We start from the raw sequence: 43,828 nt of genomic DNA on the forward strand, positions 1-43,828 counted from the left end.
TGGTGGCGGCGCGCAGCGCCCGGTTGCGTGGAGGTGGCCGCGGGCCAGACTCGATTGACCGGGAAGGAGAAACCAAAAGAACGATCGCCGGCGTAGCCGGCGGCATTCGGCCGACCTCCGTCGGAGGCCGCCTCCTGGAATCAGGGCGTGCAGCCGCTGGCGGTCTTGTGGCTAGCCGAATACGCGCTCCGACATGTGCTCGAACAGAGATGGGCAGAACGCCTCACCGGCGGCCGCCAGCAACACCGCGGCGTCGCCTGGCTCGATGCCGCTGTCGACAACGGGGGCATAAATCTGTTCCCACGTTTGGCCGGCAGTCCAGTCGGCGCAGATTGCACGTGCAATGTTCAGAAGCTCGTCGTCGCCGATGGAGTCCAAGCCAGACGTGCCGTCGTGAATCCGTTCACGAAACAGGTCTTCGTCGGACCTCGTCGCTTCCGGTGAGTCCACTTCTGCCGGAAACTCATCTTCGGTCGACAGCGGGAGTCCACGGACTTTGCCCAGCACGGTGCCTCGCTGAACCTCGTTCGCGACCTCGCGGTCCACCTTCTTCGGGAAGTCCGTAACACCATCGGCACAGGCATCCCAGACCAAGGTCAGCGCCTCCAGGGCTTGCTGCTTCGCTGCCTTCTCGGAGAGTCCTGGCTCGATCGCGGCCGTCTCAGTCGAACCTTCGATCGACCACAGGCCATTGCGCATGGTGTCTTCGAGCGCAGTCGTGACGGTGGGGTCCAGACGTGGGCGTAGGTCTCTCGTAGAGAGATCATCCCAGTCGGATCTCTTAAGGAAGTAGCAAGCTTCCTCAAGGTCAGAGGCCCAGAGCGGGCGATACTCAGGCTCAGGGTCGGCGGAGGAGGCGCAGCTTGCAAGCAACGGGATGAGCAGCAAGGCCAGCCCTCGCGGCCGGCGAGACCTGGAGCGCGGACTCGTCATGGCAGCGATCGTTTCAGCGGGGGGACAACGCTCGCAGGAAAACGGTCGAAGTCGCTTCTCGTCGTCGCTCAGGTGCGAGTAGGGCCCGTCGGGGGAGGGGCCGACCTTTTAGCAGCGACAGCTCATGCGGCACGGACGGCGCCGAGCGGCGTCGAGCTGACGCTGCTGTCACTGGTCGACCAAGTAGGCGGCAGGTGCCACCGCCGGCGGTGATCCTGGAGGAGGCGTTCACGTTCGCCACGTTCGGCCGGGGAGAGTGAGAGGAACCGATGCTTCCATTCCGCCGAGCGGTCTGCCTGCGTGGCGTGGTCGAACCTTCGGCACCAGTCGGCGTGCAGTTCGCGTTCGGATCGGCCGCCTGCGCGGTGGCGTACCGCTGCGATGTTGTGTCGCCGCTCAGCCTGCTCTGACTGGGGGAGTTCGCTGAAAGCGATTGCGCACGCCCGACGTCGACGGCCCCGCTCGAGCTCCGGGAGGTTCTCCCACCAGGCGAGCTGCCGGGCACGGTTCGCGCGAAGTGCCTGGAGTCGCCCCCGGTTCCAGCGGTTCCAGGCGCCGGAGCGGTACTCGGTTCGTTCGCGCACGATCCGGTCATGAATCCGCTGGTGAGCGGCCGATGCGACGCGTTCGTGGTGGCTGTTGCCGCGCTCGAGGCGCCGCCATGTTCCGTCAGCGTTCTGCTCAGCCAGGCCGGCACCTGCGAGTTCCGCTAGCCGGGCACGGAGTGTGCGGGCCTGGCGGGCGGACGGGACGGAGGTGGGGGAGTGGGAGAGCCCAGCGGACTGGGCCAGGACCTCGAGGGGCTGGGTGGGCTGCCCGGCTGGAGGGAGGGTGCGCCAGAGGCTGTGGGAGGTGGGGGTCAGGCTGGCCCAGCGGCCGGGGGGAGGCGGTTGGGTGGGTGTAAAGCCGGGTGGTTCAACTAGCGACAGCGACCCCTCGATGTACGACGAATCCAGTTCAAAGACGTGGCTGGAAGACTCCGCTCGCGTGTGGTCGAACGTCGCCAGACGGTGGCCGAGGGTGTTCTCGAGCGCCGCGAAGGCGCTCAGTACGGTGTTGCGAGCCAGGCCGGTGTCTTCCTCGAGGTTTCGCAACGGGCAGGGCACAGCGAGGTTGTCCTCCCGCGTCATCCGGTCGAGGAGGGTGTGCGCGACGAGGAGGACGCTGTGCCGCTCGCGCGGCCCCCAGAGCCACTGGAGGCGCTGAAGGTCGGCTCGGGCCGTCTCGACGGCGGCGAGGGTCTCGGGGCTGGTGGTAGTGCCAGCGGCTACCGGCGTGGTGGCGTGGGCCTCGTGGAAGGCAGTGTCCTCGCGAACGGCGCGGTTCCACTGCTGCTGGGTCCACCAGCTCCGGCCCCGCGTGCGCGCCTTGGCGAAGGCGCCGCCGCGGGCGGACTGAATGGTTCGCCAGGCATCGTCGGCTCGCAGGCCAGCGCGCATGAGCGCGGTGGTGGCTGCGAGCTCGATCGCGGACCGGGACTGGTCGAGGCCGCCAATGTGAGGCACGGGACCCCGGGCCTCAATCCATGCCGCCCACCTCGGCTCGACGTCGCTTCGTCGGCGGGGGAGGGGCTCCAGCGCCACGATCGAGCGTCCGGCTACCGCCTTCCGCTCGCGTGCGGTCCGCGTGTCCGGGGCTGCCTTGGGGAGTTCGCGGCGCAGGCGGAGCAGCGCTGCATGCAACTCCTCGCCCGAGGCATAGGGAGCAGGTGTGACGCCGGTGCGCCGGTGTGGCGAGGACAGCGGGCGGAGCGACCCGCCTGGACCACGCATATCGATCTTGACCGCCGGCAGGCCGTAGGAGATCCGCAGGTCCTGAACGAACTCGCGCAGCATGACAGCGTCGGCGCCGGGCACGCAGTAGACGTGGTTGCGGCCCTGGCCGCCACCGGAGGGACGGACCAGGTGCCAGCGGCCGCGGCCGATGAGCCAGCCGATCAGGTTCTCCGTGATCGCGTCGCCCTCGATGCCGCCGGCGTCGACGTCGATGACGGTGACGCCGGGGGAGAGCCGGCCGACGACGGCGGCGGCGTTTCCTGCGGCGATGAGCGCGAGTCCGCGCTCGAGCGTGGGGACGTCGGCCAGCTTGTTCTGCTCGGCGTCGATGAGGAACCAGCGCCGCGGCTCGAAGAGCCGGGCGTCGAGCTGGCGGATGATCGAGCGGCTCATGCGGCCGTCTCCGTCGCGGCCGCGGTGCATTCGGCCTGGGAGCGCTCGTCGACGATGCGCCGTGGCGCATGTCCGGGCTCGAACCAGACGCCGGCGCACAGGCCAGTGATTCCGTAGGGGTCGCGACCGAGTTTGTGGGCGAGGTCGAGCGTCATGGCGTCGGCAAGACACGCCGTCGCGACTGCGCAATTTGCGCAGATCGCTGCGGCGGCCAGGGCGGTGCGCTCAGTGAGGAAAAGTCCTGCGTGGGCAGGGGAACAGGCCGTCGCGCCGGTCGGGACGGGGTGCTCGCGGGCACCTGCCGGAAGTTCGGACCCGCCTGCGGGTTCGACGAAATTCCGGGAGACCGCTGTTAGTCTGGGCAGCACGAAGCCTGCTTCCGTCGAGGTGTAACCACCTCAGTCATCTCCTGCTAAGAGTGAGTCGGGGTATTGCTTCTTCGAAGGGCGACCGTTGGCGCGGTCGCCCTTCAAGCATTTCGGGGCCTTGCCCCGATCTGGTCATACGGCGATGTCGAGCGTCCCCTGTCCGTCGGCGACGTAGGCGAGCATCTCTGCCGCGTCGTAGTCGTTCAGGGCGTCGAGGAGTAGAAACTCCAGCACGTCCTGGTACGTGCGGCTGGTGGCCTGAGCGAGGGCGAAGACCTGCTCGGCACCCGCGATCGGCAGATAGAAGTTGAAGGCCTTGCGCTCGCCCTTGTTCCGGATGAACCGCTCGAGCTCGGCCTGGGCCTCGTCGGCGGTGCGGGCGGCGAGGGCATCTGCAGCCAGAACCTCGACGATGCCGACGTAGGGGCGATCGTTGATCTGGGCCAGCAGGTGGATCTTCTCCACGGCCTCGGGCGACAGCTTCACGTTGAATGCGTGACGCTCACCCTTGGAGGGACGTCCAGCTCGTGTCGTGCGCATGCTCAGATACTGCAGGCCTCGGCTGCTTGGAGCCGTTGCGCCACGCCGAGCATTTTTAAAAATGTCCCGAACCGCTGAGGGGAAGAGCAGGCCCACCGGTTCTACGGGGGACAGACACGGCGGGCCCGCCCGGCCCACAAGGGTGGCAGCCATCTACTTCACCTGGATCAGGACCCCGCAGCTGGAGGTGCCGCCGCGGATCAGCTCTCCGGTGGAGAGGGTGGTCTGCCAGATGTACCAGCCAGCGTTGCTCGAGGAAGAGATCGCCGTCGTCGGCATCAGGAACTCGCCGTTGCCGGTGATGCTCTTCGACACGCTGCGCAGGTACCGGTCGGAGACGCACTTGGCGTTGTCCTTGTAGGTGAAGGGCCCGAAAAGCCTGCTGGTGAGCGTGTGAGTCTCGGAGCGGTCGAAGCCCGCGACGCGGGCACCGATCCGGAAGGCCTTGCCAACCCCGTAGGTCACATGCGTCCCGTTGCGGTACTGACCGACCGTGGCCTGCTTCTGGACCTTCACCACGGCTCCGCACGCGGACGCCGCGGTGGTGTAGCTGTTCGCGGCCACCTGGACGCCCCAGCGGTAGTAGCCGCTCCTCGTGGCGGCGTACGTGGGCAGGGCGAACGTGCCGTTGCCGTCGAGGGCGACCGAGGAGGAGTACGCCGCGGTGCCGGAGCAGTCACCCGCGGTGCTGGAGAACGGGCCGTAGGCCGAGCGGGTGATGGTGCGCGTGCCAGTGCCACCGCTGACGGTATAGGTGCCGGCGAGCGCAGCGCCGGTCATCCGTGCGGATGCGCCGTTGTTGATCGCGACGCCCTGGCCGCCGGTGCCGGCGATCATCCCGGAGGCGGTGAGGGTGGCCAGGCGACCGGCCTCGGCGATATTGGAGCGCCGCGTGCTGATCGCCTTGCGAACGAACACGCGCCACTCGGGCACGCGGGACGTCTTGGCGCTGACCGGGATGGCACCGGCCTTGGTGACGTTGAAGTACGCCGTGGCGTACCCGGAGGAGTCGGTGTAGCCGGTGACGGTCGTGCCCTCGTAGGTGATGGCGACCGGGAGATTGGCCATGCCGTAGCCGGCCGCGGAGGTGATCCGGTAGGTCACCTTGCTCGAGGAACCGACCGCGACGGCGGTCGAGCTCATGGACTGCTTGTAGGGCCCGGCGTACTTCACCGAGTTGGCGATCATCGACTTCGCGTAGGAACGGACCGCGGAGCCGTGGCCGGTCTGGCGGGTGCGGGCGGTCGAGCGGCTGTAGCCCAGGCGCCAGCTGCCGCCCTTGACCAGCGCGTAGACGGCCGTGTCGACGCCGGCGGCCTGGGTCGCGGATCGGTAGGCGCCGTAGTTGGACAGGATGTAGGCGGTCTTGGCGGTGCCGCGCGCGGAGGGGTAGTTGGAGCCGTTGAGGTTGGTGTAGGCCTTGGCGGCGTAGTAGCTGCCCTCGCGGTTGTTCTTGCGGGGCTGGAGCCGGTAGACCTTCTTGCCGTTCGCGGTGACGCGGCCGCCCATCCAGGAGCAGTCGGAGTAGGAGCAGGTGCGGATCTTGTAGCCGACCCAGCGGTCGGCTGCGGATGCGCTGGTGGTGGTCACGGCGGTGAAGCCGGCCGTCATCAGCAGGACGATGCTCGTGCCGGTGAGGGCGCGCCGCCAGCCCCCGCGCTGGCGCGTGCTGTGTGTGGTCATCCGAGGTTCCTTTCGTGCATCCCTTGGTGGGAGGTCAGTTGGCTCCGACGGGACCGGTGTCGCCGGTGCCGTCATTGATGCCGACGGGGCCCGCGTCACCGTCAGTGGTCTTCTTGGTCGTGGTGGTGGTCTTCGCCGGCGCCGGCATGTAGGTCGAGCCGCTGCTCGAGGCCGGGGGAGGGATGTAGGCGGGTGCCGGCGGTGCCGGCACCTTGGCCGTTCCGGCCGTCGGTGCTGCGTCAGGGACGCGCACCGTCCAGCGGTAGATGCCGGCGCGCAGCGGGAGACGGGCTTCGCCGCGACCGAGCTCACCTCCGGTGAGCCGGACCTTGATGGTCTTGATGTGCTTGCCGTCGTTGGTGCGCACGACGACGGTCGCGGTGACCGGGGCCCGGTCGGCCTTGAGCTGCAGCTGCAGGAGGCCGGGCGCCGGCTGGGCGGTGACCTTCACGGTTCGGGGGCCTGGCGCGAGGATCGGAGTCGCGGCGACCGGGAGCGTCGGAGCGGGCGCGCTCGCGGTCGGTACGGGGTCGCTCGTCCCGCGCCAGCTGGTGCTGGCGAAGCCTGCGGTAGCCAGGCCTGCAGTGGCTGCGGTTGCCCCGATCCACCACACGATGGCCTTGCGGGACACGGGGCGCCTCGGCGCCCGGGGTTCCCGCGGGGGCTTCGGCGTCTGCACCGTCGGGGGCTTCGCCGGCTTCGGTGGCTTGACCGCCTTCTCCTTGACGGGCTTTGCCCGCTTCACGGGCTTGCTCGCGTCGGGCGCTGCTTCCGGTCGGGGTGAGCGGATGAGGGAGGCGGCGAGCACCCGGTTGTCCACGATCACCTCGCCTCCCGGAGTGATCCGCAGGCCGGTGCGGTCGTTGGTGTCGCCGGCATGGGCGACGAGCTCGACGTCGCTGCCGGTCGCTACAGCGTGGGACCGAGCGAGGTTGATGAGCTGGGCCATGGCCTCGTCGAGGCTGTCAGTGACCACTTGGTAGGTGGTGTCCCCGAGCGTGAATGACCCGGTTCCGTCCGGGTTGGCGATCGCGCGGTTCATGGCGGGCCGTCCTTCCATCACGATGCCCTGGCGGCAACGAACGGGTGGTCAGAAATCGTGCCCTGCTGGGACCGGTCGACGACGAACCCTGTCCACCGCAGACCGGCTCCGAAGATCCAGTCGACGGGCATGTTGTTGGGCGCATTGCAGGCTGGGCCGGCGGGGTTGGTGCCTCCGGCCGCGGTGGACAGGAGTCCGCCTTCGGTGATGGGGCAGTACGCCTGGTCGCGGTCGTTGAAATCGCCGACGAGCAGGACCGGGAGGCCGGCGGAGCGGACACGGGCGACGTAGGTGACCTCGCGTCGGATCGCTTCGGCCCGCCACTTTGCGGCGGGGCCGTGGACGTCGGCGGGGTTGTGGACCGAGAGGACGACGATGTCCTTGCCGGTCGCCTTGTGACGCAGGCGCACCACCGGCATCTGCCGGATGTTGCCGTTGAAGTAGGGGATGGCCAGCTTGTCCCGGCCGATCAGTGTGTAGTCGCTGGTGCGCCAGGAGACGGCGTTGTCCATGATCGCGTAGGTCGCCCAGCTGGATCCGACCTGGGACGCGAAGACGCGCTGCTGGGTCGGCTGGAACTCCTGGAAGCCAACGAGCCCGACGCCCGAGTCGACGACGAGCCGGGCCATAGCCTGCGCTCGAGTCGTGGAGTGATCCCAGCCCTTGCGCGCCGGCGGGTTGCCGTCGGTGTGGGAGGCGCCGAGGACGTTGTACGTCGCGACGGTGATGGACGTCGCCGTGGTGGTGCCGGCGTTGACGGGCTGGACCGCGCCTGCAGGCGCGCTCGAGAGAAACTTCTCCGGGTCGACGGCCTGCCCCTTGACCTGAATGGTCAGGTGCAGGTGGCAGCCGGAGGAATAGCCGTCGGATCCGACCAGCCCGATGGCCTGGCCGCCCGTGACCTGCTGGCCGACCGTGACGTGGATGCCGTTGGCGTACATGTGGCCGTACTCAGAGGTGACTCCGTCGCCGTGGTCGATGCGGATCCAGTGGCCGTAGCCCGAGGCGGGACCGGCGGCGATGACGATGCCGGAGCCGATGGCGTGGAACGGGGTGCCGCAGGCGGCGCCGTAGTCGGTTCCCTTGTGAAAGCTCGAGGCTCCCGCGACCGGGGCGCCGCGCGGGCCGTAGCCGCTGGTGACGGGTGCGCCGGGGATGGGCCGAATCCAGTTGCCGTTGTAGGCGGCGGTCGGGAAGCAGTTGCCCGCGCCGTTGTAGTCGGTGCCGGAGAAGATGTCGCCGGTGCTGAGGGTGCCCTGGTTCGGGGAGAAGGCCGCCGGGACGGCGGCTGCGGCGGCGCCGGCGAGGGCGTTGACGACCTGCACGGCCGGGCTCCACCAGCGCTCGTAGTGGTAGGGGTCAGCATTGCGCTGAACGGCATGGGCGACGAGCGTGGGCGGCATGGTCTCGCGGCCGGCGATGGTGCGCTCGACCTTGAAGAAGCTGGTGGCGGAGATGTAGGGATTCATCCGGTCGGAGTAGGAGCCCCAAGCGCCGTTGTCCCGCTGCTGGAAGAGCCCGCGGGAATCGGGCCCGACACCGTCGCCATAGTCCAGGACCCGAAGTCCGGATTCGCCCATCGCGGTCATGACGCCGATCTGCTGATCGCGGCGCGTCAGGCCGAGGTCGGCGGCCGCCTTCATGATGTTGGCGGCGTTGACGAGCTGCTCGCCGGAGTAGCCGGCGATCGGCCCCTCGGGCACCGTGGCCGGGTCGACGTGGGAGGCGGCGACGGCGTCGCTGTCGGTGGCGCAGGGATTCGCTGCGTCGTCCTCCTCGATGCCGAGGAGAAACAGCAGGCTGACGAGCAGCAGCAGGGGAAGCGCCAGGAGGATCGCGCCGCCGATGGCGGACTTGTTCTCGGCCATGGTCAGTGCAGTCCCTCAGGCGGGGTGAGCCGCTCGACCAGCCAGCGGCTGCCGCCGTCGAGCCGCGACAGGAGCACGGTGTAGGTGCCGACATTGGTCGGCACCTCGACGTTGGCGAGGTAGTCGGACTCGCTCGGGGCGAGCGCGCTGGGACCGGTGACCTTCGAGGCGGGCACGTTGGCCGGATCGGTCATCGAGTAGGCCTGCTGTGCGGAAGCCGAGAGGTAAGGCGCGAGCCCGTCCCACCAGGTGTCGTAGTCGAGCTTCGGCTTGGCGAAGGCCTTCATCGCGGCGAGCGCGACGGTCTTGGCGTCTACGCCTGCGCCGGCGGACGGCGGCGTCGCCTTGAGCGGGCCGGGGGCTTCGGAATCTCCGTGCGTGTGCTCGTGGGTCTCGTCGACGGGCGCGGGCGCCTGGTCGTCAGAGCAGGCGGAGACGCCGAGGGCGAGCGCTACTCCGAGTCCGAGTCCGAGTCCGAGTCCGAGTCCTGCGGCCCAAGGCCGCCGCGACCAGCCTCGAGGACCTCCTTCAGCTCGTCGCGAAGGATGAACCAAGAGCGACCGATCTGGTACCCCGGCACTGTGCCGTTCCTCAGCCATGCGTAGACCCCCTGAATGCTGACTCCGAGTAGTTCAGCCACGTCCTTGACGTCCAAACGCTCAGGGAGGTTCTCGAAGAACTTGTCGAGGTGGCTCACAGCTGGCAACCCCCGAGAGACGTGACCCAACATGCTCCGAGACTACGGCCAAATAGAATCGTTGTCATCAGAATGAGTCCTCATAATCTCTGGAACCTATGGAATCTTTGGCATTTCATAGGTACTGTGGGTTCAGACACACAGTAGAGGTGTGCGGGACTCACTCGGGAGGGACCCCATGTCGGAGAGCAATAGCCCCTGGCTCGCCGCGGCGAGCAGGCCAATTCCAACCGCCGATGAAACGGCACGGCCGCCCGGGCATGACGGAATTCCGGCAAGCCAGAGGCCTCGCGATGAAGCAAACGCGGCACCGGCCATCACCGGCGCTGCAGCCCCACAGCCCGCGGTCGATCCCGTTGCGCCGGGGGAGGGGCTGCGCGTGCGCGTGGTCCGACCGACCGCCTCGGTGTGGATCGTCGGCGCTCACGGCGGAGCCGGTGAGACCACGCTCGCCGACCTGGTCGAGGGGTGGGAGGCCGCGGATCACTCGTGGCCGACTCCGAGCGACTTGTCCTTCCAGTGCCCGGTCCTGCTCGTCGCCCGGACCGACAGCCGCGGGCTGAACGCGGCGCGCTCCGCGCTGCGGCAGTGGGCCTCGGGCGTTCTTGGCGAGCACGTCGAGCTGCTGGGTCTGGTGCTGGTCGCTGACGCGCCCGGCAAGCTGCCCAAGCCGCTGCGCCACCTCCTCGAGGTGGTCTCCGGCGGCGCTCCGCGCCTGTGGGAGATTCCGTGGGTCGAGGCCTGGCGCACCGGCGAACCTCTCCCGCTGTCGGCTCTGCCGAAGCAACTGCGTCAGCTGGTGGCTGACGCCTCCGTGCTCTCGGGCCACGGCGCCTGAGTGAACCTCACCCATTTGAATAGGAAGGCAACACGCGATGCTGTCTCTGGTTAACGACCTGGCCCAGGTTGTCACCGCGCTCCCCATGGATGTCCCGAACCCGGGGAAGGGCGAGGCGCCTCCGGGCTTCGAGCGCTTCACCGACATTCTCGGCTGGGCCAAGTGGCTCGCGCTGGGTGTCCTGGTCGTCTCCCTGATCGCGGCCGGCGCCCGTCTGGGCTTCGGAGGCCGCTCTGGCGACGGCGAAGAGCACGCCGGCCGGATCGGCCGCGTCCTGCTCGGCGTGATCATCGTGTCCGCCTCGTTCTCGCTGGTCTCGTTCCTCGCGACCTGATCCGCTGTCAGCTGCAACTCGGAGGAGTAGCAAAATGAGTGAGGAGTACGGCTTCGTTGAGAAGCCGTCGCCCTGGACCCGGCCCAGCTTCATTGCTGCGGCCGGGCTTCTGGCGTTGATCGTGGTGGTGGGCATCGTGCTCTCCGCGATCGGCGTCTTCGGCGACGACAAGGCCAAGGACGCCGCGCCGGCGCCCACCTCGAGCACCACGTCGACTCCGTCCGATCCGGACGCGAGTGTCTGTGGACTCGAGGGACACGAGACCAGCGGCGCCCTCGGCACTGCTCCAAAAGACGTGAAGTGGGAGCTGGTCGGGCGAGTTGCCCTGCCGTCGAGCAAGACCGCCGGTCCCGGCCGCGTCGAGGAGTCGGGGCTCCGGTACTGCTACGCACGCACCAAGGAGGGAGCTGTTCTGGCGGCCGCCAACGTCTACTCCTGGCCGGCTGTCACCGATGACGAGGGGATCGTCGAGCACGCGGTCGCCAGCGGCCCGGGTAAGACCGCCGTCGCGAATAGCACCCGCGATGGCGACGCTGACGAGGGCGAAGGAGTGAGCGTTCAGATCCGCGGCTTCCGTCTGCTCTCGTACAGCGACACCTCGGCGATGGTCGACTTCGCCTTCCAGAACGCGACAACGAACAGCTACGTGCACGCGTCCATGGAGATGGCATGGGAAGACGGCGACTGGCGGGTCGTTCTCAACCCCGATGGCTCGTTCAACCCGGGCAGCGCGCTGCCCGATCTGACCGGCTACGTTCCGTGGAGCGGGGCGTAGCCATGTCCGGCCTCGTGACGGCAGTCGACCTTCCCAACCCCTTTGACCCGATCCTCAACGCGCCTGGCGCGATCGCCAGCAGCGTTGCGAACGGCGCTATCGAGAAGTTGATGAACTCGATCCAGCAGGCGGTTGGCAACGCGATCGCTTCGATGGGGACTCTGTGGGTCAACATCGGCACCCCGAACCTGACCGGCGGCGACACGACCACGATCGGGTCGACTCCGCCTGGCCAGCAGGGCATCGAGACCGTGCTCGGCTGGGTCGTCTGGGTCAGCCTCGGCATCTGCGTGCTGTCGCTGATGGTCGCCGGCGTGCGGCTGGCACTCCCGCATCGGCACACCGAGGCGGGGGAGGACATCGCCCGGATCGGCCGCACGCTGATCGCGGTCATCCTGATCTCCGGCGCCTCGACTCTGGTCGGGGCGTTCATGAAGTCCCGGCCGTCTGACCGCGGTGCCTCGACGACAGTCGGGTTCATTCAGAACGGGCTCTGGTACTACGTCCTGGCCCTAGCGGTGCTCTCGATCATCATCGGCGGAGCCAAGATGGCGTGGGAGCAGCGGGCGGACCCGGGCAAGGATCTCGTCGCCTCGCTGATCCGCCTGGGCCTGATCTCGTCGGCAGCGGTGCCGGTCATCGGCATCCTCGTCGCCTCGAGCGATGCCTTCGCGAAGTGGATCATCGTCGAGTCCCTCGACTGCTCCGGAACCACCTGCTTCGGCGAGCGGGTGGGGGAGTGGCTGACCTTCGCCTCCGCCGCCGGGACGCCGGCGATGGGCGTCTTCCTGACGATCGTCCTGGGCTTCATCGCCCTGATCGCATCCCTGATCCAGATGATGCTCATGGTCGCGCGCGGCGCGATGCTGGTCCTGCTCACTGGCCTGCTGCCGCTGTCGGCGGCGATGACGAACACCGAGGCCGGTCGCGGCTGGTTCAAGAAGAACGTCGGCTGGCTGATCGCGTTCCTGCTCTACAAGCCGGCCGCCGCGACCGTCTACGCCACGGCGTTCCAGCTGATGGGGACCGACATCTTCAAGGACGACGAGAAGGGCATCGTCTCCTCGCTCGCCGGCGTGATGCTGATGATCATCGCGATCGTCGCGCTCCCGGCCCTGATGAAGTTCGTGACCCCCGCGGTCTCGGCGGTCGCCGGCAGCGGCAGCGGCGCGATGACGGCCGCGATGGTGGCTGCCCCGGCGACCGGCGCCGTGTCGGCGCTCGGTCGGATCGGTTCCTCGTCGGGAGGTGGGTCGGCCTCGGGCGGTGGCGGTGCCGGCCAGGCCTCCGGCTCCTCGATGCCGACCTCTGGCGGCACCTCGAGCGGACCCGGCTCGGCGGGAACCGCCGGGAAGACCGGTCCCTCGGGCGCCCCGGCTGGCGGCGGGACCGGTGGTGGCGCGGCAGCGGGCGGCGGCGCAGCGGCTGGTGGCGCAGCGGCGTCGGGTGCTGCAGCTGCAGCGACCGGAGGCGCAACTCTGGCGATCACCGCGGCGCAAGGCGCCGCACAAGCAGCGCAGGGCGCTGCGGGCGCCGTGACACAGGCCGCACAAGGCGCGGCACCTAGCGAAGGGGGACAGGGCTGATGACCAGCATCGACCCGGTGCGTCCGATCCGGACGTACGGCAACTGGCGTCGACCGCAGTCCCGAGGCCTGATGGGCCTCGGCTCGGTCGGTACCGGAATCATGATCGGCGGCCTGGCGCTGGTGATCTTCACCGCGATGTTCGCCGGCCTTCTCCGCGCCATCATCGTGGGGGCGCTGGTCGGCCTTCTGCTGCTGGCGATCATGAGCAAGGACAAGCACGGCCGCAACGCGCTCACCCGTGGGGGAGCGCGCGCGTCGTGGTGGTGGGCTCGCCGCCAGGGCTCGCACCTGTATCGCTCCGGCCCGCTCGGCCGCACCGCGTGGGGCACCTACCAGCTGCCAGGTCTGGCGGCGCCGCTCCGGCTGACCGAGCAGGAGGACGCCTACGGGCAGAAGTTCGCGATGCTCTACTGCCCCCAGACCACGACGTACACGGTCGTCATTGCCGCCGAGCCTGAGGGCGCGGCGCTCGTCGACGTCGAGGAGGTCGACAACCGCGTTGCCGACTGGGGCGCCTGGCTGGCGTCGCTGGGCGATGAGCCCGGTGTCCAGGCAGCGTCGGTGACCGTTGAGACGGCCCCCGACTCCGGCGCACGTCTGCGCCGGGAGGTGACGGGCCGGATGGACCCGAACGCTCCGGAGTTCGCCCGCGAGGTGCTGGCCGAGACCATGGAGACGTACCCGGCTGGGTCGTCGACGGTGAAGGCCTACCTCACGATCAGCTTCTCTGCGCTGTCGCGGATCGACGGGCGCAAGCGCTCCGATGAGGAGATGGGCCGCGACCTCGCAGCTCGGCTCCCGGCTCTGACGAGCCGACTGGCTTCGACCGGCGCCGGCGCTGCCCGGGCGATGACTGCGCAGCGGCTGTGCGAGGTCATCCGAGTGGCGTACGACCCCTCGGCCGGCCCGATCATCGAGGCCGAGTACGCCGAGGGGCGCACGGTCGACCTCAAGTGGCCCGACTGCGGCCCGTCGGCCGCGCAGGCGTTCTGGGACGGGTACCGCCACGACGGCGCGTACTCGATCACCTGGGCGATGTCGGAGGCCCCGCGCGGCCACGTCCAGTCGTCCGTGCTGGACCGGCTGCTGCAGCCGCACCCGGAGATCGTCCGCAAGCGCGTCACCCTGCTGTACCGGCCGATCGACTCAGCGCGGGCCGCGGGCCTGGTCGAGTCGGACCAGCGGGCCGCGGAGTTCCGCGTGACCGCGTCGACGAAGCCGACCGCGCGCGAGCAGCTGGCGCTGCGCCACGCTGCGTCGACCGCGGCCGAGGAGGCCTCGGGTGCCGGGCTGGTGAACTTCGCCATGCTGGTCACCGCCACGGTGAACAACCCGGCGCACGCTCCGCACGCTCGAGCGACCGTGGACTCTCTGTCGGCCACGGCCCGCTTGAAGCTCCGGCTCGTCAACGGCGCCCAGGACTCGGCCTTCGCCGCGTGCCTGCCGCTCGGCCTGATCCTGCCGCGTCACCTGAAGGTGCCGGCGGAGTGGCAGGAGAAGCTCTGATGAGCGCCACCACCAAGCCGCGGCGCCGCGGCCCTCTGGCGTGGTTCTGGTACCGGGTCATGCTCGGCCAGAAGACGCCCAAGGCCGGGCCCACGGTGCTGCGCCCGGGGCCGCGTGGTTGGCGTGGCCCCGGTGCGGGGGAGTCGGTGCTGGTCGAGCCGGCCGCGGAGTGGCGCGGCACGACGGTGCAGGTCTGCGGCCTCTACCCCTTCGGGGTAGGCGCGGGCACGCCGGTCATCGGCGTCCCGCTGGGCCGGCACCTGCTGTCAGGCGCCACGGTGTGCGCGGACCCGATCTCGTGGTTCCAGCGCGCCCGCCTGATCCGCAACCCGTCGATGTTCGTGCTCGGCCTGCCCGGCCTGGGCAAGTCCACGCTGGTCCGTCGGATCCTGATTGGGCTCGCTGGCTACGGCTCGATCCCCCTGGTCCTGGGCGACATTCGCCCGGACTACGTCGACCTGATCGAGGAGCTCGGCGGCGACGTGATCCCGTTGGGCCCCGGTCGCGGGTCGCTCAACGTCATGGACAACTCCGAGGTCGTCGAGGCCGCCGGCCGGCTGCGGCGTGCCGAAGAAGCGACCGAGGATCCTGCGGAGAAGGCGCGCCTGGTGAAGCTGCGCGAGCAGCTGCTCGCCGACTCCAAGGGCCGTCGTGCCGCGCTGATCGAGGCGCTGGTGACGATCCAGCGGGCGGGCAAGCCGCTCGAGGATCGTGAGGACTCGATCATCTCCGAGGCGCTCGACATGCTCGACGAGTCGGGCATAGATGCACCGGTGATCAGCGACCTGCTCGAGCTGATCCGCAAGGCGCCCGATCGGCTCCGTGAGGTGGCGCTGGACCGCGGCGACATGGGCCGCTACCAGCAGATCACCGAGCTGCTCGAGGTAGCGCTCTCGGGTCTGATCAGGTCGTCCCGACTCGGGTCGGGTGTCTTCTCGCGTCCGACGTCGAGGCCAATGCGCCGCGACCGGCCGGTGGTCTTCGACCTCTCCGGCATCCAGCAGTCGCAGGACGCGCTCCGCGCGGCCGCGTTGCTGGCGTCGTGGTCGACCGGCTTCGGGCAGGTGGCGATCGCCTCCACGCTCGCGGAAGCGGGTCTGGAGCCTCGCCGGCACTACATCATCGCGATGGACGAGATCCACCAGGCGCTGCGTTCGGGTCCGGGCATGGTGGAGCGGTACGACCAGATCACCCGACTGAACCGCGGCTGGGGGGTGGGGCAGATGATGATCACCCACACCATGAAGGACCTCGACTCGCTCGTGACCGAGGAGGACCGGATGAAGGCCCGCGGTCTGGTCGAGCGGTCCGGCATGGTCGTCCTGGGCGGTCTGCCGGCAGCGGAGATGCCGCTGCTGTCGAAGGTCGTGCGGGTCTCGCAGGCCGAGCAGGGCCTGCTGATGAAGTGGCAGGAGCCTGCCGCGTGGGATCCCGAAACCGGCGCGGAGGCCACGCCTCCGGGACTCGGCAACTTCCTGATCAAGGTCGGCTCCCGGCCCGGCATCCCGTTCCAGGTGCAGCTCACCAACCGTGAGCGGCACGTCCACGACACCAACCGTCTGTGGAAGGAACAGTCCCGCATCGGCACGCTCGAGGACCAGGAGGCACTGTCGTGAGCATGGCCCGCGGCTCGAACCGCCGAAACCAGCCCGGCGGCTTCGGCGAAGCCGTCGCCCTGTGGGTGGCGATCGGCGCGATCGTCTCCGCGCTCGTCCTGGTCTACGCCGGCGTACGGATCGGCCACGAGCTCGCCGGCATCGAGAAGACGCCCACGGACCCGTGGGCGGTGTTCTTCGGCGTCCTCGACGGCTCAGTGGCATGGCCGACGGAGTCGTGGATCGTGTTCGGCATCGGCGCCGTGCTGCTCGCAGCGCTGGCGCTGATCGTCTACCGGGCGGCCACCGGCCGCCGTGGCAAGGGCACCCGCGTGGACTGGACCTCGACCTACCTCGGCAAGGGCCGCGAGGTCGAAGGGATCTCCGCGAAGGAGGCTCGGGCGAAGGCCGAGCGGTGGGGCGTTAAGTCCGAGGCCCCCGGTCTCGCGGTCGGGCGCACCGTGGCGGGCCGGCAGCGGCTCTACGCCTCCTGGGAGGACGTGATGACGCTGATCGCCGGACCCCGAACCGGTAAGTCGCTCTGCTACGCGATCCCGTCGATCCTGGCAGCGCCGGGTCCGGTGATCGCCACGTCGAACAAGCGCGACATCGTCGACGCGACCCGCGACGTGCGTGCGGCCACGCACGGCGAGGTGTGGGTCTTCGACCCGCAAGGAGTAGCCGGGGAGGAGCCAACCGACTGGTGGTGGAACCCGCTGTCCTACGTCACCGATGAGGTGAAGGCCTCCACGCTCGCCGGCCACTTCGCGGCCGGCTCGAGGGCGGCCGACGCGAAGACGGATGCGTTCTTCGAGCCCGCGGCCCGCGATCTGCTCGCGGGCTTGTTGCTCGCCGCGGCGCTGGACAAGCGGCCGCTGACCGAGGTGTACCGGTGGCTCACCCGCCCGCACGACGACACTCCGGTCGACATCCTCCGGGCGAACGGTCAGCCGATGATGGCTGACCTGGTCTTCGGTGTCATCGAGTCGCCGGAGAAGCAGCGCGGCGGTGTCTACGGCACCGCGCAGCAGATGGCCTCCTGCCTGACCAACCGCGCGGTGCTCAAGTGGGTCACCGACGACGGCACCCGCCGCCGGCACTTCGACCCGGCCGCGTTCCTCCGTGAAGGCGGCACGCTCTACAGCCTCTCCCGTGAAGGCCGCGGCTCGGCTGGCCCGCTCGTCACGGCGCTCACGGTCGCCGTAGTGGAAGCGGCCGAGGAGCTCGCCAAGACCCAGCCGGGCGGCCGGCTGGCCATGCCGCTGGTTGGCGTCCTCGACGAGGCCGCCAACGTCTGCCGCTGGCGCGACCTGCCGGACCTCTACTCCTTCTTCGGGTCCCAGGGGATCGTGCTGCTGACGATCCTTCAGTCCTGGGCCCAAGGCGAGGTGGTCTGGGGCCGCGAGGGCATGAACAAGCTCTGGTCGGCCTCCAACGTCGCCATCTACGGCGGCGGCGTCAAGGAGGAGGGCTTCCTCGAGCAACTGTCCAAGCTCATCGGCAAGTACGACCTCATCGCCCGATCGACGTCCACCAAGGCGAACGCCGGCATGTTCGGTTCCGGGGTCTCGACCTCGCGCAGCCTGCAGCGCGAGCGGATCCTCGACGTCGACGACCTCCAGGCGCTGCCCAAGGGCCGCGCCATCGTGTTGTCGTCGGGGAACCGGGCAACACTCGTCGAGACGCTGCCCTGGACCGAGGGACCGGCCGCCGATGCGGTCCGGGCCTCCATCCGGGCCCACGACCCGCAAGCAGAGAAGACGATCCGCGACACGGCGGTGGACGTGGAGTCTGCCGAAGCGGCAGGGCGCCGGTGGCAGGAGGCAGCGCGATGAGCGAGCTCGCTGGCTGGGACGTTGAGCCGGAGGACGCTCCGGCGCCGCGCGTCGAGGAGGAGCCGGCCCTCTACTACGGGTCGGTCGATGAATTCGTGCGCGAGTTCATCGTGCCGACCTACCGCCGCAAGATCGGCGCCGGTGGCAGCGCTCAGCGCTGGATCGCCACCTGGTGGGAGCACCCCGAGGCGGTGGTGCGGCTGACCGCGATCTGGCGGGCGTGGGAAGCGCTGCGGCTCGACCCGGCCACGGGGATGAGCGTGTGGCTGCGCGACCACGCCGACTACCACCTCGGCGTGCTGTTCTCCGACTACGGCCCGTTCGGAGACTCCGAGGAGACCTCGAAGCGCGGTATGCCACTGCCGTACGAGGCGCCGCCGCCGGAGCTCTTTCCCGACGAGCGCGAGCTGTAGTGACAGCGAGGAGGGCCGGAGCGTGAGCTCCGGCCCTCCTCGCTGTGCCTTGGGTAGGTCAGACCTCGACGACCGTGGCGCCGTCGGCTGCGCGCTGCACCGCCTCGGTGCCCTTGATCGCGGCCCCCTTCGTCTCGTAGGCCTCGCCGGTCGCGACGACCTCGCCGTTGCCGGCCTTGAGCCGGAACCGGTACTTGCCGGCCTTGTCCTCGTAGACCTCGAACTTGCCCGCCATGTGCTGCCGTCCTTCCGAGTGAGGTTGCTGTCGATCGCGACGGTAGCCGCGTCGACGCCGCCTAGGAAGGAGGCGGGGGAGAGCGGCTTCCCCGTCCGCGCTGCCCCCGCCCCTCTCCGAGGACTCTCTCAGACCGATCGCGCAGTGGGAGAGTCGGCCGAGCTCGTACCGCTGTCCTTCCGGCCTGTCCACATGCGACCGCGCGGCACCCCTGTCAGCGCGGTGGGAGGTACCCACTCGACGGTCAGCGTGAACGGAATCGCCGGGTGCGCGATCGATGGTCGCGCGAAGGCCACCAGGCCCCACCACATCATCCGACCCCGCTTGTCGGGTGCCTGCTTCCACTCGAGCAGCAGGGCTGGTGAGATCTGGCCGCCGATGTCGAACTGCAGCCCGACTGCGCACGGGAGTGGCATCGGGGCGGCGTCCATGCCGGCAGCCTAGTCGAATATATGTTCGATCTTCTACTTCTCCGCCGCACCCTCGCGGCGGCGAGATCCAAGGGATGACGACATGGCTTCCGAGGTCCTACGCTCGTGTCGACGGTCACAGGCCTCTGCCGGAGACCCTTGGGCCCCTGGCCACCATGTCTCGGGACATGTGGTGCTTGTCGGTCGTCAGCCCCCCGGCGACCAGTCGCACGTAAGGACTTCCGATGGCCGAGATCACACAAGCGATGATCGATTCGCAACGGAGCGCCGCTGCGAACGCCTATGAAGAGGCGAGGCAGCTGATGCACGAGGGTCGCGCCGAGGATGCGGCGAGTGCCTTGCTGCGCGGCCTGGCTGCCTTCCCAGCGCACACCCAATCCCTCTACCTTCTCGGGGAGATCGCCGAGCGTCATTCGGGCAACATGCCGCGAGCAAAGTCGCTGTATTGCTCGGCGCTGGCGATTGATCCAGCCCACGCGGACGCCGACGCTGCTCTCCGCCGCATCTATCGAGGCGAGTGATCCTGATGGCAGGATCGCCGCCAAGCGCGAACGACACCGTGTTTGGAGCGGTTGCTATCGGTGCAGCCGTGCTCGGTGTTACCACCCTCGCAGTCGTTGCCGCACCGGCCGCAGCTGGCGGAGGTGCGCTAGCACTGCTTGCGACTGCGGTCGAAGGCGGCAGCCTAGCGGCCGCCGCCGCCGAGGCCCTGACCGTCGGAGCGACGGCCGCCGGCATCGCGGGATTGATGACCATGAGCGGCGACTCCGTTGGACCTGCCACTCCGCCGGCCCCAGAGCCAGATAGCTCCGTCCCGGAACCTGCATCCCCGGCTCCCGCTCCCGCGACTCCGGCTACCCCGGGTCCGGGACCCGGGACAGGTGGTCCGTCGGGCGGCGGAGAGCCGCCACCGGGCGGAACGGACTGGGTAAGGGTCGCTGCCATCGCTGGCGGAGCAGCGAGCGTTATCAGTGTGGCGACAACGAACATTTGGAAGGTCTACGAACTAGGCCACCCGCCCAACGCGCCCGGCACCCAGCCGGGTTTAACGCCTAGTTCCACTGGCAAAGCAGCGCCTCTCCAGCCTGCCGCTGCGACGCAGCACGACGGTGGGAAGCAGCCAGCCGACGCGGGCCAGCAGGTGCCGCCGGCCGAGCCAGGCCAGCAGGTGCCGCCGGCAGACCCGGGCCAGCAGCTGCCGCCGGCCGACCCAGGCCAAGTGCCGCCGGCCGACCCAGGCCAGCAGGTACCGCCGGCCGACCCAGGCCAAGTGCCGCCGGCCGACCCAGGCCAGCAGGTACCGCCGGCCGACCCGGGCCAGCAGCTGCCGCCGGCCGACCCAGGCCAAGTGCCGCCGGCCGACGCGGGCCAGCAGGTACCGCCGGCCGACCCAGGCCAAGTGCCGCCGGCCGACCCAGGCCAGCAGGTACCGCCGGCCGACCCGGGCCAGCAGGTACCGCCGGCCGACCCAGGCCAAGTGCCGCCGGCCGACGCGGGCCAGCAGGTGCCACCGGCCACCAACTCAGACGGCGGCGCCAGCCAGGGCGGCGCCGGCGACGCTGACGCGAGCATGGACGGCTAGACAGATGAGCGACTTTCTTCAATTAGGGCAGCGCCTCTACAAGGAGAGCCGCTACGCAGACAGCTCGCGAGCCTACGAACAGGCCCTAGAGGCCGGGGCCGATACCGCTGAAGCCCTCTACGGCATCGCCCGCGCGGCGGCCGCCAGGGCCCAGTACGACGAAGCGCTCGAGACCTTGGAACGGGCTAGAAGTGCAGATCCAGCCCACCCCAACGTCGTATTCCTTATGGGCTGGATCCATCAGCAACGTGGAGAGGTGTCATCGGCCATCGCGCGCTTCACGGAGGCCTGCACCGCCCAGCCCGGCCACCGCGAGGCCGAAGCCGCGCTCGCGGCACTCGGTGCGGATATCCCGAGGCCGCCCGCGGCCAGCCATACCCGTCAGGCCCCTTCGATGGCGTCGAACTCGCAGCAGGCGCGTCGTCCCCGCGCGTTGACGGGGCGCTTGATTGTCGGCCAGGTCGAACTGGTTGAGCAGCGAGCCGAGGCGGGAGGCGTAGGTGCCGACTACGCCGCTGCCCTACAACGCGCGAGTCGGAGTGCCGTCATTCTGCGGATCCGCGCAGAGGATGGATCGCGGTACGTAGTTGCAATGCGTGGCGTCGGCCTGACGGGAAGCACCCCGCAGCACGGCGACTGGATCGCGGTACCTGCGGTGTTCAACGACGGGCGACTGGAGGTGTCCCGCCTCGAGAATCTCGAGACCGGCGAGCTTCTGGAGATGCGGCAGCCGAGCAAGACGAGCAGCGCTGCCTACATCGCGCTCCTCATCTTTGTGGCCCTGGTGATCGTCGCTGCCTTCTCCTGGGTGATCTACGGATTCGTCACCACTCAACTCTGATCACGGGCGAGCTCGCCACCGCTCGGCTCGCGAGCTGGGGACATCGCGGCACTCCCGGCGGCAGACCGTTGCGCTCGCGGGCGGTCAGGCAAGGAGTAGGGATGCGCGAGCCCCACCCAACTAGATGATATGTCACCGATAATCAACGTTATGACATTACTCCCATAGACTTACATCACATTATACGGGCTGAACCACTCCCCTTGGCAAGAGAGGTCAGAACCAGACACACAGGCCGAGCGCCATCCCTAAAGTCGTCGCATGAGCACCGAGATCGCCGGCCTGGTGACGCGCCTGTACGAGATCGTCGCCGAGCTCGAGGCGCTCCACGAAGGCCGCCACTTCACGCCCGACGGTCACCTGGTCGGCTCGATCGGCGAAGTCCTCGCGGCCGCGATGTTCGGGCTCGAGCTGATGCCGGCGTCCAACAAGAGCTACGACGCGAAGCTCGGCGATCAGACCGTAGAGATCAAGGCCACCCAAGGGAACGGGATCTCGCTCCAGGCGCACTTCGACACCCTCCCCGACTTCCTCGTCGCGCTTCGGATTGAGCGCGATGGATCGGCGAACGTCATCTACAACGGACCAGCAGCGCCCGTCTGGGAGGCAGCCGGAGAAGCCGCGAAGAACGGCCAACGCCGAATCGGCATCTCCCGACTCCGAGCGCTGCAAGAGGCGATCCCAGAGGCCCAGCGGCTCTCGCCGGTCCTTCAGACCACTCCCCCGATCTAGGGGCGGGTCACCCGCTACGCCTCGGGAATCACTTCGAGCGGCGGCAGCGAGTCGACGATCTTCATCGTCTCCACGCTGACCGTCACGACGCGGGCGAGGAGGTCGATGATGTAGCGCGGGTCGCCAACCTCGCGCGACCAGTCGTTCGGGTCGTTGACGATCCCGGACGCCTTGTCGGTCTTCACGTAGTAGCGGTCGATGATCCACTCGATCGCGGACCGGCTCCCGAGCATGTACTGGTACGCCTCTTCGGGGATCCCGGAGAGCGTGATCCGGTCGTTGTAGACGATCGTCGTCCGGTCCTTCTCCTTGCCGGACTTCCCGAACGCCATCTTTCTGTCGCCGACCGCGAAGAACGCATAGGGGTCGCCGATCGGCTGGATGTCCAGCCCCGCGAGCGGGTACGGGTCAACGGTCTCGTAGCCCAAGTGCAGGTCGCTCAGTGATCGGCCAGCGTCGACGAAGCCACGGAAGTTCCTTACAAACGGGATCCTTGGCAGCATCTTCCTCAGGTCCGAAGCGAAGGTCACGCGGTAAGTCGGAGAGTGAAGCAAGCCGTACACGTAGAAGTAGATGTCATCCTTGGTGATCGCCTCAGCCGGGTATGCCGCAACGAAATTCGCCAGCGCCTCGTCGGTGACGTTGTCGATCTGCCGGTGGCCATCAATCAAGCCGCCCTCGATGTCGAGGCCGAGCTCCAGGCCCGCGGCATCCTCCTCAACCTGCTCATACCGCCAGCGGGGGAAGTACTGGCCACTACCCGAGCCCCACAGTGCGAGGTCCGGGATCAGGTCGCACGCCAGAGCAGAGAAGGGGTGGCCCGACCCCGCGGCGGTTAGGTAGAAGCCGAAGTTGCGCATGGTTGTAGTTGGAAAGATGCGCGGCAACTGACCGCGAATATGGTTCAGGCCACCGTCGTAATACACGGTCTGCCTGAAGAAGGGCCGGTAGATGGCTCCGCCAAGGTGCTCGCGCTCGAAAGTGACGTTGCGGCCAGCGGCGAGCCGATTCTTGAGGCTAAGCGTCCACGAGATCTTCGTCGGGTCCAGGTCAATGAAGTCCGGTACGAGATCCTTGGGCTTCGCGGTCGTCCGGGTCCGCTCCCTGTGCTCCTGAAACCCCCGAACTTGATCGTTGAACGCGCCGATCGTCCTCCTGACGGAATCCTCCAGCGAGGAGCGACTGGAGTTATAGACCCATGCGTCGCGCCCTGTCTCCAGCCCACGGGTGTATGTCTCGAAGATCGTGGGCGCACCGAGGTCGGCTCCATGCTTCGCCCCGACGGGCATGTGCCGCTGAAAAGAGGTGTCGCGCTGGTCGAGCCAGTCACCGTGCTCATTCGGAACGAGTTCGACGCAATCCGCCTGAACGATGTCACCGGCCGCCTCGACCTCGCGGATCTTCTGCCCAGCAGTCAGGTAGTCGGCAACCTGCCGGTACCGAAGCCGACGCGTGGCTGCCTCTGGATTCCGAACAAGTACCGTGATCGCGATCGTTGCCCGCGAGCCCCCCTTAGAACTCTTGAGTTCTTTGCCGTCGACACCCCAGCCCGCGAACTCAAACAGTGGCCTTCCCTCGCGACGCCCTTCCTCACCGCCGACCCGACCATTTCCGCGCAGGTTGTAGATGTGGATTGAGGAAAACTCTGCGGCAAGGGACTTCCTCATCCCATCGGCTGTATTCGAATCGAGGAATCCGCCGTTAGTGATGAACGCGATGACGCCCCGCTCGCCAAGCTTCGAGGTCGCCCAGCGAATGGCCCGAATGTAGGAGTCGAACATCGCGTTGTTGCCGCCGCGCGACCGCTCCGAGAGATAGTCACGGCGGATCGCCCCGTCCAACGTCGGGTACACCTCGTTCGCGTTGTTGTCGTTCGCGCTGTCCTGCCCCGCCGAATAGGGCGGGTTGCCGACGATGACGTCGATCTTCATCGCCTCGATGGCTTCGAGAACGTCGTTGTTCTCAGTAAAGACGTCGAGGTCCCTCTGATCGTCATCCTCAGCCGCCTGGAAAGTGTCGGCCAGCGCGAGGTGCGGGAACGGCCGGGACTCCCCCGTTAGGTCTTCGTAGACCATCTGGAGGTTGGCCGCGGCGATGTAGTAAGCCAGCAGCAGAATCTCCTGGCCCGCCATCTCGGATGCGTACTTGCGAGCCACGTCTTGCGGCTCGATCAGACCCGACTGGAGAAGCCGCACAAGGAACGTGCCCGTACCCGTGAAGCCGTCTAGAACATGGACGCCTTCGTCGGTGAGGCCGCGGCCGAACTCCTGGCGCATGACCGCGTCAGCGGAGCGAAGGATGAAGTCGACGATCTCGATCGGCGTGTAGACGATGCCGAGCTTGTCGACCGTCTTCTTGAAGGCGGTGGCGAAGAACTTGTCGTACAGCTCGACGAGGATGCGCTGCTTGCCTTCGGCGTTGTCGACCCCGGAGACCCTTCGACGAACGGAGGCATAGAACGGCTCGAGGTTCTCGCGCTCGGCGGACATGTCGACTTCGTCGAGCGAGGCGAGCATCAGCTCCATAATCCGGGCGACAGGGTTCGTCGAAACGAATCCACTGTGGCCGAAGAGCGCGTCGAAGATCGGCCGGGTGACGAGGTGCTGGGCGAGCATCTCGATCGCGTCGTCGACGCTGATTCCGTCGTTGAGGTTGGCGCGCAATCCCTTGAGGAACTGGGCGAATTCCTTGCTCTGCGGGGAGTCGGGGTTAGCGAGGAGGGCGCGGATGCGGACCTTGTGCCGGTCGGCGATCTCGGAGACGTCCTTGGCCCAGGTCTCCCAGTAGCGGCGCTCGCCGACCTTCTGGACGATGCGGGCGTACATGGCATCGCGGAAACCGTCGAACGCGAACGTCAGCTCGAGGTTGTCGCCGTACTGGTCACTGGGGCCCTCTCCCCCGCCGTTCCGTTCGTCTTCGTCGCGTGGGGTGACGTTGTCAATGATCAGGCGCTCGTTGCGGGTCTTGTTGAGCTCGATCTGGTTGATCATCGCGTGGAAGCGGTCGTCGTGCGATCGAAGTGCCTGGAGCACCTGCCACACGACCCGGTACCGCTCGTTGTCACGCAGCGCGTCTTCGGGAGCCATGCCGGCGGGGACGACGACGGGAAGGATGATGTAGCCGAGTTCCTTGCCCGGGGCCTTGCGCATCACGCGGCCGACGGACTGGACGACGTCGACCTGCGACCCTCGGGGCGTGAGGAAGAGGACCGCGTCGAGGGCGGGAACGTCGACGCCTTCGGAGAGGCACCTGGCGTTGGTCAGGATGCGACAGACGTCGTCGGGCGCATCCTCCTTCACCCAGGCGAGGTGACTGTTGCGTTCGTGGATGCCCATGGTGCCGTCGACGTGCCGGGTCTCGACGCGGAGCGGCAGCGCGTTGCTCGGCATCTCCTCCTGGAGGGCCCGGTCGACCAGGACCGGGAATGAGGCCGCGGCCTGCTTGGAGGCGCGGATGTCCTTGGCGAACGCGACGGCTCGCCGCATGGGGATGCGGTTGTCGCTCGCGAGGTCGGCGCTGCCGTAGTTCTTAGCCAGGCCGTTCCAGCAGCCGAGGAGCTTGGCTGCGTCTCCCAGGGCGATCTCGCCGCTGTTCGCCATCGCCTGCTGGAAGTTCTCCGCGACGTACTGCTCCTCGACTGCGAGCACGAGGACCTTGTAGTCGGTCAGGAGGCCGGCTTCGACGGCATCGCCGAAGCCAAGGCGGTGCAGCTCGGGACCGTAGGTCTCCTCGTCGCCCATGTCGGCGAGGATCGCCTCCGCGTCGGTCGCACGGCGCTTGACCTCGTCGCCGAAGACGCGGGGGGTGGCAGTCATGTAGAGCCGCTTGCGGGCCTTGATGACGTTGTTGTCGTGCACGCGCACGAACGACGATTCGTCGCCGCCGGCGAGGGTGACGCCGGTGGTGCGGTGCGCCTCGTCGCAGATGATCAGGTCGAAGTCTCCGACGCCCGCCTGCTGCGCCGCGGCGACCACGTCGATCGACTGGTAGGTCGCGAAGACGACCGTCATCCGTTCCTTGGCCCGCTTGCCCGCAGTCATGCGGGCGGCCAGGGTCACCGCATCGGTGGTGGCGGGCTCGGTGAGTTCGATCGTGGAGAACTCAGGGTCGTCGGTCGTCTTGCGACCGACGCGCACGTCCGAGCACACCGCGAAGGGGCGGATGTCGACGTCGGCCTGGGCCATCCACTCGCGAAGCGACTGCGAGAGGAGTTGGATGGACGGGACGAGGAAAAGGACCGATCCGCCGGCGCCGACGAGCTCCTCAGCGATCTTGAGTGAGGTGAAGGTCTTGCCGGTGCCGCAGGCCATGATCAGCTTGCCGCGGTCGTACTCCCCCAGCCCGGCCCGGACCTTTTCCAGGGCGACGGTCTGGTGGGGCCTCAGGGTCTTGGGGCCGCTGGCGACGACGACCTCGGGGGTCGACCAGGAGAACTGGCTCCAGTCGACACGGGCGTCGTCGAGGTAGCCAATGTCGACGCGCTGGACAGGTACGGCGAGGCCCTCGAGGGCGTCGGTGGCGTTCTTCGACCAGCCGCCGGCGGTGTCAAAGATGTAGCGGGCGCTGAACTCGGCCTTGCCGGAGGAGGCGACGAAGGAGTCGATGTCGGCCTTCGCGACGTGCTTGTGCTCGTCGTAGAACTTGCACTGGATGGCGGCGAGGTCGTCGCGATCGCGGTGTGCGGCGACCATGTCGATGCCCGTGTCGGGGCGACCCACTCGGCCGGGCCACTCGCTCCAGAGCCAGACGTCGCTGAACTTCGCGGTCCACTCCGGCTCGGTGGTGAGGTAGGCGCGGATGAGGCGCTCGAACTTATCGCCCTTGTCGCGCTCGTCGAGAGCGGTTGTACGGAGCTGCGCGAGTACCTCGTGAATCGTTGCCACGGGCTGCATCCTTCCGCACCGAAGCGCGCCGCGGCTGGAAATGGATGCGGCCCCCAAGAACTTGGGGACGCAGTTCGTCCAGGGTCGTCAGTGCGAGAGGCCTCGCTGCTGCTTCGACTGACCCTCGCCTCGGGTCGGCCGGGCCTTGCGAGCCCACAGGCTCTGCCACCAGGCGAGCCGATCCGCCGACTCCTGGGGGACGACTGCTCCCAGGACCAGGACCAAGAGCAGGCCGACGTAGACGAGGGCCGCAACGCCCCACGGCATGCCCGAGAGCGCAGTGAGCAGGCCGGCTCCGATGGACCCGGCTGAGACGCCGATGCCGCTCATGCCGCCTTCCCCCGCCCACCGAGCGCAACCTGAACGGTCTTCTTGAATCGGTACACCCGACCCTCGACCGCCCTGGCGCTGAGACCGACGACCTCGCCGACCTCGGCGTGGGTGGAGCCGGCGGCCAGCAGCGCCAGGATCGCGCGCGTCTCGTCGTCGGCCAGCCGGATCGCAGTCCGGAGCAGCTCCCGGTCGACGGCCATCTGCGCGGTGTCGGCACTCGCGCCCGGGGCGAACGCCTCCGGGTAGCGCTTGGCGATCGCGACGACGCGATCGACCCTCTCGCGGGACCACGCCCTGTAGGCCTTGGGGAACGCGAACAGGCACCCGGTGACGAAGAACGTCTCGATGCTGGAACCTCCGTCTGGCCTCCACCGCTCGCGTTCGATCGTCACATCCCGGAAGTGCTGCTCACCGGCAGCGACCACGTCGACCGCGAGCGCGTCGCGCGCCTCGAGGTCACTGTGCAACGCGACCCGGTCCGACGAGCTCACCGCCTGGATGACGCTGTGCTTCTCGAGCATCGTCTTGATCTTGCCGGTGCGCAGCGCGTCCTTCATCACCGGCAGGGCGTAGGCCCAGAGGTGCTCACGGAGGGTGATGTAGGAGGGCGAGCCGCAGCCGTCCGCGATGGCCCGCGCCATCAGGTCCTCGGCCTTCTCGGGGTCGAGCGGGACGGTGCGCCGGTACCCGGCCTGCGTCGTTGCTTCCTCGTTGTCGTACATAAGTCCTCCGTTAGATCCTTGCATCCTTAGCCCGGGTCATCATCCGCGAGCCCGCGAAGCGTCCTATCTACGAAGTCGGCGAGACCCCACGCAGAATTTCTGACGCCCGGAAACATCTCGACGTTCGGCCCTGCTGCGGGTGCTCGAGCACAGCGCCAGCGCGGCGAGAGATCAGACGCCTGCGCTCGAGAGAGCTGATCGTCGACAGCTCCTCTGGCGCGGCCCGCTTCGTCGGGACCGCCGGGTGATCCGTGCGTTCGTCTGCGCTGCACAAAATGTCTCAATAGGGTCGCTGCCATGAAGCGACGCATCTTGTCCGGCACGCTCGGCACTGCACTCCTGCTCACCCTCTCCGCCTGCGGCGGCGAGACGCTCAGCGCGAACCAGACCAAGGCGCCCGCCTCGGCGAGTGACATGGAAGGCGAGCAGTACAAGGGCGTCGTGAGCGACCTCAAGGACGCGGGCTTCACCAAGGTCGACACCAAGAAGATCGACGACCTGATCACCGGCTGGCTCACCAAGGACGGTGAGGTCGAGGACGTCAAGATCAACGGCTCCAAGGACTTCGAGTCGGGCGACGTCTTCGACAAGGACGCCAAGGTCGTCGTCGCGTACCACACCTTCCCCGAGAAGAAGGAGAAGGATGAGGAGGAACCCTCTGACGAGGCCATCCCATCTGACAAGCCGTCCCCGGAGCCCACGCCGGCTCGCAGCAACAAGGTGATCAATCCGCAAAACAACAAGGAGTTTGCGGCCCTGATGACCATCGGCGACAACTGCGACCCAGCGATCGGCAAGTTCGTCGACGCCAACCAGGGCCGGAAGGTCGCCTTCAACGGATCGGTCATTGCGGACCCCATCGCCGAGGATTACCTCGGGCAGCCGTGGTGGACCGTCACGTTCGCGCCCGGGGATGCTGGGGTGAACAGCAGTAAGGGTGCCTACTTCCAGATGGAGAGCATCGCGGAGAGCGACATTCCCCTCGCCGCGGGCGCGGAACTGGCGGCTAACACCAGGGTCCGCCTGACCGCGACGCTGGAGGAGTTCAACGAAGACCAGTGCCTAGTCAAGGTCGCACCGGTCGACATCACGACGCGTTGATCGAACGATGAGCCGGGTCATCACCGACCGCCGCGGGCGGCCAATCAGCGTGATCATCAGCGTTGTTCTGACGATCTGCACCCTTGGATACTTCCTGCCCTGGATGATCGCCGCGCTGCGGGGGAAGTCGAACGCTTGGCCGATCTTCTTCTTCAACCTGCTGCTCGGCTGGACCGTGATCGGCTTCGTCATCGCGCTGGTGCTCTCGGTACTTCCCCATCAGGCCGTGGCACTCCGGCGTTGAAACTCCACCCACGAACAGAAGGCCTCTCCCCCGGCGGGGAGAGGCCTTCTTTGTTTCTCGGGGACGAGAACGATGCGGTCGCCTATCTCGAGAGGCCTCGCTGCTGCTGCTTCGACTGACCCTTGCCGCGGCTCGGCCGGGCCTTGGCGCGGCCCTGCTTGCCGTGGGTCGCCTGGCGGGCCGGGGCGCCCTGGGAGACGTCGGCCAGCATCTTGGCCTCCACTCCCTCGCTGCTCCCGACCGTCCGGGAGAGTTCCTCCGCCGTGGCGGCGCGGCGCTCGGCGGTGTCGTAGGCGATCTCGCCGCGGCGCTCGAGGTCGGCGGCCTCGTGCTCGTGCTGCTCGACCTCCTTGGCGGCCTCGTGCTCCTCTTCCGGCGTCGACGCGTCGCGCTCGTCGTCGTGCGCCTCGGCCGCGAGCTGGTCGGCGCGATCGGCGGCCGCCAGCAGAGCGGCTCCCTCGACCAGGTCGACGTCGGCCTGGCGGGCGAGCTCGTCGGCCGCGGTCGACAGCCGCTCCCCCAACTCGGCCGGTGCAGAAGCGCGCACGTCGATGCCGTACCGGCTCTGCACCTCCTCGACGATCCGCTGCTCTGCACGCGCGGCCTCCGGGTCGTAGTCCTTCCACGCCGCCGCCATGCCGTAGACCTGGCTGATCTCGGTCCGGCTGCCGTGCTCCCACCACTGGGGGTTGTCGACCAGTGGGTAGTGGACACGCGCGGCGTCGCGCTGCCCGTCGAACCGTGCGTGGAGATCTCGTCCCCGCGCCTCGCTCTCCGACGCGGCCCGCTTCTGCTGCTGCTCTCGCACGCGAGCCATCGCCTCAGCGACGCGGCCGGCGGCCGTCATGGCCACCTGCAGCTGCTGGTGCAGGGCATCCTCGATGCCGTCGTTCTCCGTCATGGTTACTCCCCCTACCTCTCGATTCCTCGATCAGGTCGGCCCGGTTCACCCGGGCCAGTCCACGGCCGCCCCGGTGCGGTCGTGGGACGCTGCGCCGGCTGTGCCGGCGTGGCGCCGGGGCCGCTGTGGCCGCTGTGGCCCCGGCTCGCCGCCGGTCCGGCTGCGGGACTCGACGCGGCCGCGAGGCGCGCGTCGACCGCGGCCAATTGGCCGCGGATGGTCTGCTCGATGTTGGTCGCGCGCTTCGCCGCCGACGTCGCGGCGTGCATGTCGTGCACTGCCTTGCCCAGGGCGATCAGCTGCCGCAGCATCGCCATCTGAGCCGCGGGCCCGCCCTTGCTCGCCGCCATGAGGAGGTACGCCGTTCCGGCGACCGACGGCAGCGCGGTCATGGGCCTGATCGGCTTGGTCGTCTGCGCGGACCGCGCCAGCGTGTCCGCCGCGGCAGCGAACGGTCCGGGCGTGGGCTCCGTCGCCTTGGACCAGGCCGCGAACGCGGCCGCGGTCTCTCGCGCCACCTTCGCCCAGGCGCCGTGGTCGTCGAGCGGGACGTGCGCGAGTTGCTTGCGCAGCTCGGCGATCCGCGCGGCCGCGTCCTGCCACATCGCCGGGTCCGGCGACTGCGTCTCGCGACCGGCTGCAACCGCCGGCGAGCCGGCCTTGCCTGCGCTCCACTCGGCCACGGCCGCGTCGGCGCTCTGGGGCGTCGAGGGCCACTCGGCACGCAGCCGCGGCAGCGCCAGGTCGCGGCCCAGGGTGTTGCCGCCGTACCAGATCGGGGACTCCCCCGCCTCGGGGCGAACCGCCACGGAGTAGCCCTCGACGATGTCGGTCCGGCCGCGGGCGAAGCGGGGTCGGACGACGAGTCCGTGCTGGCGCATCCGGCGTACGAACTCGGCCTCGTCGGCCGAGGCGCCGGCGCACGCACGGACGGTGCGGGCCATCGCCCAGCGAGGCTGCTCGGCAACGATCGCGGCGTTGATCAGGGCGTCGCGTTCGGCCTTCGGGAGGAACCTCCACTCGCGCGTCTCGCGGCCTGCCTTGCGGTCCGCTTCGAACCGGCCACGGGCCTTGCGGCGAGCGGCCTGCTCCTGCTCGCCGTACTGGTACTGACCCGCCGAGACGATCGTCTCGGCGTGCGTTTCCCGCGCCGACCAGGCGCGCTCGAACTCCTCCGGCGAAGCGAACTCCTCCGCCACCAGAATGCGCTGCTGGTCATCGTCGAGCTCGGCCCACGGAATGCGCGGATCCGCGCCGGCGCCGCGCTCATCGCGGCGCTTCTCCTCCCACGTCGCTCGAGCATGCGAACGCGCCACCTCATAGCTGTTCGGATCCAGCGGCAGCAGACCGAACTCCTTCTCGAGCTCGCGACACAGGTCGCGGGCTCGGATGAAGTCGTTGTGGCGAACCGCGCGGGTTCCGTCCTCGCGGACCAGGTTCACCACGATGTGAATGTGGTCGTTTCGACCGCCGAGCTGACCGGTCTTCTCGTCGACCGTTCCGGCCGACAGACCGTGCCGGACCGCAACCCATCGCGTCGGCGCCTTGGTGCCCTCGTGGTCACCGAAACCCATCCGCTCGACGAACGCCTCGGCGATCTTCTGCCACTCCTCATCGGGCAGCTGACCCTCCTCCGAGCGCAGCGAGAGGGAGCACTGCCACACGTGCGGCTTCGTCTTCGTCGCCACTCCCCCGGACTTCGCGGAACGCTCGAAGTTCCGCCGCGGACGGTCGAGGTGGTGCGCCAGGTCGAGCGCACTCTCGCGCGTCAGCTGCTCGTCGAAGTGCCACGCCATGACCGTGGCGTCACCGGCCACGACGTGCGGGTCGGTGTGCTCGTTGGCCCGGCCCTCGCCGGCGAGGTACGACAGCAGACCGCCCATGCGGTCACCGGTGGTGATCTTCGCGAACAAGCTGCGTCACCAGGCCATCTGGTCGAGCGTCGCGTCGATCCGCTTCGCTGCCTTGCGGACCTCCGCCAAGACGACGCGAGTGTCTTCACGGATCGAGTTGTCGGCGTTCGCCTGGCGCGCGATCTGGTTGATGTTGTTGGCCAGGTTCGCCAGCAACCGCTCGATGTGGAACAGCGCCGCGGCGTTCTCCCGCTGCTGGTCCACTCCCCCACGATCTCCGGCAAGAGCTGAGGCAACCAGCAGCCGCTGGACCGACACCTTGGCCGCGCCGGCCAGTGCCTCGAGCTGCTGCTTCTCGTCCTCGCTGACAAGCACCTTGTACGGGTGCGACCTGCCACCCGGGACGTTCTCGCGCCGACGGCGCCGGAGGTTCCGCGAGTGCTCCTCACTCATCGGTGCCTCCTCTCCCGACCCGTCAGGGTCCGCCAGCGCAGCGACCTCGCCTCCGTGCGAGGACACAGAACCAGTGTGCGCTCAGCGCGCTGGGACTGTCAACGGTTAGGGTACCTAACCATATAACTTGCTCCGCTGGGCACAGCCCTGAGGAGCAACGCACCGCGCCGCGGGCTACCGCGCGCGGTGCCAACAGATCGGGCCCATCAGGGCCCCCTTGAGTCGCATGTGAAGATGCGTCCATGACGCTGAACATCGACGAAGCCGAGCGCGCCGCACGCGCTCTCCTGGACAACCGCATCACCTCCGTTCGCGCGCTGGTGGAGAAGCGCACGGCGCTCGACGAGCACCGCGAGCTGCTGGCGACGCTGGAGCGTCAAGACGCCCAGGCGTACGCCGCCGCGCTGCGCGACGGCTGGACCGCAGACGAGCTGCGAAAGCTCGGCATCGCCGAGCCGGAGAAGGCGGGCAAGCCGCGCCGCAAGGCGGCGCCGAAGTCTGCCACCGGCGGATCCGCGGGCTGAGGTTCTCAGCCCCTCGACCACCTGTGGACGATCCGAGCTACAACCGGCTCGGCCTCGCCCACAGGAATGGACGACGGGACCCCGGGACGGTTGACCACAGCCCGGCCTCTCGAGCCATTCCCGTGCTTCGCACCTGTCCCGGTCCGGGCCGTGGACACCCTCACGGCCGTGGGTGATTGCGGCTCAAGCAGCCACCGAAGAGCCACCACTCCCCCGCGCTTCGCGCGACCACTTCAACTGCACGGCTTTGCCGGGCTGCGCCCTCCGGGCGCGAGGGTCGGACCGTTCGGTCCGGCCCTTCTTGCTTCTGTCTTCCTGCTCCCGACGCCGCCCATTCTGATACGGCCAGCTGCGCGCGCAAGGGCAAGACATGTCGCCTCCGGCGACCCTTGCACTGCTTCGCCGGCCGCATGGGCGGCAGTTGTTCGGGAGCAGGGGGACGAGTGGCCCACCTTCCACTGGGGTCACCACGCCTCTCCCGGATCGACCGATCACCAGACGGTCGACAACTCCGCGAAGAGAGGCACCACCATGAACCTGATCCTGACCGCATTCGAGGGCCAGCTGGCCGCCGAGCCCGTCCTCGAGGAGACCGCCAACGGCACCCCGGTCTGCACCGCCACGGTGCTCATCAACCGCCGCAAGAAGCAGGGCACCGAGTGGGTCGATGCTGAGCCGACCCGCCGCAGCATCAAGGCCTGGCGCGGCACGGCGAGCAAGCTCGCAACGCTGAAGAAGGGAACGACGGTCGTCGTCATCGGCAACGTCGAGACCGAGGCATGGGTCGACGACGCCGGCACCAAGCACTGGCGCGAGACGGTCACCGTCGAGTCGATCGGTCGCGGGCTGCTGCTGCCCCGCGACGACCAGGGCGAGCACATCACCATGGGTGCCGCCAACGGCACCGAGTGATCCCAGGCGTCAGTCGCCGAGCCCCGGGCCGTCAGGCTCGGGGCCGCGGCGGCCCGGCCCGCGGGGGAAGGCCTGCGACTGGCTGCGCTGCACCTCAGCGAGCCTGCGGTCGAGCAAGGCCTTGCCCGGGCCGGCGCGCAGCATGTCGCACTCGACGATCGGCGTCGGGTACGGGCTCTCGGCAGTGACCATGTCGGAGGTGACGCGGTGCAGCTGGTACCCCACGACAGCCGGGCACTCCTGGGCGAGCCGGCGCGCGACACCCTCCGAAAGCGCGGCTCCACCGGGACCGGTGAACACCTCCCGGGCGTACTCACTCGGCACCCACCGGCCGCCCAGCTGGTCCTGGCCTCCGGCCAGCGCCGCCTCATAGGAGTCACGCCACCGTTCGCGGATCCGGTCCTCCGAAACGTCGAAGGGAACCTCGACGTCGATGACGCGAACGCTGTAGCCGGCCGCGGCGAGATCGGCGCCCATCTTCAAGGCACTCGCCTCGTTGCTCAAGACGGTGTCGATCACCAGGTTGAGGCCTGTGCCGGGTGAGTCGGGGTCGGCGGCCGCGACGATCTGGTCGCGTGCCTTGCGCGCGAGGAGCGATGACTCCTCGTGGACCAGTGCCGCGAGCTCGAGGGGGAAGAACCGCTCTCCCCCGGCCTCGAGGTCCTTGACCGCCTGAGGCTTGATCCAGCCCTCAAAGCTGCCGTCCGCCTCGGCCCGCGCCAACAGGGCTTCCTTGAAGTCGTCGGCGTCGATGCGGACGAACTTGGCCAGGCCGTCCTCGCCGAGTTGCTTCTTCAACGTCGTGGTCTTGCCGGCTCCGGGTGGGCCGGCCAGCACGATCGCCCGGCCTTGCGCCTGGGCGCCGGAGTGCTTGGCCAAGGCCTCAGTGATCAACTCGCGGTGAAGCCGGCGGCGCGCACCGCGCGCGATCAGTTCGCCGTCAGCGTTGCGGCCGAACCACTCCGGGTTGTTCACCGTCGCCGTCGCGGCGTCCGGGCCAAGTGCCTGTCCGGGCTTGGAGAGGGCGCGCACCAAGTCCATGTGCCGCCCGATGTCGGGAGAACTCACGCGCCGGGCACCGGCCCGATCAGCTTCTCCACGATCTCGTCGTACACGTCTTCCTCGATCAGGCCCTCATCAGCCGCCCGCTCGACCTCGCCGAAGTTGCCCGGCTCGTCAGCCGCAAGCCAGTCGACCCCGTCAGTCGCGCCGCGCTTGCCGTAGGTCCAGCGAGTCAGCTCGTCGACCAGCTGCGCGCGGTCCAGGTCGCCAGCGGCGTAGCGCTGGCAGATCTCGGTGGGGGTAGCCCCGGAGAAGCCCTCCCGGACCGGCGGGACCTTCTCCGCGGTCTTCAGCGCCGAGGAAAGTGAGGGCTGCGTGATGCCCGCGGCGCGCGCGACCAGGCGCTGCGAGAACAGCCTGTCGGCCGCGACCAGGGCGCGGCGGTAGTCGAGCTCGTCGACCGTCTTGCGCGAGCGCGCCTTGACTACCGCCCGCAGCTCCTCGGGGATCTGGGTCATGGACACCTCGACCACCTCCTATAGAGGATTCTATCAATCTCCGTTTTCGAACGCCAGAGATTGTCGAGATGCAGCGAAAAGGAGGTGACCGAACGTTCGCCTCAAGAACGCTGGTTCAGCAGGCATTGGTGAGCAGTGCGGCCCGCCCAGCTTCCTGACGTTTGTGGCGTGGCCTGCGGCGGCCGCTTGTACACCTCCGGATCCGTCGGAGATCTCCGGATCTTCGGGCGATCCGACGTCGCGGCAGCGGGGTTGAAACTAGCCTCACCCTGTGACCGTCGTTGCAATCTCTGCCGGTAATGAACACTGTCTCGCCCTCATGGAAGGCGGGACGGTGGTCGCTTGGGGCAGCAACACGCATAATCAACTCGCCGTACCAGATGGGCTCACTGATGTTGTCGCGATCGCCGCAGGCGGCTATTACAACCTCGCGCTCAAGCGGGACGGAACGGTCGCGGCGTGGGGCAGTGAGCCATGGGGCTTGACGTGGACCCCCGAGGGGCTGGCAGGCGTCATCGCGATCGCGGCCGGGGCGACGAGTTTTGCGTTGGCCCTGAAGGAGAACGGCTCAATTGTCGCGTGGGGCAATAACCACTCCGGCGAATCCAGTGTGCCGATGCCAACACGCCCTGAGGGCTTCCGTGCGATCGCCGCGGGCTCCACGAACGGCCTGGCGGTCACGGGGTATGGCGATGTCGCTGCCTGGGGAATGTACGGCCGCACCCCAGCCGCCGGACTGGTTCCGGAGCAGGTGCGGCTCGGCTGTGCCGCCATCGCCGCCGGGGGCGAGCATGCGCTCGGCCTCACGCAAAGGGGAGTGTTCGCGTGGGGAAACGCCAGGAACAAGTTCGGCGTGCTGGATGTGCCAGATGGCCTGGAGGGCGCGCTGGCGATCTCGGCCGCCGACTTTCACAATGTGGCGCTCCGAAACGACGGCACAGTCGCGGTCTGGGGATGCAACGACGCCATGGGGTCGCTCGCAGTGCCTGACGGGCTGGCGGACGTCGTTGCAATCTCAGCCGGAACATACGTGGGGCTGGCCCTTCGGGACGACGGAACGGTGGTCAGCTGGGGCAGCGCGCGTGCAGAAGTCCCGCCCGAACTCTCGCGTGGGTGAGGCAGAGCCCAAGCTTCACCCGATCTGACACCCGTTTGCCTCGATAGCCATCCCCACAATTCACTCTGTGCCGTCGCTGATGATGTGCGAGACGGCGTTGAAGGCGATGTCGAGCCGCTTGTGCAGATCGACCCCGACGTCGCGGACCTCCTCGAGCTGATACCGGGCGACGTCGATCGCCATCCGCGGATCGGTCTCCTCGGTCATCCCGTCCATGGCCAGGTTCTGTTCCTGCGCGGCCTGCTCGAGGATCCGCCCCAGCTGCGCTGACGCTTGCGGCAGCGCAGCCGCCAGCTCGGCGAGGTTGGCTAGGGCGTCGGCAACGGTGGCGGGCGTCATGGCTGGCAAGGCGGTGGTGCGCCGGCACAGCTCACGGACTGCCTCGGCCGCGGCGCGGGTCTGGCTGAGGGTCTCGTCGCTCTCGGTCATGGGTCCCCTTGGGGTATGGGTCGTGTCGGTCACGACGAGGACGCTCCTTGGTTGGTCCAGTACGGCGCTGGATCTGACTCTGCCGTAGGACATCGGCACGTGCAGGCGCGTTGGATCATCGGCACGGACTGATTGGCACAGTCGGACGGTGTGTGTGCGCCGGCCGCGCACGGTTCACAGACGCTCACGCTCACCCTCCATCTCGGTCGGGGTGGGTCGTGGCTTGGTCGCGAGCCGGATCAGGAAGCCGGCCGTGCGGCCGTCGTCGACGCACCCCTTGGCGCGGTAGAGCTGCGCCCGGGACGGCGTGGCGGTCAGGGTGACCCGCCCGCCGGCCTCGTGGACGTTCTCGCGGATCCACTCCCCCAGTTGGGGGCCGACACCGCGGTGCTTGGGCCAGGCGCCGGCTCCGGCCGCCTGGACGTCGCCGGGGAGCGCTCCGCGCCGTGGGTCGGGTCGCAGGATCGTGGCGGCGCGGCCGCGGTCGGTCTCGAGGTAGGCCAGCTGCGTGGTGCGCGAGCGAGGGGTGAAGTAGGTGACGCCGGCCGTGGCCAGTGCGTAGCCGCAGATCACGGTGAGCGCGACCGCGAGGGCTGCCAGCGCTGCTTGTGTCAGCGTCATGAAGAGCAGGAGTGCGGCGCCGTAGATGATGGCGACCGTGCCTGCCAGCCACCACGTGGCGGGGGCGGTCGCGAAGGCGATCGCGACGGTCAGCGCTGCGCGCCGGCGGGCAGGACGGTCGCTGCGGTCAAGGATGCGGGGCGTGGTGCTCATGGTGTCTCCCGAGAGGTGTCGACATTTGCGATTGTGCGGGAGACGGGGCCGGTCTCGCTGGACCTGCCCCGCCTCCTGTGGATGAACCTCACTCGCTGCCGACCGGGACAGCCCACGGGTCACCGCCGATGGCGGCCTGGGCGTCGTCGATGCTGGCGCTGTGGCTACGGGTCACCTTGGTGGCCTTGACGGTGGCCCTCTTGGTGGAGAGTCCGACGTCGCCGAACCGCTCGGAGATGGTGACGACGTCCTTGGTGCGCTTCTCGCCGTCCTTCTCCCAGGACTCGGTCTCGACGAGGCCGTGGACGAGGACGCGGTCGCCGCGGCCGGCGCTCTCGGCGAGGTTCTCGGCCTGCTGTCCCCAGACCTTCACGTTGTGCGCGGTGGGGTCGGCGTCGTGCCAGTCGCCGGCGGCGTTCTTGGCGCGGCGGTTGACCAGGGCCCGGAACTCCAGGACGGCCGTGCCGGAGGGGGTGAAGCGGAGCTCGGGGTCCGCGACGAGGTTGCCGGAGAAGGTGATGACAGTGCTCATGATGTTGCTCCTTGTGGTGGGTGGTGCCGCTTGATGGATGTCAGGCGGTCTCGGCGGGGATCTCGCCGTAGACGTTGAGGACGATGGACTCCAGGGCGAAGACGGCGTCCTCGACCTCCCATCGGCTGCTGCTGTTGTGCGCAATGTTCAGCTGGTCGCGTGCTGCTCCGAGCTGCGCCCGGGTCGTGTCCGGGTGCTCCTCGAGGTGGGCCAGTGCCTGCTTGCCTCGGGTGATCGCTGCGAGCCGCTCCTTGACGGTCATGACGGCCTCTCCTCTCGCTCGGTTGGACCTCTCGGGCCCCTTGCTCCCAACAACTGCGCCGAATCGGGCCGCGCCGACCGACCAAGGCTCGTCAGCGCAGCGACGACATGTCTGGCCTTGGGAAGTGGAGGTGAGGTCTAGAAAGATCGGCGTGTTGGGAGCAAGGAACCGCTCGCTTGATCCGGCAACCGCCGGCTTCAGCCGGCGACCTTTTGCCGCGCCCTCCGTGGCGCGCGCCAGGCCCCGGCAAGGCACCAACGGAATTGATTTCCAGGTACAGCGGCTCAGCGTGCGGCAGCATGGACGGCGTGAAGCTCTTCGCCGCGTCCTTGTTCGGCGTCATCGTGTTGACCGGCGGCTGCGCCGGCGACAACTCGGCTGTGGACGCTGGCGTCAGTGCGCAGCGGTCGCCGACTGTGAATCCGGCCGAGTACAGCGAGCAGGTGCGCCAGAACTACGCACAAAGCTGCGAGGCCGCGATCCGCGCGCCGTCGACGTCCTCCACCCCGTACGGCAACGGCAAGCTTTCCCGCCTGTTTGGCTCGGCCACCCCAGCCTCCGCGTCCATGAGTCCGGCATGCCAGTGCCCGTGGGACTGGATAACCACGCACGTCCCCTTCCGTGACTTCGTGAAGTGGGATGTCGCGGTTCGATCGGGGACATCGACTGAGGTTCCCGAGTGGGTCGTCGATGCTCAGGTGGCTTGCAGCTGACCGCGACGAGTCCCGCTCCCGGATATGGGGTCGCGGGGACGGCCCGCCGCGGCGTCGCCTCGTTCGTGTCGGGTCGTGCTGGCAGTCTGGGCCAGCAGGGTCTCGGGAGCCACACCACAAAGGGGAAGTGAAGGATGAGCCACCGGCGGATCGGGGACCCTGACTACGTCTGGCGTGAGTACCGCAGCGAGAGCGCGATGCACTGGCGACTCTGCGAATCGTGCATGTCGGAATACGACGCGCCCACTCCCGACTCAACGGCCGGCTTTGGCTGCGAGGCATGTGTGGGTGTGGCCGACGAACACGATCACCCGGAACGCCTGACGGATCTTCCGACCGAGAGGGTCCCCCGCGCACACGTCTACGCCGCGGAAGCAGAGCACGCGTGGTTCGCCTTCCTCGTTCTCCGCTACGGCCTGCTCCAGGAATGCGCGCACGCAAGTGGCTCCCAGCGGCTGGCCGTGGACGGCGATCGCTGCGACATCTGCACGAACACGTTTGAGCGTGACACCGTTGTCTTCCTCCGGGAGACCTTCAAGTCGGAGGAATGGGCCGAATCCGCTGACCAACTGCGCCGCAGGGTCGATGAGTACGCCGCATGGTGGTCCAGCGACGAGGCCATCAACGCCCGCGTGCGTGCAGAGCTCCGCGAGGAGCGGGACGCGGAGGAGCGCGCGTTTTGGAAGATCACGTCCGAGGACGTGGATGCCAGGGTTCTGTGCTGGCCTTGGAACGATGACGACCCGCACGCGCCCTACCAAGTGAAGACGTACTTCGACCTCTGCCCCGAAGCTCCTCCGTCGGTCCGCTGCTACTACGTGAAGGAGCACGCCGAGGAGGATGCGGCATTGGACCCCGGGTGGTCCTACTTCGTCGACGTTGACGCCGATCGCGCAGAAATGGACCGGCTTCGCGGCCAGCCCTAGGCCCGGGCCCACAGGGCTGGCGCGCCAGGTCGCCGGGCGGGCTCGCAGGGCGCAACGAGCTCGTCCCGTTCCGGTGGGGTCCGGGGAGGGCTGGGCCCTCCCCGGCGCGCGGTTAGGCCGCGGTGGTCTGGTCCGCGTAGGTGCAGGCGACTGTGTCGCCGTGGTGCATGCCCTCGCACTCGATCGCGCCGAGCGTGCGGGAGTCGTCTCGGGCTGCGTGCCGGGCCTTGCGCTCGCCGTCGTCGATGCGGGATGCGCTGATCGCCTCGTAGTGGCCGAGGGTGTCGGTCATGCCGCCCAGGTCAGGCAGACCGGCAGCGGCCCACATGCGCGCGCACAGCCCGAATCCCTCGTGGTTCAGCGGTGCGCGGGTAGCGACCTCGAGCAGGCCGATGACCAGTTCGACCGACGTTCCCGGCCGGGTGTCCTCGCCTGCCGCGACGCGGTCGAGGATCTCGCGGGCATGGGCGCGGTAGATCATCTCGGTTCCCATGCGGTCGCCCTGCTCCGCGCGCGGGGCCAGCAGGCTGAAGGAGTGGTAGATCCGGTCCGCGGCGTCGGGGTGCCGCTTCTGGGCCCGGGCGATCTCGTCCTCTGCCCACCCCATCCGCTCAAAGATGTTGGCGAGCGAGTTCTGGACCTCGGCGATCAGTTCGGCAGCGTTCATGTCGGGTGTCCTCCTGCGGGTGGTGACCTCGGGAGCCCCTTGCTCCCAACAACTGCGCCGATCGGCCCCGCCGAGTCGGTCAAGGCTCACCGCAGGTGACATGCCCTGGCCTTGACCGGCGAGGTGGGGCTGAAACGATCGGCGTTGTGGGAGCAAGAACCCGTGAAAGAAGTCGCGCCGGCGTAGCCGGTGGCGCGTTCACCGGTCCTCCGCGGCTGGTACCTCGCACAGCTCGGACCGCCCCAGACCGCTCGAAACCCAAGACGCAGCGCCGCAGGCCGCCCTACCGTCCTCTGTATGGCAAACCTTCGAGTGCAGACGTCACAAGACCGCGAAGGCGGCTGGACCTGGCGAATCGTCGACGGACGCGGCCAAGTACGCGCCGAAAACTTCACAGCGTCGTACTACTCGGAGGCTGACGCACGCACCGCCGGCGAGGACCGGGCCCGATCGATGGAATCCGCGGGCAACTGGTCGTAGAGGCTGGCGCACTTCGTCGCGGCAGCCGCTAACGCTCGTCGACGAAGTGCGCCTGCCGCGCTTGCGGGTGGGGTCCGGGGAGGGCTGCGGCCCTCCCCGGCCGGCCGATTTCAGGCCGGGATGATCCACGAGCACCAGCGCGGCGGCACGTCGGTCGCGTAGCAGTCGTCGGCGTTGTAGCGCTCTTCCTTGGCGTCGATGGTCAGCAGACAGAAGGCGATGCCGGAGTCCGACTCGACTTCTTCCTGCGCCTCGACCTCGGTGGCGTAGGGGCCGACAACGTACGGGGGCAACGGCTCGGCCGTGCCGAGCGTGGAGCGCTCGACCACGACGAACCATCCACTCCCCGGCTGCGGCGCGACGGTGGTCTCGGCGCTCATGCGCTCTGCTCCCCCGTCCCGGGCTCGATGCGCAGGTCGGCGGTGTTGACCACGACGCGGCCGTGCGCGGCCGTCTGGATGATGTTGCAGCGGCGACCATGGGCCACGACGGTGCCGGGCACCACCGAAGTCTCCGTGATCGAGTGGAGCGTGACGAGGACGTGCGTGCCGATCGGCAGCAGGTTGGGTGCTTCTCTGCTCATGGCTTCTCTCCGTTCGGTGGTGGTCAGGAGGTGACGGCGCGGATGTTCGTCAGCGCGTCCCACGGGTCGGCGTCTGTGTTGGCCTTGACCAGGCGCGCCACGACGCGCTGCGCGGATCGCTCGGTCAGCAGCGTGGTGTCGGCCGGGTCGGCGTGCAGGGTCGTGCGGACCTTCCAGTCCAGGCCGGTCGTCTGCTCGACGTAGACGACCTCGCCGCGCCAGTGGGCCTCGATGCGGAACATCAGATGCCCCACGTGAAGGTGCGGCCGGTCAGGTTCTTCTCGCTGGAGTCGACGACGGTCACGATGTAGATCCCGTCGCCGCCGTACCAGCCGGTGCCGGTGAGCGGGAACAGGCAGTCATCGGCCCACTCCTCCAGCGCTTCGGCGTTGGGCGTGGGGATCTGGACCGTGAGGACTTCGCGCACGGTGCCGTCGCTGTAGACGTTCTCGATGTGCAGGCGAGCGGTGATCTTCTCGCCGCTGCAGTCCTCCCACTGGGCGGGCAGGTCGGTGCCGAACTCGGCGGCGATGTCAGCCGAGATGTCGGCCGGGTTCACCCGGCACATCGAGCAGACGTAGTCCTTCAACTCGTGGGACCAGACGGCGCGGTGGGCCGCTGCGATCGTTGCGTTCATGACTGCCTCCTGCGGGTGGTGACCTCGGGAGCCCCTTGCTCCCAACAACTGCGCGGATCGGGCCCTGAGGAGGCGGTCAAGGCTCCGAGCTTGCGAGGACATGCCTTGGCCTTGACCGCCGACGAGGGGCTGAAAAGATTCGCGTTGTGGGAGCAAGGAACCCGTCAAAAGAAGGGGCTGGCGCGTAGCGCCAGGCGTTCGGCCGCCCTGGGCGGTTGATCGAGGCTCGAGCTCCGTCTCGAGCCGAGTGCCGGGGCGGGTCCCCTGTGCCCGCCCCGGCTGGATGCTCAGGCTGCGGTGAGTCCGGCGAGTGCGGATTCGGTCGGGCGGATCGCGTCGCGCAGGACGTGCGCAATGAACTTTGCGATCGGGTGACCGGCGTCGTCTGCAGCCTCGTAGGCGACCCACGCGAGGGCGCCGTGGCCCTGCATCCATGCGGCGAGGCCGAGCAGCAGCGCGGCCGCGGGCCGGACCCGGTCGGGCGCCCGGCGGGTGAGGTCGCGCAGCAGGTCGACCATCTGGCGTGCGTTGGCCTTGGTGAGCAGCCGGGCGGCGGCGTACTGGAACTCGACGTTGGCGAGCGCGACCAGCAGGTGCGCCGCGTCGTCGTCGCTGAGGTGGTCACCGGTGGTCAGGAACTCGTTGATCCTGCTGGTGATCCATGCCGTCTCGGTCTTGGTATCGCGGATGCGGGTCGCGTCCAGGAGCGCGGCCACGGGTGCGGTGTCGCCGGCGAGGCTGACGGCGAGCGCTTCGCGACTGGCCACGGGCGCGGCGGCGCCGATCCATGCCGCCTCGACTGCGATGCGGTCGTGGTCGGCCAGCGTGACCCTGCCGCCCGTCTCGGTGACGTGGTCGAACCACTCCCCCGTGCTGGTGACGTGGATGCGGGCGAGGACCGGGGCGACGTCTTCGACCATCGCTCCGATGCAGGTGAGCGCGTCCTCGGCGTCGCTTGCGGTGTCGGTGAAGGAGACGAGCATGACCGGGCTGGGGTGCTTGCGGAACGCCGATCCGAGGGCGATGCAGGACTCGATCAGGTCCCCGCTGTTGTGCGGGTGGTCGATCCGCGCGCTCATGCCGCCGATGCCGACGGCCACGAGGCTGTCGGTGGGCTGGAACCCGATGATGTGCGGCACGGCCGCGATCACGTCGGCGGGGTTCTTGAGGGTCAGGGTGGTGGTCATGAGTGGACCTCTTCCTGCCCGCGGACCGGGGGGTGGCATCTGCGTTGCCGACCCTGTTTCGCCCGTCCCGG

48 protein-coding genes are annotated in these 43,828 nt (G+C 68.6%); 18 read left to right on the forward strand and 30 right to left on the reverse strand.

The features are described 5' to 3' along the window. Positions 1-171: 171 nt before the first annotated feature. The 9 genes from IEX47_RS17100 to IEX47_RS17140 all read right to left on the reverse strand — a co-directional run bounded on the left by IEX47_RS17100 (position 172) and on the right by IEX47_RS17140 (position 9,299). A complete protein-coding gene (locus tag IEX47_RS17100; protein WP_188785252.1) occupies positions 172-699 on the reverse strand; it encodes a DUF732 domain-containing protein in 528 nt (175 codons plus the stop codon). 356 nt (positions 700-1,055) lie between these two features. Beyond that, the gene (locus IEX47_RS17105; RefSeq protein ID WP_188785254.1) at positions 1,056-3,101 is read right to left on the reverse strand and encodes a hypothetical protein; all 2,046 of its coding nucleotides are present in this window, start codon (positions 3,099-3,101) and stop codon (positions 1,056-1,058) included. Further along, entirely contained in the window at positions 3,098-3,256 is a 159-nt protein-coding gene (locus tag IEX47_RS17110; protein ID WP_188785256.1) for a hypothetical protein, read from the reverse strand. Before IEX47_RS17110 ends, IEX47_RS17105 begins: the two co-directional genes overlap by 4 nt. A gap of 345 nt (positions 3,257-3,601) precedes the next feature. Next, positions 3,602-4,009: a hypothetical protein gene (locus IEX47_RS17115; RefSeq protein WP_188785258.1), complete on the reverse strand. Its 408-nt coding sequence runs from the start codon at positions 4,007-4,009 to the stop codon at positions 3,602-3,604. Between the two features lie 153 nt (positions 4,010-4,162). After that, positions 4,163-5,692 (reverse strand): hypothetical protein, encoded by a 1,530-nt coding sequence (locus tag IEX47_RS17120; protein WP_188785260.1) that lies wholly within the window; start codon positions 5,690-5,692, stop codon positions 4,163-4,165. 34 nt (positions 5,693-5,726) lie between these two features. Continuing rightward, positions 5,727-6,734: a hypothetical protein gene (locus IEX47_RS17125; RefSeq protein WP_188785262.1), complete on the reverse strand. Its 1,008-nt coding sequence runs from the start codon at positions 6,732-6,734 to the stop codon at positions 5,727-5,729. A 17-nt stretch (positions 6,735-6,751) separates the two neighbouring features. After that, positions 6,752-8,602, reverse strand: coding sequence for a peptidoglycan DD-metalloendopeptidase family protein (locus IEX47_RS17130; protein WP_188785264.1), 1,851 nt, complete (start codon positions 8,600-8,602; stop codon positions 6,752-6,754). A gap of 2 nt (positions 8,603-8,604) precedes the next feature. Continuing rightward, positions 8,605-8,889, reverse strand: a complete 285-nt coding sequence (locus IEX47_RS17135; RefSeq protein ID WP_188785266.1) for a hypothetical protein — start codon at positions 8,887-8,889, stop codon at positions 8,605-8,607. 164 nt (positions 8,890-9,053) lie between these two features. After that, complete coding sequence (locus IEX47_RS17140) at positions 9,054-9,299, reverse strand: helix-turn-helix domain-containing protein (protein WP_229662966.1); 246 nt, start codon at positions 9,297-9,299, stop codon at positions 9,054-9,056. Positions 9,300-9,678: 379 nt separating this feature from the next. Here IEX47_RS17140 and IEX47_RS17145 point away from each other — a divergent pair, with 379 nt between their 5' ends. Genes IEX47_RS17145 through IEX47_RS17180 form a run of 8 tightly spaced genes read left to right on the forward strand, consistent with a single transcriptional unit; the run spans position 9,679 to position 18,183 of the window. Then, on the forward strand, positions 9,679-10,137 hold the full coding sequence (locus IEX47_RS17145) for a DUF6668 family protein (protein ID WP_188785269.1): 459 nt from the start codon (positions 9,679-9,681) through the stop codon (positions 10,135-10,137). Between the two features lie 37 nt (positions 10,138-10,174). Then, on the forward strand, positions 10,175-10,471 hold the full coding sequence (locus IEX47_RS17150) for a hypothetical protein (protein ID WP_188785271.1): 297 nt from the start codon (positions 10,175-10,177) through the stop codon (positions 10,469-10,471). 34 nt (positions 10,472-10,505) lie between these two features. After that, positions 10,506-11,246, forward strand: coding sequence for a DUF8175 domain-containg protein (locus IEX47_RS17155; RefSeq protein WP_188785273.1), 741 nt, complete (start codon positions 10,506-10,508; stop codon positions 11,244-11,246). Between the two features lie 2 nt (positions 11,247-11,248). Further along, positions 11,249-12,832: a hypothetical protein gene (locus tag IEX47_RS17160; protein ID WP_188785293.1), complete on the forward strand. Its 1,584-nt coding sequence runs from the start codon at positions 11,249-11,251 to the stop codon at positions 12,830-12,832. Further along, positions 12,832-14,340 (forward strand): SCO6880 family protein, encoded by a 1,509-nt coding sequence (locus tag IEX47_RS17165; RefSeq protein WP_188785295.1) that lies wholly within the window; start codon positions 12,832-12,834, stop codon positions 14,338-14,340. Before IEX47_RS17160 ends, IEX47_RS17165 begins: the two co-directional genes overlap by 1 nt. Beyond that, complete coding sequence (locus IEX47_RS17170; RefSeq protein WP_188785298.1) at positions 14,340-15,956, forward strand: putative type IV secretion/conjugal transfer ATPase; 1,617 nt, start codon at positions 14,340-14,342, stop codon at positions 15,954-15,956. Before IEX47_RS17165 ends, IEX47_RS17170 begins: the two co-directional genes overlap by 1 nt. A 2-nt stretch (positions 15,957-15,958) precedes the next feature. Next, on the forward strand, positions 15,959-17,770 hold the full coding sequence (locus tag IEX47_RS17175; RefSeq protein WP_188785362.1) for a type IV secretory system conjugative DNA transfer family protein: 1,812 nt from the start codon (positions 15,959-15,961) through the stop codon (positions 17,768-17,770). Next, positions 17,767-18,183, forward strand: a complete 417-nt coding sequence (locus IEX47_RS17180) for a DUF4913 domain-containing protein (protein ID WP_188785299.1) — start codon at positions 17,767-17,769, stop codon at positions 18,181-18,183. The genes IEX47_RS17175 and IEX47_RS17180 overlap by 4 nt, the downstream gene beginning before the upstream one ends. A gap of 58 nt (positions 18,184-18,241) precedes the next feature. On the opposite strand, the gene IEX47_RS17185 is transcribed toward IEX47_RS17180, so the two are convergent. Beyond that, complete coding sequence (locus tag IEX47_RS17185) at positions 18,242-18,418, reverse strand: YegP family protein (protein WP_188785301.1); 177 nt, start codon at positions 18,416-18,418, stop codon at positions 18,242-18,244. A 128-nt stretch (positions 18,419-18,546) separates the two neighbouring features. Continuing rightward, positions 18,547-18,849: a hypothetical protein gene (locus IEX47_RS17190; protein WP_188785303.1), complete on the reverse strand. Its 303-nt coding sequence runs from the start codon at positions 18,847-18,849 to the stop codon at positions 18,547-18,549. Between the two features lie 224 nt (positions 18,850-19,073). Between IEX47_RS17190 and IEX47_RS17195 the strand changes: the two genes are divergently transcribed. Next, entirely contained in the window at positions 19,074-19,370 is a 297-nt protein-coding gene (locus IEX47_RS17195; protein ID WP_188785305.1) for a hypothetical protein, read from the forward strand. A gap of 524 nt (positions 19,371-19,894) precedes the next feature. On the opposite strand, the gene IEX47_RS17200 is transcribed toward IEX47_RS17195, so the two are convergent. Beyond that, entirely contained in the window at positions 19,895-20,326 is a 432-nt protein-coding gene (locus IEX47_RS17200; protein WP_188785308.1) for a hypothetical protein, read from the reverse strand. 109 nt (positions 20,327-20,435) lie between these two features. Between IEX47_RS17200 and IEX47_RS17205 the strand changes: the two genes are divergently transcribed. Both IEX47_RS17205 and IEX47_RS17210 read left to right on the forward strand, forming a co-directional pair. Continuing rightward, entirely contained in the window at positions 20,436-21,272 is an 837-nt protein-coding gene (locus tag IEX47_RS17205) for a tetratricopeptide repeat protein (protein ID WP_188785310.1), read from the forward strand. Between the two features lie 261 nt (positions 21,273-21,533). Then, complete coding sequence (locus IEX47_RS17210; RefSeq protein ID WP_188785312.1) at positions 21,534-22,004, forward strand: DUF6998 domain-containing protein; 471 nt, start codon at positions 21,534-21,536, stop codon at positions 22,002-22,004. Positions 22,005-22,018: 14 nt separating this feature from the next. On the opposite strand, the gene IEX47_RS17215 is transcribed toward IEX47_RS17210, so the two are convergent. From IEX47_RS17215 to IEX47_RS17225, 3 genes are all read right to left on the reverse strand, one after another. Further along, a complete protein-coding gene (locus tag IEX47_RS17215) occupies positions 22,019-26,887 on the reverse strand; it encodes a DEAD/DEAH box helicase (RefSeq protein ID WP_229662967.1) in 4,869 nt (1,622 codons plus the stop codon). An 87-nt stretch (positions 26,888-26,974) separates the two neighbouring features. Beyond that, positions 26,975-27,217: a hypothetical protein gene (locus tag IEX47_RS17220; RefSeq protein WP_188785315.1), complete on the reverse strand. Its 243-nt coding sequence runs from the start codon at positions 27,215-27,217 to the stop codon at positions 26,975-26,977. Then, complete coding sequence (locus tag IEX47_RS17225; protein ID WP_188785317.1) at positions 27,214-27,942, reverse strand: RNA polymerase sigma factor; 729 nt, start codon at positions 27,940-27,942, stop codon at positions 27,214-27,216. Before IEX47_RS17225 ends, IEX47_RS17220 begins: the two co-directional genes overlap by 4 nt. 297 nt (positions 27,943-28,239) lie before the next feature. On the opposite strand from IEX47_RS17225, the gene IEX47_RS17230 reads away from it, so the two are divergent. Both IEX47_RS17230 and IEX47_RS17235 read left to right on the forward strand, forming a co-directional pair. After that, complete coding sequence (locus IEX47_RS17230) at positions 28,240-29,043, forward strand: DUF4839 domain-containing protein (RefSeq protein WP_188785319.1); 804 nt, start codon at positions 28,240-28,242, stop codon at positions 29,041-29,043. Between the two features lie 7 nt (positions 29,044-29,050). Next, positions 29,051-29,287: a superinfection immunity protein gene (locus IEX47_RS17235; RefSeq protein WP_188785321.1), complete on the forward strand. Its 237-nt coding sequence runs from the start codon at positions 29,051-29,053 to the stop codon at positions 29,285-29,287. 82 nt (positions 29,288-29,369) lie between these two features. On the opposite strand, the gene IEX47_RS17240 is transcribed toward IEX47_RS17235, so the two are convergent. The 3 genes from IEX47_RS17240 to IEX47_RS17250 are packed head-to-tail and all read right to left on the reverse strand — an operon-like array spanning position 29,370 to position 32,494. Continuing rightward, positions 29,370-30,188, reverse strand: a complete 819-nt coding sequence (locus tag IEX47_RS17240) for a prolipoprotein diacylglyceryl transferase (RefSeq protein WP_188785323.1) — start codon at positions 30,186-30,188, stop codon at positions 29,370-29,372. Between the two features lie 11 nt (positions 30,189-30,199). Continuing rightward, positions 30,200-32,101, reverse strand: coding sequence for a relaxase/mobilization nuclease domain-containing protein (locus tag IEX47_RS17245; RefSeq protein WP_188785325.1), 1,902 nt, complete (start codon positions 32,099-32,101; stop codon positions 30,200-30,202). Between the two features lie 6 nt (positions 32,102-32,107). Beyond that, complete coding sequence (locus IEX47_RS17250) at positions 32,108-32,494, reverse strand: plasmid mobilization protein (RefSeq protein WP_188785327.1); 387 nt, start codon at positions 32,492-32,494, stop codon at positions 32,108-32,110. Between the two features lie 242 nt (positions 32,495-32,736). Between IEX47_RS17250 and IEX47_RS17255 the strand changes: the two genes are divergently transcribed. Together IEX47_RS17255 and IEX47_RS17260 are read left to right on the forward strand one after the other, a co-directional pair. Further along, positions 32,737-33,018: a hypothetical protein gene (locus tag IEX47_RS17255; RefSeq protein ID WP_188785329.1), complete on the forward strand. Its 282-nt coding sequence runs from the start codon at positions 32,737-32,739 to the stop codon at positions 33,016-33,018. A gap of 531 nt (positions 33,019-33,549) precedes the next feature. Further along, on the forward strand, positions 33,550-33,930 hold the full coding sequence (locus tag IEX47_RS17260) for a single-stranded DNA-binding protein (protein ID WP_188785330.1): 381 nt from the start codon (positions 33,550-33,552) through the stop codon (positions 33,928-33,930). A 9-nt stretch (positions 33,931-33,939) separates the two neighbouring features. On the opposite strand, the gene IEX47_RS17265 is transcribed toward IEX47_RS17260, so the two are convergent. Continuing rightward, positions 33,940-34,962, reverse strand: a complete 1,023-nt coding sequence (locus IEX47_RS17265) for a zeta toxin family protein (protein WP_188785333.1) — start codon at positions 34,960-34,962, stop codon at positions 33,940-33,942. A gap of 32 nt (positions 34,963-34,994) precedes the next feature. Then, positions 34,995-35,456, reverse strand: coding sequence for a hypothetical protein (locus tag IEX47_RS17270; RefSeq protein WP_229662968.1), 462 nt, complete (start codon positions 35,454-35,456; stop codon positions 34,995-34,997). A gap of 265 nt (positions 35,457-35,721) precedes the next feature. Here IEX47_RS17270 and IEX47_RS17275 point away from each other — a divergent pair, with 265 nt between their 5' ends. Then, a complete protein-coding gene (locus IEX47_RS17275; RefSeq protein WP_188785336.1) occupies positions 35,722-36,567 on the forward strand; it encodes an RCC1 domain-containing protein in 846 nt (281 codons plus the stop codon). A 60-nt stretch (positions 36,568-36,627) separates the two neighbouring features. On the opposite strand, the gene IEX47_RS17280 is transcribed toward IEX47_RS17275, so the two are convergent. The 4 genes from IEX47_RS17280 to IEX47_RS17295 all read right to left on the reverse strand — a co-directional run bounded on the left by IEX47_RS17280 (position 36,628) and on the right by IEX47_RS17295 (position 38,564). Continuing rightward, positions 36,628-36,996 (reverse strand): hypothetical protein, encoded by a 369-nt coding sequence (locus IEX47_RS17280; RefSeq protein WP_188785338.1) that lies wholly within the window; start codon positions 36,994-36,996, stop codon positions 36,628-36,630. Between the two features lie 174 nt (positions 36,997-37,170). Further along, entirely contained in the window at positions 37,171-37,770 is a 600-nt protein-coding gene (locus IEX47_RS17285) for a hypothetical protein (RefSeq protein WP_188785340.1), read from the reverse strand. Between the two features lie 88 nt (positions 37,771-37,858). After that, positions 37,859-38,302 (reverse strand): single-stranded DNA-binding protein, encoded by a 444-nt coding sequence (locus tag IEX47_RS17290; RefSeq protein WP_188785342.1) that lies wholly within the window; start codon positions 38,300-38,302, stop codon positions 37,859-37,861. Positions 38,303-38,342: 40 nt separating this feature from the next. Then, a complete protein-coding gene (locus IEX47_RS17295) occupies positions 38,343-38,564 on the reverse strand; it encodes a hypothetical protein (protein ID WP_188785345.1) in 222 nt (73 codons plus the stop codon). 308 nt (positions 38,565-38,872) lie between these two features. Here IEX47_RS17295 and IEX47_RS17300 point away from each other — a divergent pair, with 308 nt between their 5' ends. Together IEX47_RS17300 and IEX47_RS17305 are read left to right on the forward strand one after the other, a co-directional pair. After that, positions 38,873-39,277: a hypothetical protein gene (locus IEX47_RS17300; protein ID WP_188785347.1), complete on the forward strand. Its 405-nt coding sequence runs from the start codon at positions 38,873-38,875 to the stop codon at positions 39,275-39,277. 224 nt (positions 39,278-39,501) lie between these two features. Further along, positions 39,502-40,203: a hypothetical protein gene (locus tag IEX47_RS17305; protein ID WP_188785349.1), complete on the forward strand. Its 702-nt coding sequence runs from the start codon at positions 39,502-39,504 to the stop codon at positions 40,201-40,203. A gap of 112 nt (positions 40,204-40,315) precedes the next feature. On the opposite strand, the gene IEX47_RS17310 is transcribed toward IEX47_RS17305, so the two are convergent. From IEX47_RS17310 to IEX47_RS17335, 6 genes are all read right to left on the reverse strand, one after another. Continuing rightward, entirely contained in the window at positions 40,316-40,870 is a 555-nt protein-coding gene (locus IEX47_RS17310; protein WP_188785350.1) for a hypothetical protein, read from the reverse strand. Between the two features lie 590 nt (positions 40,871-41,460). Then, a complete protein-coding gene (locus IEX47_RS17315) occupies positions 41,461-41,730 on the reverse strand; it encodes a hypothetical protein (RefSeq protein ID WP_188785352.1) in 270 nt (89 codons plus the stop codon). After that, positions 41,727-41,933: a hypothetical protein gene (locus IEX47_RS17320; RefSeq protein ID WP_188785354.1), complete on the reverse strand. Its 207-nt coding sequence runs from the start codon at positions 41,931-41,933 to the stop codon at positions 41,727-41,729. The genes IEX47_RS17315 and IEX47_RS17320 overlap by 4 nt, the downstream gene beginning before the upstream one ends. Before the next feature lie 23 nt (positions 41,934-41,956). Then, a complete protein-coding gene (locus IEX47_RS17325) occupies positions 41,957-42,175 on the reverse strand; it encodes a hypothetical protein (protein WP_188785356.1) in 219 nt (72 codons plus the stop codon). Then, positions 42,175-42,570 carry a hypothetical protein gene (locus IEX47_RS17330; RefSeq protein ID WP_188785358.1) on the reverse strand — a complete coding sequence of 132 codons (396 nt, stop codon included), beginning with the start codon at positions 42,568-42,570 and terminating at the stop codon, positions 42,175-42,177. The genes IEX47_RS17325 and IEX47_RS17330 overlap by 1 nt, the downstream gene beginning before the upstream one ends. 287 nt (positions 42,571-42,857) lie before the next feature. Beyond that, positions 42,858-43,757 (reverse strand): DUF4192 family protein, encoded by a 900-nt coding sequence (locus IEX47_RS17335; RefSeq protein WP_188785360.1) that lies wholly within the window; start codon positions 43,755-43,757, stop codon positions 42,858-42,860. Between the last annotated feature and the right edge of the window lie 71 nt (positions 43,758-43,828).

This window comes from Nocardioides phosphati (genome assembly GCF_014646375.1).
GTDB classification, from domain to species: Bacteria; Actinomycetota; Actinomycetes; order Propionibacteriales; family Nocardioidaceae; genus Nocardioides; species Nocardioides phosphati.

What these genes read in the sequence shown, in the direction of transcription:
- IEX47_RS17105 (WP_188785254.1), bottom strand. Translation starts at nt 3,101, where the DNA reads ATGAGCCGCTCGATCATCCGCCAGCTCGACGCCCGGCTCTTCGAGCCG.
- IEX47_RS17220 (WP_188785315.1), bottom strand. Translation starts at nt 27,217, where the DNA reads ATGAGCGGCATCGGCGTCTCAGCCGGGTCCATCGGAGCCGGCCTGCTC.
- IEX47_RS17315 (WP_188785352.1), bottom strand. Translation starts at nt 41,730, where the DNA reads ATGAGCGCCGAGACCACCGTCGCGCCGCAGCCGGGGAGTGGATGGTTC.
- IEX47_RS17185 (WP_188785301.1), bottom strand. Translation starts at nt 18,418, where the DNA reads ATGGCGGGCAAGTTCGAGGTCTACGAGGACAAGGCCGGCAAGTACCGG.
- IEX47_RS17230 (WP_188785319.1), top strand. Translation starts at nt 28,240, where the DNA reads ATGAAGCGACGCATCTTGTCCGGCACGCTCGGCACTGCACTCCTGCTC.
- IEX47_RS17160 (WP_188785293.1), top strand. Translation starts at nt 11,249, where the DNA reads ATGTCCGGCCTCGTGACGGCAGTCGACCTTCCCAACCCCTTTGACCCG.
- IEX47_RS17165 (WP_188785295.1), top strand. Translation starts at nt 12,832, where the DNA reads ATGACCAGCATCGACCCGGTGCGTCCGATCCGGACGTACGGCAACTGG.
- IEX47_RS17240 (WP_188785323.1), bottom strand. Translation starts at nt 30,188, where the DNA reads ATGACGGAGAACGACGGCATCGAGGATGCCCTGCACCAGCAGCTGCAG.
- IEX47_RS17205 (WP_188785310.1), top strand. Translation starts at nt 20,436, where the DNA reads ATGAGCGACTTTCTTCAATTAGGGCAGCGCCTCTACAAGGAGAGCCGC.
- IEX47_RS17260 (WP_188785330.1), top strand. Translation starts at nt 33,550, where the DNA reads ATGAACCTGATCCTGACCGCATTCGAGGGCCAGCTGGCCGCCGAGCCC.
- IEX47_RS17320 (WP_188785354.1), bottom strand. Translation starts at nt 41,933, where the DNA reads ATGAGCAGAGAAGCACCCAACCTGCTGCCGATCGGCACGCACGTCCTC.
- IEX47_RS17190 (WP_188785303.1), bottom strand. Translation starts at nt 18,849, where the DNA reads ATGGACGCCGCCCCGATGCCACTCCCGTGCGCAGTCGGGCTGCAGTTC.
- IEX47_RS17135 (WP_188785266.1), bottom strand. Translation starts at nt 8,889, where the DNA reads ATGAAGGCCTTCGCCAAGCCGAAGCTCGACTACGACACCTGGTGGGAC.
- IEX47_RS17180 (WP_188785299.1), top strand. Translation starts at nt 17,767, where the DNA reads ATGAGCGAGCTCGCTGGCTGGGACGTTGAGCCGGAGGACGCTCCGGCG.
- IEX47_RS17285 (WP_188785340.1), bottom strand. Translation starts at nt 37,770, where the DNA reads ATGAGCACCACGCCCCGCATCCTTGACCGCAGCGACCGTCCTGCCCGC.
- IEX47_RS17310 (WP_188785350.1), bottom strand. Translation starts at nt 40,870, where the DNA reads ATGAACGCTGCCGAACTGATCGCCGAGGTCCAGAACTCGCTCGCCAAC.
- IEX47_RS17115 (WP_188785258.1), bottom strand. Translation starts at nt 4,009, where the DNA reads ATGCGCACGACACGAGCTGGACGTCCCTCCAAGGGTGAGCGTCACGCA.
- IEX47_RS17155 (WP_188785273.1), top strand. Translation starts at nt 10,506, where the DNA reads ATGAGTGAGGAGTACGGCTTCGTTGAGAAGCCGTCGCCCTGGACCCGG.
- IEX47_RS17125 (WP_188785262.1), bottom strand. Translation starts at nt 6,734, where the DNA reads ATGAACCGCGCGATCGCCAACCCGGACGGAACCGGGTCATTCACGCTC.
- IEX47_RS17325 (WP_188785356.1), bottom strand. Translation starts at nt 42,175, where the DNA reads ATGTTCCGCATCGAGGCCCACTGGCGCGGCGAGGTCGTCTACGTCGAG.
- IEX47_RS17295 (WP_188785345.1), bottom strand. Translation starts at nt 38,564, where the DNA reads ATGACCGTCAAGGAGCGGCTCGCAGCGATCACCCGAGGCAAGCAGGCA.
- IEX47_RS17150 (WP_188785271.1), top strand. Translation starts at nt 10,175, where the DNA reads ATGCTGTCTCTGGTTAACGACCTGGCCCAGGTTGTCACCGCGCTCCCC.
- IEX47_RS17100 (WP_188785252.1), bottom strand. Translation starts at nt 699, where the DNA reads ATGCGCAATGGCCTGTGGTCGATCGAAGGTTCGACTGAGACGGCCGCG.
- IEX47_RS17255 (WP_188785329.1), top strand. Translation starts at nt 32,737, where the DNA reads ATGACGCTGAACATCGACGAAGCCGAGCGCGCCGCACGCGCTCTCCTG.
- IEX47_RS17110 (WP_188785256.1), bottom strand. Translation starts at nt 3,256, where the DNA reads ATGACGCTCGACCTCGCCCACAAACTCGGTCGCGACCCCTACGGAATC.
- IEX47_RS17280 (WP_188785338.1), bottom strand. Translation starts at nt 36,996, where the DNA reads ATGACCGAGAGCGACGAGACCCTCAGCCAGACCCGCGCCGCGGCCGAG.
- IEX47_RS17225 (WP_188785317.1), bottom strand. Translation starts at nt 27,942, where the DNA reads ATGTACGACAACGAGGAAGCAACGACGCAGGCCGGGTACCGGCGCACC.
- IEX47_RS17235 (WP_188785321.1), top strand. Translation starts at nt 29,051, where the DNA reads ATGAGCCGGGTCATCACCGACCGCCGCGGGCGGCCAATCAGCGTGATC.
- IEX47_RS17120 (WP_188785260.1), bottom strand. Translation starts at nt 5,692, where the DNA reads ATGACCACACACAGCACGCGCCAGCGCGGGGGCTGGCGGCGCGCCCTC.
- IEX47_RS17195 (WP_188785305.1), top strand. Translation starts at nt 19,074, where the DNA reads ATGGCCGAGATCACACAAGCGATGATCGATTCGCAACGGAGCGCCGCT.
- IEX47_RS17170 (WP_188785298.1), top strand. Translation starts at nt 14,340, where the DNA reads ATGAGCGCCACCACCAAGCCGCGGCGCCGCGGCCCTCTGGCGTGGTTC.
- IEX47_RS17330 (WP_188785358.1), bottom strand. Translation starts at nt 42,570, where the DNA reads ATGAACGCAACGATCGCAGCGGCCCACCGCGCCGTCTGGTCCCACGAG.
- IEX47_RS17290 (WP_188785342.1), bottom strand. Translation starts at nt 38,302, where the DNA reads ATGAGCACTGTCATCACCTTCTCCGGCAACCTCGTCGCGGACCCCGAG.
- IEX47_RS17210 (WP_188785312.1), top strand. Translation starts at nt 21,534, where the DNA reads ATGAGCACCGAGATCGCCGGCCTGGTGACGCGCCTGTACGAGATCGTC.
- IEX47_RS17175 (WP_188785362.1), top strand. Translation starts at nt 15,959, where the DNA reads ATGGCCCGCGGCTCGAACCGCCGAAACCAGCCCGGCGGCTTCGGCGAA.
- IEX47_RS17335 (WP_188785360.1), bottom strand. Translation starts at nt 43,757, where the DNA reads ATGACCACCACCCTGACCCTCAAGAACCCCGCCGACGTGATCGCGGCC.
- IEX47_RS17130 (WP_188785264.1), bottom strand. Translation starts at nt 8,602, where the DNA reads ATGGCCGAGAACAAGTCCGCCATCGGCGGCGCGATCCTCCTGGCGCTT.
- IEX47_RS17305 (WP_188785349.1), top strand. Translation starts at nt 39,502, where the DNA reads ATGTCGGAATACGACGCGCCCACTCCCGACTCAACGGCCGGCTTTGGC.
- IEX47_RS17250 (WP_188785327.1), bottom strand. Translation starts at nt 32,494, where the DNA reads ATGAGTGAGGAGCACTCGCGGAACCTCCGGCGCCGTCGGCGCGAGAAC.